The 55,713-nt window shown below is 66.5% G+C and carries 53 protein-coding genes (1 of these 53 only partly in view); 21 read left to right on the forward strand and 32 right to left on the reverse strand.

What is annotated here, in order from left to right; genetic code table 11:
• The first annotated feature begins 210 nt into the window (after window positions 1-210).
• The 4 genes from zwf (at window position 211) to ACODS4_RS14265 (ending at window position 4,925) form a co-directional block, all read left to right on the forward strand.
• Window positions 211-1,743: a glucose-6-phosphate dehydrogenase gene (gene zwf / locus ACODS4_RS14250; RefSeq protein WP_488864698.1), complete on the forward strand. Its 1,533-nt coding sequence runs from the start codon at window positions 211-213 to the stop codon at window positions 1,741-1,743.
• Window positions 1,740-2,432 (forward strand): 6-phosphogluconolactonase, encoded by a 693-nt coding sequence (pgl, locus tag ACODS4_RS14255; RefSeq protein ID WP_488864699.1) that lies wholly within the window; start codon window positions 1,740-1,742, stop codon window positions 2,430-2,432. Before zwf ends, pgl begins: the two co-directional genes overlap by 4 nt.
• A gap of 408 nt (window positions 2,433-2,840) precedes the next feature.
• Window positions 2,841-3,842 (forward strand): glucokinase, encoded by a 1,002-nt coding sequence (gene glk / locus ACODS4_RS14260; protein WP_488864700.1) that lies wholly within the window; start codon window positions 2,841-2,843, stop codon window positions 3,840-3,842.
• 42 nt (window positions 3,843-3,884) lie between these two features.
• Window positions 3,885-4,925, forward strand: a complete 1,041-nt coding sequence (locus ACODS4_RS14265) for an oxidoreductase (protein ID WP_488864701.1) — start codon at window positions 3,885-3,887, stop codon at window positions 4,923-4,925.
• Window positions 4,926-5,156: 231 nt separating this feature from the next.
• Here the strand turns inward: ACODS4_RS14265 and ACODS4_RS14270 are convergent, their stop codons facing one another.
• On the reverse strand, window positions 5,157-6,365 hold the full coding sequence (locus tag ACODS4_RS14270; protein WP_488864702.1) for an ABC transporter substrate-binding protein: 1,209 nt from the start codon (window positions 6,363-6,365) through the stop codon (window positions 5,157-5,159).
• A 189-nt stretch (window positions 6,366-6,554) separates the two neighbouring features.
• Window positions 6,555-7,166: a MarR family winged helix-turn-helix transcriptional regulator gene (locus ACODS4_RS14275; protein WP_488864704.1), complete on the reverse strand. Its 612-nt coding sequence runs from the start codon at window positions 7,164-7,166 to the stop codon at window positions 6,555-6,557.
• A gap of 209 nt (window positions 7,167-7,375) precedes the next feature.
• Here ACODS4_RS14275 and ACODS4_RS14280 point away from each other — a divergent pair, with 209 nt between their 5' ends.
• Window positions 7,376-8,080, forward strand: coding sequence for a glutamine amidotransferase (locus tag ACODS4_RS14280; RefSeq protein WP_488864706.1), 705 nt, complete (start codon window positions 7,376-7,378; stop codon window positions 8,078-8,080).
• 12 nt (window positions 8,081-8,092) lie between these two features.
• Here ACODS4_RS14280 and hypE read toward each other — a convergent pair whose 3' ends face one another.
• The 7 genes from hypE to ACODS4_RS14315 are packed head-to-tail and all read right to left on the reverse strand — an operon-like array spanning window position 8,093 to window position 13,003.
• The gene (gene hypE, locus ACODS4_RS14285) at window positions 8,093-9,148 is read right to left on the reverse strand and encodes a hydrogenase expression/formation protein HypE (RefSeq protein WP_488864708.1); all 1,056 of its coding nucleotides are present in this window, start codon (window positions 9,146-9,148) and stop codon (window positions 8,093-8,095) included.
• 10 nt (window positions 9,149-9,158) lie between these two features.
• Window positions 9,159-9,422, reverse strand: coding sequence for a HypC/HybG/HupF family hydrogenase formation chaperone (locus ACODS4_RS14290; protein ID WP_488864710.1), 264 nt, complete (start codon window positions 9,420-9,422; stop codon window positions 9,159-9,161).
• 19 nt (window positions 9,423-9,441) lie between these two features.
• Window positions 9,442-10,407 carry a hydrogenase nickel incorporation protein HypB gene (gene hypB / locus ACODS4_RS14295; RefSeq protein ID WP_488864712.1) on the reverse strand — a complete coding sequence of 322 codons (966 nt, stop codon included), beginning with the start codon at window positions 10,405-10,407 and terminating at the stop codon, window positions 9,442-9,444.
• Window positions 10,407-10,748: a hydrogenase maturation nickel metallochaperone HypA gene (hypA, locus tag ACODS4_RS14300; RefSeq protein ID WP_488864714.1), complete on the reverse strand. Its 342-nt coding sequence runs from the start codon at window positions 10,746-10,748 to the stop codon at window positions 10,407-10,409. Before hypA ends, hypB begins: the two co-directional genes overlap by 1 nt.
• A 4-nt stretch (window positions 10,749-10,752) precedes the next feature.
• A complete protein-coding gene (locus ACODS4_RS14305; RefSeq protein ID WP_488864716.1) occupies window positions 10,753-11,928 on the reverse strand; it encodes a nickel-dependent hydrogenase large subunit in 1,176 nt (391 codons plus the stop codon).
• Window positions 11,925-12,632: a [NiFe]-hydrogenase assembly chaperone HybE gene (hybE, locus tag ACODS4_RS14310; RefSeq protein WP_488864718.1), complete on the reverse strand. Its 708-nt coding sequence runs from the start codon at window positions 12,630-12,632 to the stop codon at window positions 11,925-11,927. The genes ACODS4_RS14305 and hybE overlap by 4 nt, the downstream gene beginning before the upstream one ends.
• Window positions 12,629-13,003, reverse strand: coding sequence for a HypC/HybG/HupF family hydrogenase formation chaperone (locus ACODS4_RS14315; RefSeq protein WP_488864720.1), 375 nt, complete (start codon window positions 13,001-13,003; stop codon window positions 12,629-12,631). The genes hybE and ACODS4_RS14315 overlap by 4 nt, the downstream gene beginning before the upstream one ends.
• 153 nt (window positions 13,004-13,156) lie before the next feature.
• Here ACODS4_RS14315 and ACODS4_RS14320 point away from each other — a divergent pair, with 153 nt between their 5' ends.
• Window positions 13,157-13,756: a HupE/UreJ family protein gene (locus ACODS4_RS14320; protein WP_488864722.1), complete on the forward strand. Its 600-nt coding sequence runs from the start codon at window positions 13,157-13,159 to the stop codon at window positions 13,754-13,756.
• Window positions 13,757-13,837: 81 nt separating this feature from the next.
• On the opposite strand, the gene ACODS4_RS14325 is transcribed toward ACODS4_RS14320, so the two are convergent.
• The 6 genes from ACODS4_RS14325 to ACODS4_RS14350 all read right to left on the reverse strand — a co-directional run bounded on the left by ACODS4_RS14325 (window position 13,838) and on the right by ACODS4_RS14350 (window position 21,426).
• Window positions 13,838-15,514: a methyl-accepting chemotaxis protein gene (locus tag ACODS4_RS14325; RefSeq protein WP_488864724.1), complete on the reverse strand. Its 1,677-nt coding sequence runs from the start codon at window positions 15,512-15,514 to the stop codon at window positions 13,838-13,840.
• Between the two features lie 140 nt (window positions 15,515-15,654).
• The gene (locus ACODS4_RS14330; RefSeq protein WP_488864726.1) at window positions 15,655-16,137 is read right to left on the reverse strand and encodes a HyaD/HybD family hydrogenase maturation endopeptidase; all 483 of its coding nucleotides are present in this window, start codon (window positions 16,135-16,137) and stop codon (window positions 15,655-15,657) included.
• A 133-nt stretch (window positions 16,138-16,270) separates the two neighbouring features.
• Window positions 16,271-17,977 carry a nickel-dependent hydrogenase large subunit gene (locus ACODS4_RS14335; protein ID WP_488864728.1) on the reverse strand — a complete coding sequence of 569 codons (1,707 nt, stop codon included), beginning with the start codon at window positions 17,975-17,977 and terminating at the stop codon, window positions 16,271-16,273.
• A gap of 18 nt (window positions 17,978-17,995) precedes the next feature.
• Window positions 17,996-19,183 (reverse strand): Ni/Fe-hydrogenase cytochrome b subunit, encoded by a 1,188-nt coding sequence (hybB, locus tag ACODS4_RS14340; protein WP_488864729.1) that lies wholly within the window; start codon window positions 19,181-19,183, stop codon window positions 17,996-17,998.
• Between the two features lie 6 nt (window positions 19,184-19,189).
• The gene (gene hybA / locus ACODS4_RS14345; protein WP_488864731.1) at window positions 19,190-20,245 is read right to left on the reverse strand and encodes a hydrogenase 2 operon protein HybA; all 1,056 of its coding nucleotides are present in this window, start codon (window positions 20,243-20,245) and stop codon (window positions 19,190-19,192) included.
• Window positions 20,246-20,253: 8 nt separating this feature from the next.
• The gene (locus ACODS4_RS14350) at window positions 20,254-21,426 is read right to left on the reverse strand and encodes a hydrogenase small subunit (protein ID WP_488864733.1); all 1,173 of its coding nucleotides are present in this window, start codon (window positions 21,424-21,426) and stop codon (window positions 20,254-20,256) included.
• 379 nt (window positions 21,427-21,805) lie between these two features.
• Between ACODS4_RS14350 and ACODS4_RS14355 the strand changes: the two genes are divergently transcribed.
• Entirely contained in the window at window positions 21,806-22,447 is a 642-nt protein-coding gene (locus ACODS4_RS14355; RefSeq protein ID WP_488864735.1) for a TerC family protein, read from the forward strand.
• Window positions 22,448-22,467: 20 nt separating this feature from the next.
• Here the strand turns inward: ACODS4_RS14355 and ACODS4_RS14360 are convergent, their stop codons facing one another.
• The 4 genes from ACODS4_RS14360 to argH form a co-directional block, all read right to left on the reverse strand.
• Window positions 22,468-23,436: a heparan-alpha-glucosaminide N-acetyltransferase gene (locus tag ACODS4_RS14360; protein ID WP_488864737.1), complete on the reverse strand. Its 969-nt coding sequence runs from the start codon at window positions 23,434-23,436 to the stop codon at window positions 22,468-22,470.
• Window positions 23,437-23,545: 109 nt separating this feature from the next.
• Complete coding sequence (gene lysA, locus ACODS4_RS14365) at window positions 23,546-24,805, reverse strand: diaminopimelate decarboxylase (protein ID WP_488864990.1); 1,260 nt, start codon at window positions 24,803-24,805, stop codon at window positions 23,546-23,548.
• A 29-nt stretch (window positions 24,806-24,834) separates the two neighbouring features.
• Window positions 24,835-25,026, reverse strand: coding sequence for a hypothetical protein (locus tag ACODS4_RS14370; RefSeq protein ID WP_488864739.1), 192 nt, complete (start codon window positions 25,024-25,026; stop codon window positions 24,835-24,837).
• Window positions 25,023-26,450 carry an argininosuccinate lyase gene (argH, locus tag ACODS4_RS14375; protein ID WP_488864740.1) on the reverse strand — a complete coding sequence of 476 codons (1,428 nt, stop codon included), beginning with the start codon at window positions 26,448-26,450 and terminating at the stop codon, window positions 25,023-25,025. Before argH ends, ACODS4_RS14370 begins: the two co-directional genes overlap by 4 nt.
• A gap of 39 nt (window positions 26,451-26,489) precedes the next feature.
• Between argH and ACODS4_RS14380 the strand changes: the two genes are divergently transcribed.
• From ACODS4_RS14380 to ACODS4_RS14395, 4 genes are all read left to right on the forward strand, one after another.
• On the forward strand, window positions 26,490-27,161 hold the full coding sequence (locus ACODS4_RS14380) for a TlpA family protein disulfide reductase (protein WP_488864742.1): 672 nt from the start codon (window positions 26,490-26,492) through the stop codon (window positions 27,159-27,161).
• A 153-nt stretch (window positions 27,162-27,314) separates the two neighbouring features.
• Window positions 27,315-29,084, forward strand: a complete 1,770-nt coding sequence (ggt, locus tag ACODS4_RS14385) for a gamma-glutamyltransferase (RefSeq protein WP_488864743.1) — start codon at window positions 27,315-27,317, stop codon at window positions 29,082-29,084.
• Between the two features lie 268 nt (window positions 29,085-29,352).
• Window positions 29,353-29,748, forward strand: coding sequence for a hypothetical protein (locus tag ACODS4_RS14390; protein WP_488864745.1), 396 nt, complete (start codon window positions 29,353-29,355; stop codon window positions 29,746-29,748).
• A 107-nt stretch (window positions 29,749-29,855) separates the two neighbouring features.
• Window positions 29,856-30,257, forward strand: a complete 402-nt coding sequence (locus ACODS4_RS14395; RefSeq protein WP_488864747.1) for an RT0821/Lpp0805 family surface protein — start codon at window positions 29,856-29,858, stop codon at window positions 30,255-30,257.
• 9 nt (window positions 30,258-30,266) lie between these two features.
• Here the strand turns inward: ACODS4_RS14395 and ACODS4_RS14400 are convergent, their stop codons facing one another.
• Window positions 30,267-31,331 (reverse strand): HD domain-containing phosphohydrolase, encoded by a 1,065-nt coding sequence (locus ACODS4_RS14400; RefSeq protein WP_488864749.1) that lies wholly within the window; start codon window positions 31,329-31,331, stop codon window positions 30,267-30,269.
• Window positions 31,328-31,756, reverse strand: coding sequence for a response regulator (locus ACODS4_RS14405; RefSeq protein WP_488864751.1), 429 nt, complete (start codon window positions 31,754-31,756; stop codon window positions 31,328-31,330). Before ACODS4_RS14405 ends, ACODS4_RS14400 begins: the two co-directional genes overlap by 4 nt.
• On the opposite strand from ACODS4_RS14405, the gene ACODS4_RS14410 reads away from it, so the two are divergent.
• The 5 genes from ACODS4_RS14410 to ACODS4_RS14430 all read left to right on the forward strand — a co-directional run bounded on the left by ACODS4_RS14410 (window position 31,755) and on the right by ACODS4_RS14430 (window position 40,230).
• Window positions 31,755-31,934: a hypothetical protein gene (locus ACODS4_RS14410; protein ID WP_488864752.1), complete on the forward strand. Its 180-nt coding sequence runs from the start codon at window positions 31,755-31,757 to the stop codon at window positions 31,932-31,934. The two genes, ACODS4_RS14405 and ACODS4_RS14410, sit on opposite strands and share 2 nt — an antisense overlap.
• Window positions 31,935-32,096: 162 nt before the next feature.
• A complete protein-coding gene (locus ACODS4_RS14415; RefSeq protein ID WP_488864754.1) occupies window positions 32,097-32,792 on the forward strand; it encodes a response regulator transcription factor in 696 nt (231 codons plus the stop codon).
• Window positions 32,793-33,033: 241 nt separating this feature from the next.
• Window positions 33,034-34,770 (forward strand): response regulator, encoded by a 1,737-nt coding sequence (locus ACODS4_RS14420; protein WP_488864756.1) that lies wholly within the window; start codon window positions 33,034-33,036, stop codon window positions 34,768-34,770.
• Complete coding sequence (locus ACODS4_RS14425; protein ID WP_488864758.1) at window positions 34,767-38,045, forward strand: PAS domain S-box protein; 3,279 nt, start codon at window positions 34,767-34,769, stop codon at window positions 38,043-38,045. The genes ACODS4_RS14420 and ACODS4_RS14425 overlap by 4 nt, the downstream gene beginning before the upstream one ends.
• 127 nt (window positions 38,046-38,172) lie before the next feature.
• Window positions 38,173-40,230, forward strand: coding sequence for a methyl-accepting chemotaxis protein (locus ACODS4_RS14430; RefSeq protein ID WP_488864760.1), 2,058 nt, complete (start codon window positions 38,173-38,175; stop codon window positions 40,228-40,230).
• 84 nt (window positions 40,231-40,314) lie between these two features.
• Here the strand turns inward: ACODS4_RS14430 and ACODS4_RS14435 are convergent, their stop codons facing one another.
• Entirely contained in the window at window positions 40,315-40,521 is a 207-nt protein-coding gene (locus ACODS4_RS14435; protein WP_488864762.1) for a hypothetical protein, read from the reverse strand.
• Window positions 40,522-41,026: 505 nt separating this feature from the next.
• Between ACODS4_RS14435 and ACODS4_RS14440 the strand changes: the two genes are divergently transcribed.
• Window positions 41,027-42,451 (forward strand): S41 family peptidase, encoded by a 1,425-nt coding sequence (locus tag ACODS4_RS14440; protein ID WP_488864764.1) that lies wholly within the window; start codon window positions 41,027-41,029, stop codon window positions 42,449-42,451.
• An 81-nt stretch (window positions 42,452-42,532) separates the two neighbouring features.
• On the opposite strand, the gene ACODS4_RS14445 is transcribed toward ACODS4_RS14440, so the two are convergent.
• From ACODS4_RS14445 to ftsE, 7 genes are all read right to left on the reverse strand, one after another.
• Window positions 42,533-43,324 (reverse strand): PhzF family phenazine biosynthesis protein, encoded by a 792-nt coding sequence (locus tag ACODS4_RS14445; protein WP_488864766.1) that lies wholly within the window; start codon window positions 43,322-43,324, stop codon window positions 42,533-42,535.
• A 63-nt stretch (window positions 43,325-43,387) separates the two neighbouring features.
• Complete coding sequence (locus ACODS4_RS14450; RefSeq protein WP_488864768.1) at window positions 43,388-44,356, reverse strand: threo-3-hydroxy-L-aspartate ammonia-lyase; 969 nt, start codon at window positions 44,354-44,356, stop codon at window positions 43,388-43,390.
• A gap of 33 nt (window positions 44,357-44,389) precedes the next feature.
• Window positions 44,390-44,824, reverse strand: coding sequence for a GNAT family N-acetyltransferase (locus ACODS4_RS14455; protein ID WP_488864770.1), 435 nt, complete (start codon window positions 44,822-44,824; stop codon window positions 44,390-44,392).
• 4 nt (window positions 44,825-44,828) lie between these two features.
• Window positions 44,829-45,068 carry a DUF1127 domain-containing protein gene (locus ACODS4_RS14460; protein WP_488864772.1) on the reverse strand — a complete coding sequence of 80 codons (240 nt, stop codon included), beginning with the start codon at window positions 45,066-45,068 and terminating at the stop codon, window positions 44,829-44,831.
• Between the two features lie 317 nt (window positions 45,069-45,385).
• The gene (locus ACODS4_RS14465; RefSeq protein WP_488864774.1) at window positions 45,386-46,021 is read right to left on the reverse strand and encodes a YdcF family protein; all 636 of its coding nucleotides are present in this window, start codon (window positions 46,019-46,021) and stop codon (window positions 45,386-45,388) included.
• Window positions 46,018-46,911 carry a cell division protein FtsX gene (locus ACODS4_RS14470; protein ID WP_488864775.1) on the reverse strand — a complete coding sequence of 298 codons (894 nt, stop codon included), beginning with the start codon at window positions 46,909-46,911 and terminating at the stop codon, window positions 46,018-46,020. The genes ACODS4_RS14465 and ACODS4_RS14470 overlap by 4 nt, the downstream gene beginning before the upstream one ends.
• Window positions 46,912-46,914: 3 nt before the next feature.
• Window positions 46,915-47,595, reverse strand: coding sequence for a cell division ATP-binding protein FtsE (gene ftsE, locus ACODS4_RS14475; RefSeq protein ID WP_488864777.1), 681 nt, complete (start codon window positions 47,593-47,595; stop codon window positions 46,915-46,917).
• Between the two features lie 200 nt (window positions 47,596-47,795).
• On the opposite strand from ftsE, the gene ACODS4_RS14480 reads away from it, so the two are divergent.
• Window positions 47,796-48,584: a lysophospholipid acyltransferase family protein gene (locus tag ACODS4_RS14480; protein WP_488864779.1), complete on the forward strand. Its 789-nt coding sequence runs from the start codon at window positions 47,796-47,798 to the stop codon at window positions 48,582-48,584.
• Between the two features lie 10 nt (window positions 48,585-48,594).
• On the opposite strand, the gene ACODS4_RS14485 is transcribed toward ACODS4_RS14480, so the two are convergent.
• A complete protein-coding gene (locus ACODS4_RS14485) occupies window positions 48,595-49,452 on the reverse strand; it encodes a 2-keto-4-pentenoate hydratase (protein ID WP_488864781.1) in 858 nt (285 codons plus the stop codon).
• A 424-nt stretch (window positions 49,453-49,876) separates the two neighbouring features.
• Here ACODS4_RS14485 and ACODS4_RS14490 point away from each other — a divergent pair, with 424 nt between their 5' ends.
• A complete protein-coding gene (locus ACODS4_RS14490) occupies window positions 49,877-51,184 on the forward strand; it encodes an acetylornithine deacetylase/succinyl-diaminopimelate desuccinylase family protein (protein ID WP_488864783.1) in 1,308 nt (435 codons plus the stop codon).
• Here the strand turns inward: ACODS4_RS14490 and ACODS4_RS14495 are convergent.
• Window positions 51,135-53,945, reverse strand: a complete 2,811-nt coding sequence (locus ACODS4_RS14495; protein ID WP_488864785.1) for a bifunctional diguanylate cyclase/phosphodiesterase — start codon at window positions 53,943-53,945, stop codon at window positions 51,135-51,137. The genes ACODS4_RS14490 and ACODS4_RS14495 overlap by 50 nt on opposite strands.
• Entirely contained in the window at window positions 53,945-54,451 is a 507-nt protein-coding gene (locus ACODS4_RS14500) for a hypothetical protein (protein WP_488864787.1), read from the reverse strand. Before ACODS4_RS14500 ends, ACODS4_RS14495 begins: the two co-directional genes overlap by 1 nt.
• 371 nt (window positions 54,452-54,822) lie before the next feature.
• On the opposite strand from ACODS4_RS14500, the gene ACODS4_RS14505 reads away from it, so the two are divergent.
• Together ACODS4_RS14505 and ACODS4_RS14510 are read left to right on the forward strand one after the other, a co-directional pair.
• On the forward strand, window positions 54,823-55,449 hold the full coding sequence (locus ACODS4_RS14505; protein ID WP_488864789.1) for a LysE/ArgO family amino acid transporter: 627 nt from the start codon (window positions 54,823-54,825) through the stop codon (window positions 55,447-55,449).
• Window positions 55,449-55,713 carry the 5' portion of a DUF1488 family protein gene (locus tag ACODS4_RS14510; RefSeq protein ID WP_488864790.1) on the forward strand. It continues 29 nt past the right edge of the window, so only the first 265 of its 294 coding nucleotides appear in the window; it begins with the start codon at window positions 55,449-55,451; its stop codon lies off the right edge, out of view. Before ACODS4_RS14505 ends, ACODS4_RS14510 begins: the two co-directional genes overlap by 1 nt.

Raw genomic sequence — 55,713 nt, forward strand, 5'->3', positions numbered from 1 at the left:
GATCCCCGCCTGCGCGGGGATGACGGAAAATCCGTTTTATTTCAATTGGTTGCAGCAAGAAAAAGATGTGTGCATCCAGTAGCCCCCCCGGGGAGAGGGCCGGGGTGAGGGGGAGGCGGCGCGGGACGTTTTCGGCTGCGCCGAACCCCCTCATCCTAACCTTCTCCCCAGGGGGGAGAAGGGATTCCATCAACGGGGAAGACAAGCAGCATGAGTCCCATCATTGAGCGTGTGGCGTCCTTCGACTATGTGGTGTTCGGCGCGACCGGCGATCTGTCGCTGCGCAAGCTGCTGCCCGCGCTGTACGAACGCGACCGCGACGGCCAATTGCCCGACGACGGGCGGATCATCGGCGTCTCGCGCTCCGCCCTCAGCGGGGCGGAGTTCCGGGCGCAGGCGGCGGACGCGCTGGCCCGGCACGCCGCCCCGCTGGATCCCAATGCGACCGACCGCTTCCTCGCCCGGCTCGACCATGTCACCGCCGACGCGCAGGGGGCGGAGGGCTGGGACGCGCTGGCCGCGCTGTTGGAGGGGCCGATGGATGGTGGGGGGGCCGACAAGGTGCGGGTGTTCTACCTCGCCACCCACCCCGATCTGTTCGGGCCGATCTGCCAACGGCTGGAGCGAGCCGGGTTGACGACGGCGCGCTCGCGCGTGGTTTTGGAGAAGCCGATTGGGCGCGATCTGGCCTCGGCCCGGCGGATCAACGACGAGGTTGGCGCGGTCTTCGCCGAAGGGCAGATTTTCCGCATCGACCATTATCTGGGCAAGGAAACCGTCCAGAATCTGTTGGCCCTGCGCTTCGCCAACGCCCTGTTCGAGCCGTTGTGGAACAGCGGCGGCATCGACCATGTGCAGATCACCGTCGCGGAATCGCTGGGGATTGAGCGGCGCGGCGGCTATTACGACCATTCCGGCGCGTTGCGCGACATGGTGCAGAATCACCTGCTGCAATTGCTGTGTCTGGTGGCGATGGAGGCCCCGGCCTCGCTGGAGCGCGAGGCGGTGCGCGACGAAAAGCTGAAGGTTCTGCGGGCGCTGGCCCCGCTGACCGGGGCCGACGCCCTGACCCACAGCGTGCGCGGCCAATACCGCGCCGGGGCCATCGACGGCGAGCCGGTGGCGGGCTATCTCGACGAGGAGGGGGTGGCCGCCGACAGCGCCACCGAAACCTTCGTCAGCCTGAAGGCCGACGTGCGCAACTGGCGCTGGGCGGGCGTGCCCTTTTACCTGCGCACCGGCAAACGGCTGCCGCAACGGGTGTCGGAAATCGTCATCCAGTTCCGCCCGGTGCCGCACAGCATCTTCGGGGCCGCCGCCGGGGCGACCCTGCCCAACCGGCTGGTGGTGCGCCTGCAACCCGACGAGCACATCCGTTTGCGCCTGATGACCAAGGAGCCGGGACCGGGGGGCTTGCGCCTACGCGCCGCCGCGCTCAATCTCAGCTTCGCCGAAACCTTCAAGCGGCGGGTTCCCGACGCCTATGAAAGACTGCTGATGGACGTGGTGCGCGGCAACCCAACCCTGTTCATGCGCCGCGACGAGGTGGAAGGCGCCTGGGAATGGGCCGAAGGGCTGTTGGGCGCGTGGCGCGACAGCGGCGAGCGGCCCAAGCCCTACACCGCCGGAACCTGGGGGCCGTCCGCCGCCATCGCCATGATCGAACGCGACGGGCGGACGTGGCACGAGGACGAGTCCGCCGCAAAAGACGCCGATCCTGTTGTTTTGGGAGCCGCCGCATGACCGCCCCTTTGTGTGTGTTCCCCGACGCCGCCACGCTGGCCGAAACCCTGGCCGACGAGGCGGAAGCCCTGCTGACCGACGCCATCGCCACGCGCGGGGCCGCCAGTCTGGCGCTGCCCGGCGGGCGGACGCCCTCGCCCTTTCTGATCGCGCTGGGCAAACGGGCGGTGGAGTGGAGCAAGGTGACGGCGACGTTGGTTGATGACCGTTGGTTGCCGCCCGACAGCCCGGACAGCAACGCCGCCATCCTGCGCGCCACGCTGTTGGCGGCGGCCCCGGCCATCCGCTTCGTCCCGCTGTTCAACGGCGCGCCGACGCCGGAAGCGGGGGAGGCCGCCTGCGCGACCGCCCTGCGGGCGTTGGCCTCGCCCTTCGATCTGGTGGTGACGGGCATGGGGGAGGATGGCCACGTGGCCTCGCTGTTTCCCGACGCGCCGGACTTGGCGAGCGCGTTGGACGGCCCGTCGCCCTGCCGGGCGTTGCGCTCCCCCAGCGCTCCGCACCCGCGCCTGTCGTTGACCCTGCCGCGCCTGCTCGATTCCCGGCGGATCGTTGTCCTCATCACCGGCGCGGCCAAACGCGCGGTGCTGGAGCGCGCGCAAGAGGATGGGCCGGTCGCGGAACTGCCGGTGCGCGGCATCCTGCGTCAGACGCGAACGCCCGCCGCCGTCTTCTGGTCGCCCGCCTGATTGTCCCTCTCCCGTTTCGGGAGAGGGAAGGGGCCTGCCGCGCAGCGGCGGGAAGGGTGAGGGGTTCGCGGATGGGCGACGCCGCCTGATTCTCGCTTCACCCCTCACCCGGCCCTGCGGGCCACCCTCTCCCGAAACGGGCTACGGCATTCACACATCTTTTTCTTGCTGCAATCAATTGAAATGAAATGGATTTTCCGTCATCCCCGCGCAGGCGGGGATCCAGAGTTCGCCAGACGAACCCTATGGGTAAGTCTGGATTCCCGCCTTCGCGGGAATGACGGAGAAAAGTTCTTTTTCTTCCAATGAGTTGCCTAAACCGAAGATGTGTGAATGCCGTAGCCCGAAACGGGAGAGGGACAGAACGCCGCCCACCACCAACACCAACATCACACCACCGAGATCCGCATGACCGACACCGCATGGCCGGCGCTTGTCGCCGACATCGGCGGGACCAACGCGCGCTTCGCCCTGGTCGCCGAACCGGGGGCCGCGCCGACCGCCGTCCACAGCCTGCCCGCCGCCGATTACCCGAATCTGCCCGACGCCGTCGCCGCTTATCTGGAGCGCGTCGGGGTCCGTCCGCGCGCCGCCTGCGTCGCCGTGGCCGGGCCGACGGTGGGCGACCGCATCGTTCTGTCCAATCGCAACTGGGATTTTTCCGTCCGCGCCGTGGCCGTGCGCTTCGGCTTCGCCCCGTTGTTGCTCATCAACGATTGCGAGGCGCTGGCGCTGGCCCTGCCGCGTCTGGGTCCGGCGGAGGTGACGCGGCTGGGCGCTGGCGATTCCGTCGGCGAGCCGGGCCGCCCGCTCGCCTTGATCGCCCCCGGCACCGGACTTGGCATGTCGGGGGCGCTGCCGACGGCGCATGGTTGGATCGCCCTGTCCGCCGAGGGCGGGCACGCCGATCTGGCCCCGGTCGATGATCTTGAGATCGAGGCGCTGCGCCGCGTGCGCGGCGAACGGGGGCGGGTGTCGTTGGAAAGCGTGCTCTGCGGCTCCGGGCTGGAGCGGCTGCACCGGGCCATCGCCGCCGTGCAGGGCCTGCCGACCGACGCCTTGCCCGCCGCCGACATCACCCGGCGGGCGGTGAGCGGCGGGGAGGGGAGTTTGGATCGGCTGTGCGCCCGCACGCTGACCACCTATTGCGCCCTGTTGGGCGGGGCGGCGGGCAATCTGGCGCTGAGTTTGGGCGCGCGCGGCGGGGTCTATGTCGGCGGTGGAATCGCCCCGCGCTTCGCCGCCTTTCTCGCCGCCAGCCCGTTCCGCGCCCGGTTCGAGGCGAAGGGACGGATGGCCGACTACTTGCGGCCCGTGCCAAGCTGGCTCATTCTGGCCGAGACTCCGGCCTTGAGCGGCGCCGCCGCCCATCTGGAGACCGTTCACCGGACCCATCACGCGGGCGCCTGACCCGCGACGGCGACAAACATGGCTTATCGAGGAAACGCGCCTATGACCTCCACCACGCTGTCCGTCGGGCTTCTCGGCTTCGGCCTCGCCGGGTCGGTCTTTCACGCGCCGTTGATCCAGTGCGAGCCGCGCTTGCGGTTGGCCGCCGTCGCCAGTTCGCGGGTGGACGACATCCGCCGCGCCGCGCCGGAGGCGGTGGCGGTGTCCAGCCCCGCCGCCATTCTCGACGACCCGTCCATCGACGTCGTGGTGATCGCCACCCCCAACACCAGCCACGCGGTCCTCGCCCGCGCCGCGCTGCTGGCGGGCAAGCATGTCGTGGTGGACAAACCGATGGCGACCTCGGCGCGGGAGGCCGATCAACTGATCGAGCTGGCCCACCGGCAAGACCGCCTGTTGACGGTGTTTCACAACCGGCGTTGGGACGGCGATTTCCTGACCCTGCGCGATTGCGTGGACAGCGGCGCGTTGGGCGAGATTTATCATTACGAGGCGCATTTCGACCGATTCCGCCCGGCGATCAAAGCGGGCTGGCGGGAAAAGCCCCTGCCGGGATCGGGCGTGCTGTTCGATCTGGGGGCGCATCTGATCGACCAGGCGCTGACCCTGTTCGGCATGCCGCACACCGTCACCGCCGACGTCGGCCCCCAGCGCCGCGCGGCGGAGGTGGACGACTGGTTCCACCTGATTTTGAATTACGGGCGGATGCGGGCGATTTTGCACGCCGGGACGGTGGTCTGCCATCCCGGGCCGCGCTTCCAGATCCACGGCGACGCGGGCAGCTTCCTGAAATCCGGCATGGACGGGCAGGAGGCCGCCTTGCGCGCCGGTCGCCGCCCCAGCGGCGGCGATTGGGGGCTGGACGAGCCGGACCTGTACGGGCGGCTGTACGAGGCCGATGGCGGCGAACGGGTGGTGGAAACCCGTCCTGGCGACTATCCGGCCTTTTACCGGGGCGTCGCCGCCGCCATCCTGGACGGCGAGGCCCCGCCGGTGACGGCGGAATCGGCGCGCCACGTCATGGCGGTGCTGGAAGCCTGCGCCCGCAGTTCGGCGGAACGGCGAACCGTGGCGTTGCCGTAAACGCAGGGGGTTTTGGCAGGGCAACGAACTCAGGTTAACAATGATTAAGAAAATGAGATTTGACACGGATAAACACGGATGCCGACTGCGTCGGCCCACGGATAAACACGGATAGTGTGAAATATTTTATCCGTGTTCATCCGTGGATATCCGTGTTCATCCGTGTTTCAAGGCTATCTTCTCGGTTAGTAACGTTACGTTAACCTGAGTTCGTTGCCCTGGGGCTTTGGGTCAGCCTTTGACCAGGGAGCAGCCGCCGTCGGCCAGCGGACGCCACGCCTGTTCGGGCGGGATGGTTCCGGTGACGGCGAAGTAATCCCAGCCGCCGCGCGAGTCCTTTTCCGCCTTGGTCGTCAGCAGATAGAGCGGGTGCAACTTGCGGCCATCGGCGCGCACGCCGCCTTGTCCGAACAGCGGGTCGTCGGTCGGAATCGCCTTCATCGCCGCCACCACGGCCCGCCCGTCGGCGGCGCTTTTCAGCGACTCCACCGCCTTCAAATAATGCAGAACCGCCGAATAGACGCCCGCCTGCATGTCGTTCGGCACGTTGCCGCGCGGGTGGCGGGCGGCGAAACGCTTGGCGAAGGCGCGGCTGCCGTCGTCGCGGTCCCAGTAATAGGCGCTGACCACCGAAACGCCCTGGCTGGCCGCCAACCCGACGGCGGGCATGCCCACAATGTTGAGGATTAAGGCGGCGACGCGCTGCTTGCCGCCAATGCCGAACTCCGCCGCCTGCTTCAGCGCGTTGACGGTGTCGCCGCCTGCGTTTGCCAAGGCGATCACGTCCGCCCCCGACGCCTGCGCCTGCAACAGGAAAGACGAGAAGTCGGAGGTTCCCAACGGGTGGCGGGCGGATCCCAGCACCGTTCCCCCGGCGGCGACCACCGCGTCGGCGGCGTTTTTCTCCAGATCCTTGCCGAAGGCGTAATCGGCGGTGATGAAGTACCAGCGCTTGCCGCCCTGCGCGGTCAAAATCTGGCCCATGCTGTGGCCTTGCGCCCAGGTGTCATAGGTCCAATGGACGCTGTTGGGCGTGCAGGATTTCCCCGTCAGGTCGGAGGTTCCCGCCCCCGACGCGATGAAGACGCGGTTCTGATCCCGCGCCAGCCCGGCGACGGCCAGCGCGATGGCGGAGTTCGGGACATCGACGATGGCGTCCACCCCGTCCTGCTCGAACCAGCGCCGGGCGATGGCGGCGCCGACGTCGGTCTTGTTCTGGTGATCCGCCGCGACGACCTCCACCGGAACGCCCAGCCGGTCGCCGAAATCCTCCACCGCCATGCGGGCGGCGATCACCGACCCCGGCCCCTGATCGTCGGCGTAAATGCCCGACATGTCGTTCAGAACGCCGATGCGCACGGGCTTGCCCTGCGCCTGGACCAGCCCGGGGAACAATCCCGCCGCGAGCAGAACGGCAAGACAGGCGGCTTTCGTCTTCATGGCTCCATCCCTCCCTGAATGTCGGTCGGGCGGCGCTCCGCCCCCGTCCTTTTTGGGCCAGACGCGCAAGGTCGGGCGCGCTCTGACCGCCTGACAGATTGGTATGCAATATAACAGTAATGTCAATTCGTCATTTAGACAGAATATCGGTTGTCCAAATGACAAAGGGGGCGGCGCGTCGGGCGCGCGTCACGCCGCCGGAACCTGTTCCGGGCAATCGACGCGCAGGTGACGCTCGCCAAAGGGCGCGTCAACCAGGGCGCAGTGATGGGGCGTGTCGGGATCCGGGTGGACGTTGGCGCGGAAATGGCGACAGGTGACGCACAGGCGTTGCGCCGGAATGTCCTGATGGCGTTGCAGGGCGCGGATGGTCCCAATCAGTCCGGTCAACAGGGCGGTTTGCTCGTGGTCCGGCAGGCTGGCGACGGCGCGGGTGAGGAAATCGGGCCAGCCCGCGATCACGGCGGCGGCGTTGGCGCCGCGTTCGGTCAGGCGCAGCGCCACCGCGCGGCGGTCGCCCTCGGCGGTCTCCTTGCTCGCCAAATCTTTGCGGACCAGGGCGGCGACGGCGTCGCTGGCGGTTGGGCGACTGACCTGCAAACGCTCCGCCACCGCGCTCACCCCCATGGGCGCGTCGCCGGAACGGGCCAGCAGGGTGAGAATGTCGGCCTGCGTCGGCGTCAGCCCCAGCGCTTCCCCCTCCTGCCAGGACCGGCTTTTCAAGGCCGCGCTGACGCGGGCCAAGGCGTCGGCGACCCGTTGGGCCACGGGGGTGCTAAGAGTGTCGAAGGGGGTGTGCATGGCGCGCCCAAAGAAATAAGGACAACTAATTGATGGCTCCCGCGTTGTCCAGCGTTCCGACGGCGGGGCGGCGTTGCGCGGGGGATGAGCGTGGGCGGCTCGACAGGCGGCGCGATTTTGATTAGGAGTACTATTAAATTACCGTGATGATCCTTATCGCTTTGTGCCGCCCCCCATTGTTCGTGTTTCCATCCTTGGGAGTGTTCGCCATGACCCGTCGCGCCATCGTCATCCGTCACGTCGCGTTCGAGGATCCCGGCCTGTTCGCCGGGCCGCTGACGAACGCGGGTTACGGCCTGGATCAACGGGACGCAGGCGTCGATCCGCTGCCGTTGGACGCGCTGCTCGCCGCCGACCTGCTGCTGGTGATGGGCGGCCCCATCGGCGCCTACGACGAGGCGCTGTATCCCTTTTTGAGCGACGAGATTGCCGCCATCGCCGCGCGGGCGGCGGCGGGGCGCCCGGTGCTGGGCGTCTGTTTGGGCGCGCAATTGATCGCCCGCGCCTTGGGCGCGCGGGTGTATCCCGGCCCGGCGAAGGAAATCGGCTGGTCGGCCTTGAGCCTGACCGAGGCCGGGCGCGCTGGCCCCTTGGCGGCGCTGGAATCCGCGCCGGTGCTGCATTGGCACGGCGACACCTTCGATCTGCCGCCGGGGACCGAACGGTTGGCCTCGACCCCGCTTTGCCTCAATCAGGCCTTCGCCGTCGGCTCGTCCGTGCTTGGCCTGCAATTCCACCCGGAGGTCGATCCGCAGGGGTTTGAGCGCTGGCTGATTGGCCATGCGGCGGAAATCGCCTCGGTTCCCGGCCTGTCGGTCGCGGCGCTGCGCGCGGACGCCGCGCGTTTGGGGCAAGCGGCGGCGGCGGCGGGACAGCGTTTGATGACGGATTGGCTGGCCGGACTGCCCACTTGATCGGACGGGACGTCAGCAAATCCGGGGAAGCTGCTCGCCGGTCAGCCAATCGACGATGCGCCGCCCGCCAAAGCGGGTTTCCATCTGCACGAAGCGGTGGGAATCCTCGACCACCGCGCCGATGCGGGCCGCGTCGCGGCCCAGCGGGTGCGCCCGCATGACGGCCAGCAGGCGGTCGGCGTCGGCGTCGGCGCAGATGGCGATCAGCTTGCCCTCGTTCGCGGCGTACAGCGGGTCGAGGCCCAGCAGCTCGCAGGCGGCGGCCACCTCCGCCCGGAGAGGGATGGCGGCTTCGGACAGGCGCATGCCGACGCCGGATTGGTGGGCGATCTCGTTCAGGGTGGTGGCCAGCCCGCCGCGCGTGGGGTCGCGCAACACATGCAGGTCGGGAACCTCCGCCACCATCGCGGCGACCAGCCCGTGAAGGGCGGCGCTGTCGGACAGGATGGCGGTTTCAAAACCCAGATTGTCGCGGGTGGACATGATGGCGACGCCGTGGTCGCCCATCGTGCCGCTGACCAGAATGGCGTCGCCGGGCCGCGCCCGGTCGCCCGACGGGGCTACTCCGGGCGGAACCATGCCGATGCCGGTGGTGGTGATGAACACGCCGTCGCCCTTGCCGCGCTCCACCACCTTGGTGTCGCCGCTGACGATGGCGACGCCCGCGTCGCGCGCGGCGGCGGCCATGCTGTCGACCAGCCGCTTCAGGTCGGCCAGGGGAAAGCCTTCCTCCAGAATGAAGGCGGCGGTCAGATGCAGCGGGACGGCGCCCGCCATGGCGATGTCGTTCACCGTGCCATGGACCGCCAGCGACCCGATGTCGCCGCCGGGAAAAAACAGCGGCGAGACGACGAAGCCGTCCGTCGTCATCACCATCCGCCCGCCGGGGACGTCGAAGGCCGCCTGATCGTTGCCCTGGTCGAGCAGCGGGTTGGCGAAGGCGGCGGCGAACAGCTCGCGCACCAACTGCGCCATCGCCTTTCCGCCGGAGCCGTGGGTTATGTCCACCGCGCCGGTCAGGTCCAGCTTGCGGGCGAACAGGCGGTCGACTTTGGCGGGGACGGTCATGGGAGAAGGCTCATGGCGCGGCGTGGTCCGGGGCTTCGGCGGTGGTGGGCGGGACGGCGGGCGCGCCGATCTTGGCCAGCAGGGCCAGGGTGCGTTCGGCCTCCGCAGGGTCGAGCTTCGACAGGGCGTAGCCGACATGGACGATCACGTAATCGCCGACCGCCACCCCGGCGACCAGCTCCAGCGAGCAGGTGGACGACACCCCGCCCAACGACACGGCGGCGCGCTCGTCGGGCAGCAGGGCGGTGACGCAAGCGGGAACGGCGAGGCACATGAGCGTGTTCTCCTTGCGGTCAGTCGCCCGACCGGGCGGCCTGCGCCTCGGCCAAGCCGTTTTCGATCCAGTCATACCAGTCGGCCATGCCCTGTCCGCTGGTCGCCGACAGCTCGATCACCGCCAGCGACGGCTTCAGCCGTTGCGCGTAGGCGATCATCCGCTCGACGTCGAAGGTCAGATGCGGCAGCAAATCCACCTTGTTGACCAGCAGCAGATCGGCCCCGGCGAACATGGCGGGGTATTTCAGCGGCTTGTCTTCCCCCTCCGTCACCGACAGGACGACGACGCGGTGGGTTTCGCCCAGATCGAACCCGGCGGGGCAGACCAGATTGCCGACATTCTCGATGAACAGCACGCTGTTCTCCGCCACCGCCAGCCGATCCGTCGCCTGCGCCACCATGGCGGCGTCGAGGTGGCAGCCCTTGCCGGTGTTGACCTGGATGGCCGGGGCGCCGGTGGCGCGGATGCGGTCGGCGTCAAAGCTGGTCTGCTGGTCGCCTTCGATCACCGCGACCGGGAAACGGCCCTTCAGATCGGCCAGGGTGCGGGTCAACAGCGTAGTCTTGCCCGATCCGGGGCTGGACATCAGGTTCAGCACGAACACGCCGCGCCCGGTGAAGCGTTTGCGGTTGATCGCCGCCAGCCCGTCGTTTTTGGCGAGGATGTCCTGTTCGATGGCGATCAAGCGTGGCTGGTCAAAGGCCGCTCCGGCGTCGAGCGCGCTTGGATCCTGTCGGTGGCGATCATCGTCCGGGTGATGGTGATGAGCGCCGTGATGGCTGTGGCGGAACACCCGGCCATCGGGGCCGACATGTTCGTGCGCGCCGTCGTCGGCGTGGCGATGGTGGGCGTCGTGGTGGTGATGGCCGTGTCCCTCCGCGCCATGGGCGTGGCGGTAGATCTTGCCGTCCGGGCCGACATGCTCGTGATCGTCGCCTTCGATGCGGGTTTCCCCCTGGGCGCAACCGCAGACCGTGCACATCACTCCACCTCCAAATCCTTGATCCGCATGTCATCGCCGCCGGTTATCATCAGCCGCCATCCCGCGCAGCGTGGGCAGGGCGCGGCGCGCTCGTCAACCGTCACCGTCGTTTCGCAATCCAGACAATAGGCTTGGCCGGGCGGGCGGTCGATGACCAACGCCGCCCCCTCCGCCACCGTGCCGCGACTGACCGCGTCGAAGCCGAAGGCCAGCGCTTCCGGTTCGACGTGCGACAGCGCGCCGATGACCAGACGGACGCGGACGACGCGGCGGAAGCGCTGGGCCGCCGCCTGCTCCTCAATAACCTCGACGACGCCGCGCGCCAACGCCAGTTCGTGCATGGGGTCAGGCCTCCGCGACGGTGACGGCGCAGGCGACGCAGGGGTCGAGCAGGGCGACCAGCAACCCGGCGCGCTCCACCACGTCCGGCCCGGCGGGCAAGCCGATCAGGCCGCGCGCCAACGGCCCATCCGGGGCGAAGTTCCATTCGGTCGGGGCCACCGTGCGGTAATCGGCGATCCGCCCATCCGCGCCCAACCGCAGCCAATGGGCCAACGTCCCGCGCGCCGTCTCCACCACGCCGCAGCCGACGCCGGGGGGCTGCGGGACGGCTTCGGTGGCGGGAGGGGCCAGCGGCTTGCCAATCTGGCGGATCGCGGCGGCCATGCGGCGGGGCAGTTCGGCCATGTCGGCCAGCCGCGCCGCCATCAGCGCGACGACGCCAACCCCATGCGTGGCCTGGACGGAGGCGACCAGCGGGTGATCGGCGCGGCGGGCCAGCGGCCCGGTGTGGGCGGGGAAGCCGTCCTTGTGCGGACGGTTGGAAAAGCCGGGATCGGCGGCCAGCCTTTCGGCGAACCAGGAGGGCGCGCGTTCCGTCAGGGCGGCGACGCCGACCGCGCCGTGGGGGGCGAGATCGGGGGCGAGCAGCCGGGCGGTCAGCCGCGCCGCCACGGTGGCCCCGCGCGCCGCCCAATCGGCCAGCTCCCCGACGTTGGCGGGCGGGGAACCGGCGAAAACCTGGGTCGCGAACCAGTCGGCGACGCGGTCCAGCGTGTGGCTCAGGGCCGGTCCATTGGGCTGGAGATCGCCGCCGCCGGGCCGCAGCGCGTCGCCCGCCGGGTAGAGCGATTCGGCCACCGTCGGCAGGGCGTCACGCAGGGCGAGCAGGCCATGCGGGTCGGGGCGTTCGCCCAAAAGCCGGGGCCATTCCATCGCGGCCTGCCAGCCATGGGCGTCGGCGCATTCGGCGTCCAACGTCAATCCGCGCGCCACCGCGTGGCCGGACGCGTCCAGTCCCAAGGCCGCCTCGCAGGCTTGCGCCGCCGCCAAGCCCTGGGCCGTGCCGCACAGGCTGTAGAGCAGGGGAATCACCCGCGCGGCCTCTTCCGGGCGGCGACCGATCAGGGCGCGGGCAATGGCGACCGGACGGCGGACGGCGACCTCGGCCCGGTCCACCGCGTTGTCGGCGACCGACAGGCGGACGCTGACCGCGCCCTCGACGTTGGTCGGCGGGTTCATGCCGCGCCTCGTCCGAACAGGGCGCGGCGCGACAGCGCGGGTTTTGGCTTTGCGGGAGCCGTTTCAACCAGGGGCGCGGCGTTTGTTTGCAGCAAGGCGGTCAGCGCCAGCCCGGCGGCCTCGCGCGCCTCGGCCTGGGTGGCGAACACCGCCATGTCGGACACCAGCGGCATCGCCGCCAAGCTTCCCAGCGCGCCCATGCGGGCGACGTTGAAACGGTAGGCCCCCGACGGCAGGGTCAGCGCCAGCGCGTCGCCATCCCGCGCGGCGGCCCACCGGGCGGCATCGTCGGGCATCATCACGGCGTTGAGGAACCAGGGGGCGACGACGCAACCGATCCGCCCGGCGACGCCGCCACAAACCACGGCGCGGAACCCCACCGCCTCCACACGCAGCGCCGGGTTGCCGATGGCGACGCCGGACATGGCGTCGGCGGCGACGCGGCGGTAGGCGGCGATCAGCGTGTCGGTCGGGTCCAGTTCCGGCGCGCTGGCCGACGCGGGGCCGAAGCGGTGCGGGGCCGCGCCGCAGCCCGGACAGACCCAGCGTTCCGGCAGCCGCGCGAAGCTGGTTCCCATCGGCGCGCCGCGCGCCGGGTCGCCCAACGCCGGGTCATAGACCGCGCCGCAATCCCGGCAGGCCAAGCGGGCGCCCGCGCCGAAACCGGCGTCAAATGGGCCGTCATGGTCATGCGCCCCGGTCACGGCGCGTCGCAGGGCGCGGGGGCGTCCGTCCGGGGCAGTAGATCGGCGAACAGATGGTCGGTGTCGCCGCCGCGCGCGGCGAGCAATATGGCGTCGAGCGCGTCGTTCAGCGTCCCGACCTCCGCCTCGTCCAGCGGGCGGACGGCGCGCTCCATATGGACCAGAACCCAACCGCCGACCGGAACCTCGTCAATCAGCATGACGTTGACGCGCCGTTCCTCCCCGCGCCCGGCGCAGCGCGCGATCAGGCCGTCGCTTTCCAGAACCTGCATCGGGAGACCAAGACACATGCGGGCAAGGCTTTCGGTGACGGCGGAGCGTTGGGGGAGCGTTGCGCCGCATTCATGCGCCGGTTCGGGCGCGCGGGGCATTGACGTGCATCAAAAGCGTCATGTTCGCGCGCCCTGCGACGGAGTCGGCCATGGCGGGAAATTTTTCTTCTGCTAAACTTTTCGCAAGTGCGTGCGACACGCGCCAAACCGTGCGTGGACGTGCCCGAAACAAACCGCAGGGGATGCTTCCGTATGAAATCTTTTTCGCTCGCCTCCGTCATCGTCGCGGCGGCGCTGGCCGTGCCCGCCGCCGCCCACGCCCACACCTTCGGCGCGCATGACGCAGGGTTCGTTCATGGCTTCTCGCACCCGTTGGGCGGCTTGGACCATCTGCTGGCCATGGTCGCGGTTGGCCTGTGGGCGGCCCAGCGCGGCGGCAAGGCCCTGTGGGCGCTGCCCGCCGCCTTCGTCGGCGCGATGGTCGGCGGCGGTTTGCTCGGCATGGCCGGGATCGAACTCCCGGCGGTCGAGTTGGGAATCGCCCTGTCGGTCGTCGCGCTGGGCGGGCTGATCGCCCTGCAATCGCGCCTGCCGCTGCTGGCTTCGGTTGGGATGGTGGCGCTGTTCGCGCTGTTCCATGGCCACGCCCACGGCGTTGAAATGCCGGAAGCCGCCGCGCCGTTGCTTTATGGCGCGGGCTTCGCGCTGGCCACCGGGCTGCTGCATGGCGTGGGTGTCGGCGCGGCGCTGTCGCTGCGCGGTCTGGCGCAAGGCCGGGTCAGCGCGGCTCTGCTGCGCGGCGTCGGCGCGTTGATCGGCTTGAGCGGCGTCGCTTTGGTCGCGCTTGGCTGATGGAAAAGGGCGGACGGTTTCTATGAAAAAGGACCGGACGGGGCGCGCCCGTCCGGTCCTTTTCGTGGATTGACGCGCTGGTCAGGCTTTGCGGACCACCGACAGGAAGCTGCTGACTTCGCTGGACAGGGTTTGCGATTCGCCCAACAGCGCTCCGGCGGCGGCCAGCAGCTCTTCGGCGCTGGCGCCGGTGTCGCGGGCCTGACGGGACACCGTTTCGATGCTGGTGGTCACTTGGTGGGTGCCGGTCGAGGCCTCCTGCACGTTGCGGGCGATTTCGCGGGTGGCGTCGCCCTGCTGGCCGACGGCTTCGGACACGGTGGCGGTGATGTCGCTGATGCGGCGGATGGTGTCGACGATGGCGGAAATCGCCTGCACCGCCGCGTGGGTTTCGCCCTGGATGCCCGCCACCTGGGTTTGAATGTCCTCCGTCGCCTTGGCGGTTTGGTTGGCGAGATTCTTCACCTCGCTGGCGACGACGGCGAAGCCCTTGCCGGCCTCCCCGGCGCGCGCGGCTTCGATGGTGGCGTTCAGCGCCAAAAGGTTGGTTTGCGCGGCGATGGAGTTGATGAGTTCCACCACCTCGCCGATCCGGTTGGCGGCGTCGGCCAGACCCTTGACCGTGTCGTTGGTCGCCTGCGCCTCCGTCACCGCGCGGGTGGCGACCTGCGTCGCCTCGCCCACATAGCGCCCGATTTCGCCGATGGAGGCCGACAGCTCTTCCGCCGCCGCCGCCACGGTTTCCACGTTGCTGGACGCCTGAACGGCGGCGCTCGACACGTTGCTGGCCGTCGCCTGGGTGTTCTCGGCGCTGTTGGTCAGACGTTCGGCGTTGCCGCGCATGCGCTGGGCCGATTCGGTGACGGCGCGAACCACCACGTCGATCTTTCCGGCGAAGCTGCGGGTCGCCGTGTCGATTTCCGCCCGACGGCGGGCCTGCGCCTCTTCCGCCTCGCGCTGTTGGCGGGTTAGGATTTCGGCGTTGGCCAAGCCGTCGCGGAACCCGGCGACGGCGCGCGCCATGTCGCCGATTTCGTCGGCGCGGTCGGTTTCCTCGACCGTGGTCGCGTAATTTTTGTGGCCCAGCGCGTCCACGGCGGACGCCAGATGCTGGAGCGCCACCATCTGCCGTTTCACATAGACAAAGATGGCCACGCACAGCAGCAACCCGACCAGCAGCGACACGGCGCCGATCCGCCAACCCAATTGCCCGATCAAGGCGTAAAACTCACCCGACGGCATGCCGACGGCGAAGGCGCCGATGCTCTTGCCCGAGGCGTCTTTCAGCGGAACATAAGTGACCAGATAATTGACGCCCAGCACCGGGTATTCGCCCAGGAAGGTTTCGCCGCGCACGACGACGCGCTGGTGAATGTCGTCCGCCAATTTGGAACCGATGGGGCGGCTGCCGTCCGGGTTGACCAGGGTGGTGGCGATCCGGCTGTTGTCGCGGAACATGGTGACGGTGATGTTCAGCGCCGCCTTGATGCGGTCCACATGCTCGAACGTGCCTTCCAGCGCGGTGTCGCCGACCATCAGCTTGCCGTCGGCGATGCGGTAGGGCTGGCCCTTCGGGTTCAGAATTTCCTTGGCGACCCGGATGTTCATCTCCTGCCGCTCGATCTCCTGCCGCTTTAAATCGGTGGCGATGAAATACAGCGCCACGAACAAGGTGGCGGCGCAACTTGCAAGGGTGCCCACGAGATTGAGAGAGACAAGCTTCTGCGCGAAAGACAGACGGTTCAGCAGATTGTTCATGCAGAAGCTCCCGCTCTGAACATACGTCAAAGCTTATGTTGCAATGCGAAAAAGAACGCGAGGGTTGTTTCTAGGCTAACAGTCGTTGTCTGGTGCGGCAACAACGGTGTTGCGAAAGAATGCTTCCGCTGGCGGATTTTTTATAACGCGCGAGGTTGCGGTTCGACGCCCAGATCGCGCAAAGCGGCGATGATCGCCTGAACCATGGCGGGCAAGCGCGCCTCGATCTCCGGCGACAGCATCAGGCCGGTGCCCAGCGCCAAGGGAACGCAACCAATCAGGGCGACGCTGTCCGGCGCCTCCCCTTGCAAGCGCAGAGAAGCCAAAAGATCGCACAGCCCAAGCTGATGGGGGGAGAGTTTGCCTTTGAAATAGGCGGGAACCTCGTCGCCGCGCAGCGTCACCAGCGTTCCGGCGGGCGCGCCGGTCTTGACCGCGTCCACGGCGATCAAATGGCGGTGGCTGGCGATCAGGTCCAGCATGTCCATGCCGCAGGTCCCGCCATCGACGACGCTGACCGACTGAGGAACGCTCCATCCGGCGTCGAACTGCTCCATGGCGCGCACGCCAAGCCCCTCATCCATCAACAGGATGTTGCCGAGACCGAGGACGAGGATGGACATGAGGGGGCCTGTGCCAACGAGGGAACCGGGGGTGATCCTGACGAACTGGTCAGACCATTCCCTTGAACTGGATCAATTCTGTTGCAGAAAAATACCCCCGCCGGTGAGGGCGGGGGCGGAGGCGCCAGCGGAGTCACACAACCTTGACCTGATAGGTGGAGCTGTTTTCCGTGTCGGTCAGATGCACCGCGCAGGCCAGGCACGGGTCGAAGGAGTGCAGGGTGCGGATGATTTCCAGCGGTTGGTCGGCCACCGCCACCGGGGTGTCGATCAACGCCGCCTCATAGGCGGAAATCCGGTCGTCCTCGTCGCGCGGCCCGGCGTTCCAGGTGGTGGGAACCACGGCCTGATAGTTCTTGATCTTGCCCTTGTCGATGACGACCCAGTGCGACAGCATCCCGCGCGGCGCCTCGTGGAAGCCGAAGCCGCGCACCTCCTCCTTCGGGAAGACCGGCTTGTTGAAGGTCATGGTGTCGCCCCGGCCGATGTTTTCCATCAGCAGCTTCCACTGGTTCGACAGCTCTTCGTGCAGCACGACGCAGCGCACCGCGCGGGCGGCGTGGCGGCCGATGGTGGAATGCAGGGCGTCCACCCCGATCTTGCCGCCCACAAGGCCCGACACGCTGTCCAGCACCGCGTTGACCCAGAATTGCGTGCGCTGGTGGCCCGACGCGTACAGGCCCAGCACGTTGGCCAGCGGGCCGACCTGGGCGCGTTTGTCGTAGAAGGTCGGCGACTTGATGAAGGAATATTTCCCGTCATCCTGCCAGTCGGTGTAATTCGGGATCGTCTCGCCGTCATAGGGGTGCAGCGCGCCCTTGCCGCCCTGATACCAGGAATGCTTGACGCTCTCCTTCACGCCCTTTTCAAAATAGGGGTCGTGGAAGTCCTTGATCGGGGTGAAACCCTTGACGATGTCGCCGTTTTCGATGAAACCGGCGGGCAGGGCGAATTTTGTGCCCTTGGTGTCCAGCGGCATGTCGGGGATCGACAGGTAATTGACGACGCCGCGCCCGATCTTGGTCCAATCGGCGTAAAAGGCGCCGATGGCCGCCACGTCGGGGATGTAGACCTTGGTGATGAAGTCGCCGACCTCGTCGATCAGCGTCTTGATGTAGGTCAGCTTTTCCAGGGTCAGGGTGGATTGGCTGTCCAGATTGATCGGGTTGGTGACGCCGCCGACCGCCATGTTCTGGATGTGCGGGGTCTTGGAGCCGAGGATCGCCACCACCTTGTTCATCTTGCGCTGGACGTCCAGCGCCTGAAGATAGTGGGTGGCGGCCATCAGATTGGCCTCGTGCGACAGCTTCATCGCCGGGTGGCCCCAATAGCCCGACCCGAAAATGCCCAACTGACCGCTGTTGATGAAGGCCTGGAGCTTCTTTTGCGCGGTGGCGAATTCGCCGGTGGTGTTCAGGCTCCAGTCGGACAGCGACTGCGCCAGCTTGGCCGTCGCCGCCGGATCGGCCTTCAGGGCCGAGGTGATGTCGACGAAGTCCAGCGCCGACAGATGATAGAAATGAACGATGTGGTCGTGGACGTTGTGGGCGCCCTGGATCAGGTTGCGGATGTATTGGGCGTTGAGCGGGATTTCCATCTTCAACGCGTTTTCCACCGCGCGCACCGAGGTGATGGCGTGAACCGTGGTGCAAACGCCGCAAATGCGTTGCGCGAACACCCAGGCGTCGCGTGGATCCTTGCCCTGAAGGATCAGTTCGATGCCGCGCCACATGGTGCCGGACGCCCACGCCTTCGTAACCTTGCCGTCGCCAACGTCGCATTCAACCCGCAGATGGCCTTCGATGCGGGTGACGGGATCGACAACAATGCGCTGAGTCATGACCATGATCTCCTAAACTCAGCCGTGCTTGGCCGAAGAGGCGGAAAGGGCGGCGGGCGCCGGGGAATGGACGGCGTGCAGAACCGGCAGCGTCTTGACGACGATCAGATACAACCCGACCTCCAACGCGAAGATGCCGACGGTGACGAGGATTTCCTTGACCGAGGGGAAGTAGCTCCACGGCCCGATGGCCGGGGTGTAGCCGATCAAATAGACGTTCAGCCGGTACAGGATGCCCGCCACCAGCAGCAGCGACGCGGCGATGAACAGGGAGCGCGTGCGCGCCCGGTTGCGCGGCGGCAGCAGGATCAGGCCGCCGCCCAGCATGGCCAGCGTCTCCAGCCAGAACCAACTGGCCTTCGGTCCGCCGAACGCGATCCCAAGCTGACCGCGCACGGCCAGATCGACGAAGCGCAGCGCGACGAAGGCCAGCGCCGTCACCGCCATCAGATAGGCCAGCTTTTTCAGGACCGGGGTTTCCTGCGGGCGCTTGAAGCTCAGGGCCGCGAGAACCGCCTCCCACATCACGATGGCGAAGCCCATCAGGATCGCGCTCATCAGGAAGAAGACTGGCAAAAGCTGGGTCTGCCACAGCGGCGACAGCTTGTGCCCGACGATCACCATCATGGTGCCGAGCGAGCTTTGGTGCATGGTCGGCAGCAGCACGCCCAGCGCGATGAACAGCCACAAGAGCTTGTTCACCTTGGCCCGCAACCCCTCCAGCCCGAAACGCTCCAGAACGGCGGGGGCGAACTCCACCGTCAGCACGATGGTGTAGGTGGCGACGCACAGGCCGACCTCCAGCATCACCGAGTTGGGTTGCGCGTACCAGGGCATCATCAGATGGTAGAAATGCCAGTAGCGGCCCAGATCGGTCAGCACGGCGATGCCCGCCAGACCATAGCCGAACAGGCTGGCCAACACCGCCGGACGGACCAGCGGGTGGTATTCGCCCTTGTTCAGGATGTAGCAGAGCGCCGCCATCACATAACCGGCGCAGCCGAAGGCCGAACCGATGACGACGTCCACCGCGACCCAGATGCCCCAGGGATAGCCGTCGTTGATGTTGGCGACATAGCCGATGCCGAAGGCGTAGCGCTGGGCCAGCACATAGACCGCCGCCAGCACCAGCAGGACGCAGACGACCAGCGGCAGGGTGAAGATCCGCCCGCCGATCGGCTTGTGTTCGTGAAGAGTCATGGCCATGGCGGCTTAATCCTCCGGGTGGTCTTTGGCGTTGCGGCGGGCCAGATAGGCCAGACCGGCGAAGGCCACGGCGGGGCCGACCATCCCGGCGTACAGCGTGTGCTGGATGCCCTCGGACAGCGTCGGATAGCCGGTGTCCGGCACGTTGGTCGGCAGGTTCAACTTGTCGAACGGCACGCCCGACACCGCCAGACATTGGGTGCCGCCCAGTTCCGTTTCGCCGTAGATGTGGGGCTGATAAGCGGCGGCGACCGTCTTCTCATGCCCGGCCCGCGCCCCGCCGACCGTGCCGCCGATGTCGCCGCGCGGGTAATGCGTGACCTCGCCGACTTTCAGGGCGGTGCGGCGCTTGGCCTCCGCCTTCAGATCCTCGGTTCGGCCAAACAGGGTGGCCCCGGTCGGGCAGACGTCGGCGCAGCCCGGCAACTGATTCTCGGCCAGACGGTGCTGGCAGAGCTGGCATTTTTTGATTTCGCCGAAGGCGTCGTTGTAATCGTATTTCGGCACGCCGAACGGGCAGGACAGCACGCAATAGCGGCAGCCGATGCAGGCGTCCGGGTTGTGGCTGACGATGCCGGTCTTCTCATCCTTGGTCATCGCCGACACCGGGCAGACCGACACGCAAGACGGGTCGGCGCAGTGCAGGCATTGCCGCTTGATGAAGGCGAAGCCGTTTTCCGGCGAATCCTTGGTCTCGCCGGTGCCGTGGCTGTAGGCCTTGATGATGTTCAGCGTCTTGGCCGACAGTTCCACCGGCGTGTCCCAGGTCGGGTTGCCGGGCGCGCCGTTCCAGGCCTGCGCTTCCGGCCCAACCTCCGGCGGCATGTGGTTGACGTCCTTGCAGGCCGTCACGCAGGCCTTGCAGCCGATGCACAGCGTGCTGTCGTAGAGCAGGCCCAGCGCGTCGGGCGACATCGTCTTGGGCGCGCGTTGCAGCGCGTTGGCGTCGGGCGTCGCGACGATTGTGGCGCAGGCGGCGGCCGCCGCCCCCGCCGATCCTTGCAGGGCGCCGCGCAGGAAACCACGCCGCGACACCGTGCCTTTTGAGGGTGATTTTGCCATGGCGGGCCTCACTGCGCGTCGGAATCAGTCGGGGCGTCCCGTTCGGCGTTCGCGTCCTGCTTGCCCAACCGCCCGGCGATGACCGCGCCCGCGCCGATGGCGGCGCCCGCGATGCCCGCGACCACGGCGGCGGCGCCCGGCGTCATGCCTTGGCCCTTCTCCGTGGCGACCGCCGGATACGTGTTGGGCGGAGCCACCGACTTCAGCGTCGCCAATTCATGAATGCTCTTGGTGAAGCCGACGCCCTTTTCCGAACAGCCGAAGCAGGGGTGCCCGGTGCCGACCGGCCAGGTTCCTTGGCCGACGTCGTTGAAACCGATGGACGGGCAATTGTGGTAGGTTTCCGGCCCCTTGCAGCCCAGCTTGTACAGGCAATAGCCCTGGCGGTGGCCGTAATCGCCGAACTCCATGGCGAAGCGCCCGGCGTCGAAATGCGGGCGGCGTTCGCAATTTTCGTGGATCAGGCGGCCATAGGCGAATTTCGGGCGCATCTTGTCGTCCAGCGCCGGAAGCTTGCCGAAGGTGACGAAATGCAGGACGAGGGAGAGGAAATTGTACGGGTTGGGCGGGCAGCCGGGGATGGTGACGACCGGCTTGTCGGTGATGATCTCGTTCAGGCCCTTGGCCCCGGTCGGGTTCACGCCGGTGGACACCCAGCCGCCCCAGGAGGAGCAGGAGCCGATGGAGATGACGGCGGCGGCCCCGGCGGCGCACTCCTTCACCGCCTCGATGTAGGTCTTTCCGGCGACGCGGCAGTAATTCCCCCCGGCCCCGGTCGGCACGGCGCCGTCCGTGACCATCAGATACTTGCCCCAATTGGCTTTCATCGCCTGCTGTTTCCAGTTTTCGGCCTGATGGCCGGACCCTGTCATCAGCGTTTCGTTGTAATCGAGCGAGATGGTGTCGAGAATCAGGGTTTCGAGCGTCGGGTGGTTGGTGCGCAGCAGCGTTTCGGTGCAGCCGGTGCAGGCCTGCCCCGACAGCCAGATCACGGTCGGGCGGGGGGCGGCGACGGCGGCGTTGGCGATGCTGACGCCGAATCCCGGCTCCAGCCCCAGCGTGGCGGCGACGCCGGTGCAATAGGCCAGAAAATCCCGGCGGTTCAAACCGGCGAGCGCGTTCTCATAGGATTCGAGGTCGCCGATGTTTTCGGCGTCGTTCAGCACCTGACCGTCGGGCATTCCCTGCTCCCTCCCTGGGCGTTCCATATCGTGGCGACAAACCGGCGAATCTTGCCCGGCGCGCGCGCAACAAAGCCGCGCCGCAGCCGGGAACGGATGCGGAAGGGTCTGCACACCCATGTTTTTGATGGGCATGACGGCGCGCAGCCGCCTTGACGGGCATTGAGCCAGTTGCAGGGCAGACCAACATTGATCTGCATCAACGACCATACTTTCCATATGGTCTTCTGAGCGCTTGCGGACTGCGACGGATCGTCCCGCATTGGTTGGCGGACGATTTTGCCAACCGGCTTGGCTCAGGGGGTTGCGCATGTATGGCGGCGCGCGATATAGGGCTAAGGCCCAACCTGTCTGACAACTGACATCAGGAACCCCGCCCGTGGACTCGCTGCTTCCCGAATTGATCGCGCTTGGTCAGGTCATGTTCATTGATCTGGTTCTGGCGGGCGACAACGCCATCGTCGTCGGCATGGCGGCGGCGGGGGTGGCGCGGGCGCAGCGGGCCAAGGTGATTTTCTGGGGCATCGCGGCGGCGGTCATGCTGCGCATCGTCTTCGCCCTGCTGACCACCCAATTGCTGGACGTCATCGGCCTGACCTTCGCGGGCGGCATCCTGCTGATGTGGGTGTGCTGGAAGCTGTTCCGCGAGTTGCGCGAGCAGAAGGAGGAATCCGAAGGCGCTGATCTGGTGTCGGAGGACGACGCGTCCGTCGGCGGAACGGCGGGCGGCGGCAAGACGATGCGGGCGGCCATCTGGCAGGTGATCGTCGCCGACGTGTCGATGTCGTTGGACAATGTGCTGGCGGTGGCGGGCGCCGCGCGCGAGCATTTGTGGGTGATGGCGATTGGCCTGCTGCTGTCGGTGGCCCTGATGGGCGCGGCGGCCAGCGTGATCGCCCGCTTGCTGAACCGCTACCACTGGATCGCCTATCTTGGGCTGGGCGTGATCGTCTATGTGGCGTTGATGATGATCTACCACGGCAGCGTCGAGGTTCTGGCGTTCGCCGGAGTGATGAGCTGATCGTCTGACAAGCGGACGGTTTAGCGGGCGGCGCAGCTTTGAATCGCCGCGCCGATCTGGGCGCGGCCTTGGGCGTCCAGCCGGTCGGCGAGGAAGGCGTCCCATTGGCCGGTGGCGGTGATCGCGCTTTGCACGCAGCGGCAACGCGGCTCGCAGAGCGCGATGGGCGTTCCGGTCTGGCCGCAACTGGCGACGCAGGAGCTTTGAAAACTGCGGGTCGCCGGGGATTCGACGGCAATCAGGCCGCTGTGGGCGATCAACCAAACCGCGCCGAACAGAATCGGTTGGTGAATCAGATAGATGGCCAGGCTGCGCCGCCCAGCCAACGCCAATCCCTGCCCAATCACGCCGCCGGGCAAAAGGCCGCGCCCAACGCCGGACCACAACCGGGCCAGCGCGATTCCGGTCAGCACGCCGGAAATCCAGGGCAGCAGCGGCACGAAATCGTTGGAATTCGGGGCGAAACTGGTCAAGCCGATCCAGCGCAGCCATGGGCTGTCAAAGAGCGGAAAACCAAAACTCAGCCCAGCGGCCAAAGCCAGAATGGCCGCGAGCAGCGTGACCGGCGCGGGCAAGCGGACGAAGAGCAGACCAACGACGCTGGCCGCCGCCATATGGTGCAGCACGCCGAAGAAAATCGGGCTGTCGGGAAAGACCGTGTAGGACGCCGCCGACACAGCGGCGGCGGCGGCGATCAGACGGCCCAGACGGCGGAAATAGCGCGGGCGATCCAACCCGCTTTCCGTCGCCAGAACCAGACCGATCCCGGCGAGCAGCAGAAAGCTTGACAGGATGGCGGTGCGGGCGGCCAGCCACAGCGGGTTTTCAAACAGATCAAAGTCGGCCAGCCCGACGAAGGTCAAATCCCAGCAGGCGTGATAGGCCGCCATGGCGACCAGCGCCGCCCCACGCGCCGCGTCGAGACGCGGGCGACGTTCCCTCTCCCCCCCGGGGAGAGGGGTAGGGTGAGGGGGATGCGTGGCGGTCATGATTGGGATTGCGCGAGCGAATCCGCCACCGCCGTCCCGAACAGGGCGGGCGGCGCGTCCCCCTCACCCCGGCCCTCTCCCCGGGGGGGAGAGGGGGAGGTCAGGGCGCTCACAACCAGTCGGGCACCCGTTCCGCCGCCAGCATCTCCTCCACCGTCGGGCGGGGGCGGATGACGGCGAAGCGGTCGCCGTTGACCAGAACCTCCGGGATCAACGGGCGGGTGTTGTAGGTCGAGGACATCGCCGCGCCATAGGCCCCGGCCGACAGAAAGGCGACCAGTTCATCGTCGGCCAGCGGCGGCAACTGGCGTTGCACGGCGAAGGTGTCGCCGCTCTCGCACACCGGGCCGACCACGTCGTATGGCTCCAGAGTCACTCCGGCTTCCGGTTCGGCCACTGGAATGATGCCGTGATAGGCCTCGTACAGCGACGGGCGGATCAGGTCGTTCATCGCGGCGTCGACGATGGCGAAGCGGCGATGCAACCCCTGCTTCACATAAATGACGCGGCTGACCAGAATCCCGGCGTTGCCGACCAGCGAACGCCCCGGCTCCAGCGTGACGCGGCAGCCGAGATTGCCGGTGATCGAGCGGACCATCGCCGCGTAATCGGCCAGATCGGGCGGCGCTTCGTTCTTGTAGGTGATGCCCAGACCGCCGCCAAGGTCGAGCCGCTGGATGTCGTGCCCATCGGCGCGCAACTGGTGCAGCAGGGCGGCGACCCGCTCATACGCGGCGCGGAAGGGGGCCAGATCGGTCAATTGCGAGCCGATGTGGACGGCGATGGAGACCGGCTTGATCCCCGGCAGCGACGCGGCGAATTTGTAGATGTCGCGCGCTTGGTCGTAATCGATGCCGAACTTGTTCTCTTTCTTGCCGGTCGCGATCTTGGCGTGGGTCTTGGCGTCCACGTCGGGGTTGACGCGGATGGCGATGGGGGCGACCACGCCCAGGCTGGACGCGACCGCGCTCAGCGCCTCCAACTCCGGGACGGATTCGACGTTGATCTGGTGGATTCCGGCTTCCAACGCCGCGCGCAGCTCCTCGCGCGTCTTGCCGACGCCGGAAAAGACGATGCGTTCGGGCGGGATGCCGCCCGCCAGCGCCCGCTTCATCTCGCCCACCGACACGACGTCGCCGCCCGCGCCCAGCTTGGCGAAGGTGCGGATGACCGCCAGATTGGAGTTGGCCTTCAGCGCGTAGCACACGCCCGCGTCCTGCCCGGCGAAGGCGCCGGCGTAGGCGCTGTAATGCGCTTCCAGCGCCGCCGTGGAATAGAGGTAAAAGGGCGTGCCGACGGCGCGCGCCACCTCGTTCACCGAGACGGATTCGGCGTGCAGCACGCCGTAACGGTAGGCGAAGGCCCCCATCGGCGCGCTGGGCTTGGGCGACGACGCGCTCATGGAAACTTCACTCCGGGGGCGGGTTCGCCGGGCTTGGGATCCAGCGACAGATTGGGATAGCTGCGCGGGAAGGGATCGGTCTGTCCCTCCGGCAGGGCTTCATCGACGTATTTCGGGCGCTTGCCGCAGGCCGACAGGGCCAGCGCGGCGGCAAGGACCAGGATGGTCGCACGGATGGGGTGCTTCACAGGAAACGCTCCCGAGCGGCCTTGACCGCCTCTTTGACGCGGACGGGGGAGGCGCCGCCGAAGCTGCGGCGGCTGTCCAACGACGCCTCGATGCTCAGCGCCGGATAGACGGCCTCGGTGATGCGCGGTTCGATGGCCTGGAGTTCGGCCAGGGTCAGATCGGTGAGGCCGACGCGCCGGTCCTCCGCCGCCTTCACGGCGCGGCCCGTCACATGATGGGCCTCGCGGAAGGGCATGTTCAGCGCCCGCACCAGCCAATCGGCCAGATCGGTGGCGTTGAGGAAGCCGCGATCCGCCGCCTCCCGCATCGCCGCCTTGTTGGGTTGCATGTCGCGGACCATGCCCTCCGTCGCGGCGATGCAGAGCGCCAGCGTGTCGTCGGTCTCGAAGATGGGTTCCTTGTCTTCCTGCATGTCCTTGGAATAGGCCAGCGGCAGCCCCTTCATCACCATCAACAGGCCGGTCAGCGCGCCGACGACGCGGCCCGACTTGGCCCGCACCAGCTCCGCCGCGTCGGGGTTTTTCTTCTGCGGCATGATCGAGGAGCCGGTGGTGAAGGCGTCCGACAACTTGATGAAGCGGAATTGCGCCGAACACCAGACGACGATTTCCTCGGCGAAGCGCGACAGATGCGTCGCGCAGATCGAGGCCGCCGCCAGATACTCCAGCGCGAAATCACGGTCGGACACGGCGTCCAGCGAATTGGCGGTCGGGCGGTTGAAGCCCAGCGCCTCCGACGTCATGAAACGGTCGATGGGGTAGGGGGTTCCGGCCAGCGCCGCCGATCCCAGCGGGCATTCGTTCAACCGGGCGCGGGCGTCGCGCACGCGGCCCCGGTCGCGCCCGAACATTTCGACATAGGCCAGCAGGTGATGACCGAAGGAAACGGGCTGCGCCGCCTGCAAATGGGTGAAGCCGGGCATCACCGTGTCGGTGTTCTGTTCGGCCAGATCAATCAGCGCGCTTTGCAGCGACATCAGACCGCCGTCGAGCCGGTCCAGCGCGTCGCGCACCCACAGCTTGAAATCGGTGGCGACCTGATCGTTGCGCGAGCGCCCGGTGTGCAGGCGTTTGGCCGGTTCGCCGATCAATTCGGCCAGCCGGGCTTCCACATTCATGTGAATGTCTTCCAGCTCCACCTTGAAGGTGAAGATCCCGGCGTCAATCTCTTCCTTCACCCGGTCCAGCCCGGCGCGGATGGCGTCGGCGTCGGCCTGGGTTATGATGCCCTGCTTGGCCAGCATCGCGGCGTGCGCCTTTGATCCGGCGATGTCCTGATCGGCCAAGCGCTTGTCAAAGCCGATGGAGGCGTTGATCTTCTCCATGATGGCGGCGGGGCCGCGCGCGAAGCGACCGCCCCACATTTGGCTGGCGGCCGGGGCGAAGGCGGCGGCGGTGTCTTGCGGGGCTTGTTCGGCGCTCATGTCGACGGCATTCAGCTAGGGGGGCGAGGAAGCGTGAGTATGCGGACTTTGACGGCCACCGCAACGGTTTGTGTGTGCGTGGCGGGCGCCGGGTTGTGGTGGAGCGCCGACGCGCTGCCCTTGGCCGCGCCGCCCGCGCCCCAGGTGGTGCGCCTGGACGCGCCGATTCCGGTCGCCGGGCTGGAAAAATACGCGGGACTGGAAAAATACAAGGGCGCCGAAACGCCCAAACCGATTCCGCCGCTGGCCTTCGTCGATGGCGAGGGGCGGCGGGTCGATCTGTCCCAATTTGGCGGGCGGGTCGCGCTGCTGAATCTATGGGCGACCTGGTGCGGGCCGTGCGTGAAGGAAATGCCCTCGCTCGACCGTTTGCAGGGGCAATTGGGCGGCGACGCCTTCCAGGTGGTGGCGCTGTCGCTCGACCGGGGCGGCAAGGCGGCGGTGGAGCCGTTTTATCAGAAGACTGGCGTCAAGAATCTGGCGCTCTACCTCGACCCCGGCAGCGCGTCGATGCAGGCGCTGGGGCTGCGCGGGTTGCCGACGACTCTGCTGATCGACGCCCAAGGGCGCGAGTTGGGCCGGGTCGAGGGCGCGGTCGAATGGGATTCGCCCGAGGTGCTGGCCTTCCTGCGCGGCTATGCCGGGCGCGGGGCTGGTCCGGCGCCGGGCGGCGCTCCGGCGGGGGGCGGGGTGGTGAAGACGGGCGGCTGATTGGGCGCGGCGGATTCGGCAAGGCCGCGCGATCTGTTCACAATTTCACACAATCCATTGACGGTTTTCGCCATTGCTGTTGACGAACGTGATGAAGAATTGAACATCTGTTCAACAATCCGCCACCCGTCGTTCCGCTAGGAGACCTTCCACATGATGACCCTTCCCGCCCGGTCCCGCTTGGCCGGTCTGGCGCTTGTTCCGGCTGTGGTCGCGCTGTGCGTCGGTCTGGCCGCCGCCCCGTCTCTGGCGCAAACGGCGGCGGCCCCGCCGATGGTGCGTTACGACATCGGCTATGACATTTTCTATCCGGTGCGCGCGCAGAACGGCATGGTCGCCGCCGAACATCGGTTGGCGACCGAGGTCGGGGTGGAGGTCCTGAAGCGGGGCGGCAACGCGGTGGACGCGGCGGTGGCGGTCGGTTTCGCCCTGGCGGTGGTGCTGCCCAACGCGGGCAACGTCGGCGGCGGCGGCTTCATGATGGTGCATGACGCCAAGACCGGGGAGGACGTCGCCATCGACTTCCGCGAGATGGCCCCGGCCAAGGCCAGCCGCGACATGTATCTGGACGAGCAGGGCAAGGTCGTCGCCAACCGCTCGCTGTACACCCATCTGGCGGTCGGCGTTCCCGGCACGGTCGCCGGTCTGGCCCACGCCCTGGCGACGCACGGAACGATGACGCTGGCCGATGTTTTGGCTCCGGCGATCAAGCTGGCGCGCGAGGGCTATGACGTCACCCCGCAACTGGCTGGATTGCTGGAGGTCGAACGCGACCATCTGGCCGCCTGGGGCGCGACCCGCGCCATCTTCTTCAAGGACGAGCGCCCGCTGCGGGCCGGGGAAAGGCTGGTCCAGACCGATCTGGCGAATTCGCTGGAGTTGATCGCCAAGGACGGGCCGAAGGCTTTCTACGAGGGGAGCATCGCCGAGAAGATCGCGGCGGAAATGGCCAAGCGCGGCGGCCTCATCACCGTTGAGGATCTGAAAAACTACAAGGTGGTGGACCGTGCGCCGGTCAGCGGAACCTATCGCGGCTACACGGTGAAATCGATGCCGCCGCCCAGCTCCGGCGGGACGCACATCGTGCAGATCCTCAACATTCTGGAGCGCTATCCGCTGAAGGAGCAGGGCCTCGGCAGCGCCCAAAACATCCATCTGATGGCGGAGGCGATGAAGTTCGCCTACGCCGACCGCGCCGAATATCTGGGCGATCCGGATTTCACCAAGGTGCCGGTCAAGGGCCTGACCTCCCGCCGCTACGCCGACGAATTGGCGGCGAAGATCGACCCGGACAAGGCGACCCCCGCCAACACCATCAAGCCGGGCAAGCCGCAGCCCTACGAAAGCGACCAGACCACCCATTTCTCGGTCGCCGACGCCAAAGGGAACGTGGTCAGCGCCACCTACACGCTGAATTTGAATTTCGGCAGCGGCATCGTCGCCGAAGGGACCGGCATCCTGCTGAACAACGAGATGGATGACTTTTCCGCCAAGCCGGGGGTTCCCAACGCTTTTGGCCTGATCGGCGGCGAGGCGAATTCCGTGCAGCCTTTCAAGCGCCCGCTCAGCTCGATGTCGCCGACCATCGTGTTGAAGGACGGCAAGCCCTGGCTGGTCACGGGCAGCCCCGGCGGCAGCCGCATCATCACCACCACGCTGGAAACCATCATCGACCACATTGATTTCGGCCTGAATCCGGCGGAAGCGACGGCGGTTCCCCGTGTCCATCACCAATGGACCCCGGACGAGTTGCGGGTGGAAAAGGGCCTCAGCCCCGACACCGTCCGCCTGTTGGAGCAGAAGGGCCACAAGGTGGCGGTGAAGCCGACCATGGGCCGCACCCAGACCATTCAGTTGCGCGCCGACGGCCTTTACGGCGCGTCCGATCCGCGCAACCCGGACGGCCTGACTTTGGGCTATTGACCCGAAAGGACGGTTGACCGCCGGGCGTTTTTGCCCCTGACGGCGAACGGGCGGGAGTCTTTCGGGCTCCCGCCCGTTTTCGTTGCGGCGGCGCCGTCTTGAAATTCCCGCATACAAAGAAAATTATTCCTGTATTTGTAACCAAAAGTCTGTTTCGGAGGCAAAAAAAGGCCGACTCTCCAAGGACTTTTTCAGATCGGGCAACGGAACAGTTGGCGTGGCGCGGTCGGTCGGCTAGCTTTCTAAGGAGCAAACTGGAGCATCTATCGTGGAACACGCCTTGGTCGACAAAAATCGCGAATGGACCTATCTGCGCATGGGCAAGGCGCCCGCCTCTGTCCGAGTCGCTGATTTTGAACGCGAGGGAAAGCGCATCGTCGCTTTTCTGGAGCAGACCGACATCGCCAAAACGGCGGGCGCTCCGCTGAACGCGGTCAATGAATGGCCGAACATCGCCCAAACCTACGCCCAAGAACAGGGCGTGCCGTTGAGCGACATTTATTGGTACGAGGTGAACCCCCGTCGTTTCGCCAACGGTCGGCCCAACGTGTCGGAATATTTGCCGGGCCGCAACGAGTGGCGGTTTGAGACCAGCATTCCGTTGGCCCGCGCCATCGTCGAACAGCTTGGCTACGATCCGGACACCTTGCCGCTCGACATCTGAGGGCTGTGTTGCGTGGGGCGTGGTCCCGCGCCCCCTGTCGCGCGTCCGTTTCCCAGTGTAGAATGATCGCTCTGGGTGATCGCCCTTTTGCGGTCGGGAGACGAACGATGAACGCGGTGTTTCGGGCTTTGGCGGTGGGGGTGGCGAGCGTCGCGGCGTTGCTGGCGCCGCCGTCGGGGGACGCTCAGGCGCGTGGATCGGTCAGGGTCGATATTGGTGTTGGCGGCTATTATCCGGCCTATGGCCATCACCACCATCGGCATTATTACGGGCCGCCGCCGGTGGTCCTGTACCCGGCGCCGCCGGTTGTGATGTACGAACCGCCGCCCCGCGTGGTCTACGCGCCGCCGCCCTACGTCGCCGCCGATCCGGCGGGGCCGCTTTACCGTTCGGGCGACGGGCGCCAGTGCCGTGAGTATCAAAGCACGGTGATGATCGGCGGTCGTCCGCAATCCAGCTATGGCACGGCCTGTCTGCAAGCCGACGGGACGTGGCGCATCGTCGATTGACGGGGCCGCTCAGAAATCCATCGGGTGCAGGTCCGTAAGGTGCAGGTCCTGGTGGGCGTGGTGGATCTCGCACACCTTGTCCCAGCGTGACAGAAAGGCGTCGACGAACACCGGGTCGAAATGGACGCCTCGATTCTTCACGATATAGTCGCGTGCGGCGTCCAACGACCATGCCCGCTTGTAGGGCCGGGTCGAGGTGAGAGCGTCGAAGACGTCGGCGACGGCGACGATCCGGCCGCTTACGGGAATGGCGCCGCCGGACAACATGTTCGGGTAGCCGGTTCCGTCGAACTTTTCATGGTGGGACAGGGCGATTTCCGCCGCCATGCGCAGCAAGGGGACGTCGCTGTCGGCCAGGATGCGATGGCCGATGGTGGCGTGTTGGCGCATGATCGGCAACTCGGCCTCGGTCAAACGGCCCGGTTTCAGCAAAATCAGATCGGGAATGCCGATTTTGCCGATGTCGTGCATCGGCGCGGCCTTCAGCAACTCGTCGCAAAAATCGCGGTCGTAACCGGCGGCTTCGGCGATCAGGCGGGAATAGCGGGACATGCGTTCCAGATGCGCGCCGGTTTCCGGGTCGCGGTATTCGGCGGCGCAGGACAGGCGGAGGACCAACTCCTCGCCCTGCCGCTGCAACGCCGCCGTGACCCGTTGCACCTCGGTCGCCAGCAAGGCGGCGCGGTCGCGCAACAGGGCGCGGCTTTGCCGCAGGGCCAGAAGGTTGCGCAGGCGGGCCTGCACTTCGGGAATGATGATCGGCTTGGTCAGGAAATCGCTGCACCCTTCATCCAGCGCCCGGATGCGGGTCTCCACGCTGGTGTCCGCCGTCACGATGACGACCGGAACGGTGTCCAGCGTCTTGTTCTGCCGGATGCGCTGCAACAGGGTGATGCCGTCCATCTCCGGCATCATCTGGTCCAGCAAAATCAGGTCCGGCTCGTTGGCGTCAAGCCACTGGGCCGCCTCAAGCGGGTTGGAATAGGTGATCGGCTCCGCGTCATCCAAACGGCGGACGACCGCCGCCATGATGATGAGGTTGGTCCGGTCATCGTCAACAATCAGAACATTCATGCGGAGCGCCTCTTCCGCCGGGTCTCAAGCAGCCGTTTGATCGTGTCGAGCAGGAGGTTGAGGTCGACCGGTTTCTCAAACGCGGCGTCGGCTCCCAAAAGTCGGGCCATGTTGGGCAACTCCATCCGCAGCCGCGCGCTGCCGCCAGAGACGGCGATCAACGGCGGAGAGGATGGCGAACGTTTCAATTTCTGAATGATTTCATAGCCATCGGTTTCCGGCATGATGATGTCGGTCAGAACAAGATCAATCATGCGGTCCCGCAGGATCTCCAGAGCGGCGCGACCGTTCTCCGCGTCGTGGACGACGTAGCCGACGCGGGTCAGCGCCGTGTGGACCATGTCGCGAAAATCGGGATCATCATCGACCAAAAGGATATGGGCGGGCTTCGTCGTCGGTTGCAGCACATACATGGTCATTTCCATGACGACGATCCTCAAAACACAACGTGTCCGGCGGCGGTTTGGCGCCGCGCGCCGGATTGGAGTTCCCTTAAAGATTGCGCGCGTCGCCGATCCGGGCGGGGGGCGGGGCGCAAAGATCAATGAAACCAGCGTCCACAATACAGCCGCGCCGGTGTTTGGCGTCAGGATTGAAGGATAATGGTTTCGGGAAATAGGATATCCGAGGATAGTATCCCCTGGGATGGATGGGGTTGTCACGGGGCGGATGACCGAAACCTAACATTTCCACTCTCATATTCGACTTTGGTGGTACACTGCCCCATCGGTTAAGGGGTCGGTGCCGGGGCGGCGGAGGCGGTCGATGAAGATACTGGTGGCGGATGACCACCCCTTGTTCCGGGACGCCCTTGAGTTGTCCATCCGGCAGGCCTGGGCCGACGCCGAGATTGTTTCCATCGGATCGTTGGAGTGTTTGGGGGCGGGGCGATTCGACCTGATCGTGCTTGATTGGCGCATGCCCGGCAGCGACGTTGGCGATCCCTTGACCCGTTTGCGCAAGGCTGGCGTCGAAGGGCCGGTGGCGGTCGTCACGGGCGCCGAGGATTTGGACACGGCGGTCGAGGTGCTGCGTTGCGGGGCCGACGCCTTTCTGCCCAAGACCACCCCACGGCGTGTTTTGGCGCAGGCCCTGCGCCTTGTGGCCGAGGGCGGCAGCTTTGTGCCGAAGGAGATCGCGCTGGAGCTTTTGTCGCATCACGGCGCGTTCGCCGAATGCGACGGAACCGGGGATGATTTGCCGGAGCAGGCGGATGGAGAGGGCGATCCGGAACCTGGGGTGTCGTCGCCCCTGACGGACCGCGAACAGCAGGTGCTCGGCATGTTGGCGACCGGCGCGACCAACAAGGAAATTGGCCGTCAACTCAGCCTGCAAGAGGTGACGGTGAAGCTGCACACCCGGCGGATCCTGCGCAAGCTGGGCGCGCGCAACCGCACCGACGCCGTGCGGCGGGCTCAAGAGGCCGGGTTGCTGAACCACGGGCTGAGCGCCGCGTCCTGAAACGTTCCTTCGTCCAGCCCGCATCCTCCCGGATGACCGCGCCGCAAGCCTTCAAAAGCCGGGACGGTGCTTCCCCTAACTGTTGATCGTTTGTTCAAGTCGGTAATGTTGACGCCTGAGCCGTGCCGAACAGACCGGCGGCGCCAAACGCTCCGTCCTCAACGATGAGTGATCGATGCACCGGACATCGCCGACCATACCCATCCATCATGCTGTTTTTCCGGCCTGGAGGGCTTGCATCGTGGTTCCGGCATTATTGGCGGCGGTGGTCGGGTTGACGGCCTTGTGGCTGTCGCCATCGCCCGTTGACCGGGCGTCGATGGCGTGGCTGTTCGCGGCGTCGGCGGCTTTGTGCGGTTCGGGTCTGTTCGCCGCCTTCGTCGCGCGCGGTGAAATACGGCGGTTGGAGCGGGAGCTGCGGCGGGAAAAAGCGGCGTCGGCGTGGCGGGACGACGCGGCGCATGATGATCTTCTGGACGATGACGACGACACGTCTCTGGACGTCGAGACGGCGCTGTCGATCAACCATCTGCGCGCCGCTTTCGACGCCGCCGCCGAGGCGATGGTGATCCTCGACGCCGATCTGTGGGTGGTCGCCAGCAACCCGGCGGCCATCGGCCTGCTTGGCGTGGCGGCGGCGGCGGAGACCCGTTGGGATGAAAAGATCGTCTGGCCGTCCCCGATCACGCCGGAGCGTGTGCCGCTGCCAGAGGGCTGCCTGCTGATTGTCGGACGGGATTCGGCGCAGGAGCGCCTGCGCGCCGCCCAACTCGACCATATGGACGGGGTGGCGGATGTCGCGGGCATGATCGTGCATGATGTCAACAACGCGCTGGGCGCGGTTGCCGGTTACGCCGATTTTCTGGCGGCCGACCTGCCCGCCCATTCGCCGCAGGCCGATTTCGCCACGCGCATCCTCAGCGCGACCGACCGCAGCAAGACGGCGTTGCGCCGGATTGTGTCGGCGGCCCGCGATCTTGCGGTGGACATCCGTCCGGTTTCCACCGACGACGTTCTGAAGGAAACCGCCCGCCTTTTGCGCGTCGCCGGGCGTTCCAATCTGTCGGTGCGGAACGAGGCGGGGCGTTTGGATTGTCTGGGCGACGGCGTGCTGCTCGCCCGAACCCTGGCCGGGCTGGTCCATGGCTGTGGCGGCGATCCTGTCGGGGCAGGCGGCTCAAGCGCGCTGGACGCTGGGAACGAGGGGGGCGCCAAGCTTCCCCTGACCCCGACCCTGCGCGTGGCGCGTTGGGCGGGCGAGGAGGACGCGCTCAAGGCTCCCATCGGTTGGTCGTCCCATGCGGCCCTGCCGCCGCATCGCCGCCCGCAGGCGTTGTTTGAGTTGCGCGCGCCGGGGCCGCCGCGTCCGATGACGGCCTTGCGCGGGCTGATCGACCCCCTGCTGGCCGCGCGGGAGCAGGTCCGTTCCGGGGGGGAGGACACGGCTTCGGCGTTGGCGGTGGCGCGTGCGTTGGACGGCGGGTTGGTTGTTTGGACTCATCCCGTCGAGGGCACGGTCATCCGGCTGTTCGTGCCAATGGCCCCTTTGTCCTTGGCGCCGGTTCAACCACCTGTCGCCGTGGAGGCCCGGCATGTTCTGGTGGTGGATGAGGAACGGGAAACCGGGGATCGTCTGTCGATTGGTCTGGAACGGCAAGGTTATGAGGTGGCGGTCTGCGAAAGCGCGGCCGACGCGCTGGAGATCCTGGTCGATGAGCCGGGGTTTTTCGATGTGGCGGTGGTGGCCGGGCCATCGGCCGGGGGGATGTCCGGGTTGTCCTTGATCGCACGGTTGAAAGCCTTGCGGCCCGATCTGCCCTGCATCCTCTACACGGATCAACCCGTGGACGGCGATCCGGCCCGCTTGGCGTCGTCGGGGGTTGATCGTGTCTTGAGCAAGCCGATCGACGTCGAACGGTTGGCGCGCAGCATCACGACCTTGCTGCCCCGCGCGAACGAACCAAGGGCGTCAAAATGAAATCCCGACCGCAACATCGCCGCTTCACCGCCGCTGTCTGGGCGGGAACCCTGGTCATCGCCGTGGGGTTGTGGTTGGCCGCGCTTCTGCTGGCTCGCTACGACGAGTCCGAAGCGATGGCCCGGGCGGAGCGGGACACCGGCAATCTGGCCCGGGTCGTCGCGGAACAGACCACGCGGGCGATCGCCGAAGCCGATCAGGTGATGCTGTTCGTGATCGACGACACGCAACATCACGGCGACTTTGCCGATGAGGAAATCCACCGATTGATCCGCCATGCCGTTCAGCGGTCAAGCATTTTGGTGCAGATCGCCCTGATCGACGAGCGTGGCGATCTGGTGCAGACCAGCGTGGGCGACGCTCCCGCGCGGGTTCATCTGGCGGATCGCGAGCATTTTCGCGTGCATGTCGCCGACCCCAACGTCGGCCTGTTCATCGGCAAGCCGGTGTTTGGGCGGGCGTCGGGGAAATGGTCGATCCAACTGACGCGGCGGATCAACCGGGCCGATGGCTCCTTTGCCGGGGTGATCGTCGCCTCGATGGATCCGTTCTACTTCAGCCGGTCTTTGGAAAACCTGGACGTCGGACCGGACGGCGTCGTTTCCATCGTTGGCAAGGACGGAATCCTGCGCGCCCGTTCGGTTCTGAACGAACAGATCATTGGGCAGGACATCAGCCAATCGGCCACCTTGCGACAGGCGGCGACGCAGACGACGGGCTTCTTGCGGTTGAAAAGCGCGGTCGACAACATCGCCCGTCTTCAGTCTTTCCGGGTTTTGACCGACTACCCTCTGATCGTCACGACCGCCTTTGGCGAAGAGGCTTTCCTGGCCGACACCCGGAATCGCCAGCGCGTGTATCTGTCCGGCGCCGTCGTCAGCAATTTTGGGCTGTTCGCGCTGGCGCTGCTGGCGACGCGGCAATCGTCGCGGTTGGCGTCGTCGGCTTTGCGGTTGGCGGAGAGCGAGCGGCGGTTTCGCGATCAGGCGGAAACCGCGTCGGATTGGTTCTGGGAAATGGACGCGGATTTGCGTTTTTCTCAACTGATTGGGCCGTTGGTCCCGCACACGCCGAATGGCCTTCCCATCGGGTTGCGGCGCGAGGAGGTGGCGTTGCGCGAACCTGGCGACGCCGCCAAATGGGCGGAGCATCAGCAAATGTTGGAGCGCCGGGAAGCGTTCCGCAATTTTCGCTACCGGGTCAAAACCGCTGACGGGGTGCGCTATTTCAGCGTCAGCGGCCGCCCGATCTGGAGCGAGGACGGCGTGTTTCTCGGCTATCGCGGATCAGCCACCGACACGACCGAGCGGGAGTTGTCGGCCTTGCGGCTGCAAGCAAGCGAGGCCCGCTATCGCGCCATGTTTTCGTCGGTGGGGCAGCCCATCATCACCATTGACGAGGCTGGGGTGGTCGACGCCTTCAACCCGGCGGCGGAACGGATGTTTGGTTACGCGGCTGGCGACATTGTGGGCGGGCCGATGGCCAGATTGTTGCCGACGGCGTTCGCCGTGGCGTTGGATGGCCGACTTGAGTTTTATCGCGGCGTTGGCGGAATAATGCCGTTGTCCGATGTCCGCGAATTTTCCGGCCGCCGCAAGGATGGCGGCGAGTTTCCGGTCGAAGTGACGCTGGCCAGTTGGCGGGAAGGGGATCGCCGTTTTTACACCGGCGCGTTGCGCGACGTCACCGCCCAGCGCGAGATTGAAACGAGCCTGCGCCGGGCCAAAGAGGCCGCCGACCATGCCAACCGCATGAAAAGCGAATTTCTCGCCACGATGAGTCACGAAATCCGCACGCCGATGAACGGCGTGCTGGGCGCCTTGGCGTTGGTGGACGGGCCAAATCTGGACGCCGACCAGCGCCAGATGCTCGACATCGCCAATCGCTCCGGCAACGCCCTGTTGCAGATCATCGACGACATTCTTGATCTGTCCAAGCTGGAGGCGGGCAAGGTCGAGGTTGAATTGGTCGATTTCGACGCCCGCAAGACGCTCGACGACGTGATCCAGTCGTTGCGCCCCATCGCCTCCGGGCGAGCCTTGACCTTGTCGTTGGAGGTTGACCCGGCGGTTCCGGAGGTGGCGCGGGCGGACGTTCGGCGGATCCGGCAGGTGCTGGTCAATCTGATCGGCAACGCGCTGAAATTCACCGATCAGGGCGGCGTGGCCGTGCGCGCGTCACTGGAGGACGGGGTTCGGGCGGACGGCGGCCATTGCCTGCGCTTTGAGGTGATCGACACCGGCATCGGGATTCCCGCCGACGTGCTGCCCAACCTGTTCCGCCGCTTCACTCAGGCTGACAGTTCGACCACCCGCCGCTTCGGCGGCGCCGGTCTTGGTCTGGCGATCAGCCGTGAATTGGTGACGGTGATGGGCGGGCGGATCGGCGCGCGCAGCGGCGACGGCAAGGGCAGCGTCTTTTGGTTCACGGCGCCGTGCCAGGCGGGCGGGGCGATCTCTGGACCGTGGGCCGAGGCGACGTCGCCGTCTCCGAGCAACCCGGCGGTTGTCGGCCCCACCCTGCGCGGGCTGCGGGTTCTTGTCGCCGAAGACAATGAAATCAACCGTGACATCGTGGTCGCGATGCTGGAGCGAATTGGTCATCAGGTGGTCGCCGTCGCCGATGGGGCGCAGGCGGTTCTTGCGGTGGAGCGGCAACCGTTCGATCTGGTGCTGATGGATGTTCAAATGCCGGTGATGGACGGCATCGCGGCGACCCGGCGCATCCGGGCGATGCCGGGCGAGGCGGCGCGCGTTCCCATCGTCGCCCTGACCGGCAACGCCATGCCGGGGCATCAGGCCGACTATCGGGACGCCGGGATGAGCGCTTGTCTGAGCAAACCCATCGTCACCGCTGATCTGTTCACCCTGCTGTCCACTCTTGTCTTCCCGTCCTCGGCGGATCCGATCGAATCATCGAACTCGTCCGCGTCGCCGGAGGGGGGCTTGTTGGATGCTCGCCACGCCGCGTCTTTGCGTCGGGCGGTGGGCGAGGAAGCCTGGGCGCGGGCCACTGTGACCTTCGCCAACGCGGCGCGACAAAGCGTTGAGGACATCCGAATGGCGATGGGCCATGACGCGGCCGCGTTGCTTCGCGTGGCGCACACCCTGAAAGGAACGGCGGCCAACATCGGGGCGACGCGCCTGAGCCGTCTGGCCGCTTCGTTGGAGAACAGCGAGCATCCTGAGGAGCAGGCTGGAGTGTTGGTGGATTTGGAGGTCGCGTTGGAGGAAACGCTGTCGATTCTGCGCGATCATCCGCCGCCGCAGACGTGACGAAAGATCAAATGTCGCCTTTTTTGTAGGCATATCCAGTGATGCAGGGTAATTTACGGGCCGCTTTGTCGCGATCTTTGAAGACTTGCGACGATGCGGCGCAGATTCACGGGGTGTGGCGATTATCATGAGTTTTTTGCACGTCATCTCAATCCGGGCGAAGGTCGTCGCGGTGGCTGTTTTTGTGTTCGCCGCCGTTGGCGTTTCTGCTTTCCTCACCATGAGGGATATGGGGCGGCAAACCGCGCATTTGACCGAGATTCAGCGGGCGACCGACGATGTGGTCGGACGGGTGATCCCCCTGGTTTCAGCGGTGGCGGAGATTCGCTACGACGTGGCCCAAACCCAGCAATGGCTGACCGACATTTCGGCCACGCGCGGGTTGGACGGGATGGACGACGGCGAAAAAAAGGCCGCCGATTACGCCCGATTGTTTGACGAGCACACAACGACCGCCGCCCGGTTGGCGCGGGAACTCGGCCTGTCCGACGTGGTTCAGCAGGTCGAAGAGACCCGGCGCGCCTACGCGCCCTTTTACGACATGGGCAAGCGCATGGCGCGCGCCTACGTCGATGGCGGCCCGGCGTCGGGCAACGCGATCATGGGCAAATTCGACAGTGTGGCCGACGCCATGGGCGGCAGCCTGGAAAAGCTGGGCGGCAGCGTGGTCGCGGTCAGCGGCGCCAAGCTCACCGGCCTGACGGGCGCGATTGCGGAGGTTCAGGACGCGTCCAGCAGTCTGCGCCTGACCTTGATCGGCGCCGGTCTGGCCATCGGGTTGATGGCGGCGGCTTGCGTGGTGTTTCTGGAAGGGGCGATGATCCGCCCGATGGATCGGTTGCGCCGGGTGATGGTCGATCTGGCCGACGGCAAGCTCGACGTGACGGTTGGGCTGGAGGAGCGGCGAGACGAAATCGGCCATATGGCCGACACCGTTCGGGTGTTCCAGAGCGGCGCCCAGGAGAACGCCCGGCTGCGCGCGGCGCAGGAGGAAACCCGGCGGCAGGGCGAAGAGGAACGGCGTCTGGCGTTGGAGGCGATGGCCGACAAGGTGGAGCATGAAACCCGTCTCGCCGTCGATCACGTCGCCGAGCGCACGACGATGATGAGCGGCAACGCCGAGGCCATGTCGGATTCGGCGATGCAGGTCAGCGACAACGCGCAGAACGTCGCGGCGGCGGCACAACAGGCGTTGAGCAACGCCGAAACCGTCGCCGCCGCCACCGAAGAACTGTCGGCGTCCATCGGCGACATCGGCCATCAGGTGGCCAGCGCCGCTGCGGTGACGGGGCGCGCGGTGGACCGTTCCGGCGTGGCGCGCGCCACCATCGAAAAGCTGTCGGCGTCGGTGGAGCGGATTGGCGCGGTGGCCCGCCTCATCAACGACATCGCCAGCCAGACCAACCTGTTGGCGCTGAACGCCACCATCGAGGCGGCGCGGGCGGGCGAGGCCGGGCGCGGCTTCGCCGTGGTGGCGAACGAGGTGAAGAATCTCGCCAGCCAGACCGCGAAATCCACCGAAGAGATCGGATCGCTGATCGGCGAGGTCGAAAGCGTCACGGTCAGCGCCGTCAGCGCGGTGTCGGAGGTGGCCGACACCATCCAAGAGGTGGCGACGATTTCCTCGTCCATCGCGGCGGCGGTTGACGAGCAGGCGGCGGCCACCCATGAAATCGCCCGCTCGGTCGCGCAGACCAGCGACGCGGCCAAAGAGGTGTCGGCGCGCATTCGTCGGGTGTCGGCGGAGGCGGACGCGACGCAAAGCCGTGCGGGCGAGGTTCGCTCCATCGCCAACGAGGTGGCGGGCGGCATCGACACCCTGCGCAATGTGCTGATCCGCGTGGTCCGCACCTCGACCACCGACGTGGACCGCCGTCGGCGTCCGCGCTTTGCCGTGTCGATGGAGTGCGCGGTTGAATTGGCGGGTCAACCCGCCGCGCGCGCCAAGCTGGCGAATCTCTCGTCGGGCGGCGCCATGCTGACGCATGGTCCCGAGGGACGGGCAGGCGGCAAGCTGGTTCTGCGGATCGACGGCCTGTCCCGGGTTTTGCCCTGCCACGTCAAATCCTGCGAGCATGGCCGGATGCACGTGAAGTTCGAGTTGTCGCCCGCCGATCAAGAGGCGGTGGATCGCGAGATCAACACCCTGACTCGTGGCCTGACGCCGCTGGAAAGCGTGGCCTGATCGCTGGGCGTCCGCGCCCCTGACTATGGTTGGACGCGTCGAAGATCCCGCTGAGCGCGACGTCGCTCGGCGGGTTTTTTGCGTTCAATCCTTGGCGGTCAGCAACCTTTGCAAGCGGGCGAAGTCCACATATTGGCGCGGTCGGTCTTTCAACAGATCAGGGGCCGCTTGGGCGTTTTCCGTCGCGCATTCGGCCACGTAACGGGCCAACAGATCGCGCATGACTTCAGCCAACGGCGTTTGCCGTTGCCGCGCGTAATTCTTGGCCGCCATCTTGATTTGGTGGTCCACGCGCAACGAAATCGTCGCCTTTCTTGGATGAAATGAATCTCCAATCATGATGAACACCTGTCAATTTTGCCGATCCACCATGATTGGATATTTCAGATTCGGCGTGGATACAAGGCGCGCTGGGAAGAGTTTGATTGTTTTCTGGGGATGATGGGGTGTGCATTTCTGTGAATTGGTGTGGATAAGTGAAAGGGCGTTTTTCTTCTCCACAGAATCTGTGGATAGATGTGTGAGCAACCCGCGAACAAGGATCCCGCCGCCCTTGGGAATCGCGCGCGCCGCCTGTGGATGAGTGGCATTGCATAAAAAATAGGCATACCCGGAACGGGTGGCGGCGGTCGGTTTGTTGACGGTCGGGATGGTTGGGACAAGCGTGTGGTTGCGAGGGCTGGACTTTGAGAATGGCGAGGCGACGTGTTAGGGTGCGCTCCACCCGAACCCTCTGGTAACGTGTGCGATGCGAGTGATTCAGTCGGGTTTCCCGGCCTGTCGAGAGGGGCTTAGGATGGCGAAATTGCTGGCGGCCTTGCTGCTGATGATGGTGGCGATTGGGCCAGCTTGCGCAGTGGCCCCGACCAACCGGGCCGACACCGTCGCCGCTTTGGAGCGTTACCGCGCGGAATTCGCCAAGGCGCGCGGTTTTGGCGGGCTGTCCACCGGCGACCGCAATTACGTCCTGTTCGCCGACGCCATGCGTCGGGTGTTGACCGAGCATGTGAAGCCCTATGATCCTCAGGTTTTGGTGGACAAGGCGTTGGTCGGCTTGGCCAAAAAGAAAACCGAAAAACCACGCGCCAGCGACCGCGCCCTGACCGAGGCGGCGTTGGACGGCATGTTGGGCGCGCTGGATCCCTATTCCAGTTTTCTCGACGCCGAGCGCTACCGTTACCTGCGCGAACAGACGCAAGGGGAGTTTGGCGGGTTGGGGATCGAGGTGACGATGGACGAGGCCAGCGGCCTTATTCGCGTCGTCTCGCCCATTGACGGCTCTCCGGCCGCGCGGGCTGGTCTGCGCAGCGGCGATTTGATCGCCAAGATCGACGAACTGGCGGTCAAGGGCCTGAACCTGCAAGACGCGGTGGCGCACATGCGTGGTCCGGTCGGCAGTTCGGTCGCGCTCACCCTGCGCCGTCCGCCGACGCCCGACGCGACGATGCGCGTGTCGCTGACCCGCGCCATCGTGAAAATCCACCCGGTGCGTTACCGGCTGGAGGGCGACGTCGCCTACATCCGCATCGCCACCTTCAATCAGCAAACCACGTCGGCCCTGGAAGCGGCGGTGGAGGACATGAAGCGCCAGTCGGGCGGGCGTTTGAGCGGCGCGGTGCTCGACTTGCGCAACAACCCTGGCGGCTTGCTCGATCAAGCGGTCAGCGTCGCCGACCGTTTTCTGGAGGCGGTGGACATCGTCAGCGTGCGCGGTCGCGACCCGGACGAGGCGCGGACCTACCATGGCGCGCCGGGCGATCTGTTGCCGGGGTTGCCGGTGGTGCTGCTCATCAACAGCGGTTCGGCGTCAGCCTCGGAAATCGTCGCCGGAGCCTTGCAGGATCATGGCCGGGCGCTGCTGTTCGGCAGTCGCTCCTACGGCAAGGGGTCGGTGCAGACCATTTCCTCGCTCAGTTCCGACACCGGCATCCGCCTGACCACGGCGCGTTATTTCCGACCGTCGGGCGCGCTGGTCGATTGCTTCGGCGTGACGCCGAACATCGAGGTCAAGCCGGCCAACGGCAATGGCGAGGAAACCCACCCCGATCCGGCCACCTGCGACCAGCACGCCCCGCCGCCGCCGCCGCCGCGCGTTTGGCGGATGGAGGAGATGTGCCCCGACGTCGCCAACAGCGCGCCGAAACCGGATTCCGATCGCCCGCTGGAATGCGGCTTGGCGGCGATCCGCACCAAATTGACCGGCACGCTGGCCGGACGCTGAAACGCGCTGAAAACAAAAAGGGGGCGGCCACCCAAGCGGATGGCCGCCCCCTTTTGTTGGGTCGGGACTCGTCGTCCCTGCTCAGACGGTGATGACGCCTTCCAGATACAGCACGCCCTTGCCGCCGATCTTCACCCGGTCGCCGACCAGCTCGCAGGCCAAATCGCCGCCCCGCGCGGAGACCTGGCGCGCCGACAGAATGGTTTTGCCAAGCCTCTCCGCCCAATAGGGGATGAGCATGCAGTGGGTGGAGCCGGTGACGGGATCCTCTGGAATGCCCTGTGCCGGGGCGAACAGGCGCGAGACGAAATCAACGCCGTCGCGGCCCGGCGCCGTGACGCACACCGCGAAGCGGTCCAGCTTGGTCAAGGCCAGCATGTCGGGGGTCAGCGCCCGCACCGTCGCCTCATCCTCATAGACCACCAGATAATCGCGCCCGTCGAGGATCGCCTGCGGGGCGGGACCGCCCAACGCGGCGATCAGATCGGGGTGCGGGGCTGTGGCGGGGGCCGCCGGGCGGCTGGGGAAATCCAGGGTGAAGACGTCGCCGTCGCGGGTCACGGTCAGGGTTCCGGCCTGGCGGGTGACGAAATCCATCCGCGCGCGACCCGGCTCCAGCAGGGTGGAGATGACGAAGGCGGTGGCCAGCGTGGCGTGGCCGCACAGATCGACCTCGACCGCCGGGGTGAACCAGCGCAGCTCGAACACGTCGTCGTTGCGCAGGAAATAGGCGGTTTCCGCCAGATTGTTTTCCGCCGCGATGGCCTGAAGCTGGGCGTCCGGCAACCAGGAGTCCAGCGGCACGACCGCCGCTGGATTGCCCGCGAACACGCGGTCGGCGAAGGCGTCAACCTGATAGATGGGCAAGCGCATGGGTGGCTCCCTTGAGAGGCGGGGCGTGAAAAGACTTTTTGGAAAGAGCCGGAAAGGGCGGCGTCAGGCCGCCTGCACCAGGGCGGCGAAGCGCGACAGGTCGATGTTGCCGCCGGTCAGGACGATTCCGACCCGCATGCCCGCGACCTCCAGCTTGCCGGACAGCGCCGCCGCCGCGCCCAGGCAGCCGGTCGGCTCGACCATGATCTTCATGCTGCGGGCGAAAAAGCTCATGGCCTCGACCAGTTCGGCGTCGCTGACGGTCAGGATGTCTTCGACCAGCCTTTGCATCACCGGGAAGGTGTGGTGGCCGACGCTGCGGCTTTGCGCGCCGTCGGCGATGGTGCGCGGCGGTTCGATGCGGACAATCTGGCCGCTGCGCAGGCTTTGCTGGGCGTCGTCGCCCGCCTCCGGCTCGACGCCGATGACCCGGCAACCGGGGCTGAGCGCTTGGGCCGTCACCGCCGAACCGGCCAGAAGACCGCCGCCGCTGGTCGGAACGAGCAGCAAATCCAACGGCCCGACCTCTTCGATCAACTCCTTCACCGCCGTGCCTTGCCCGGCCATGATGTGGGGGTGGTCGAAGGGCGGCAGCAGGGTCGCGCCGCGCTCCTCCACCAGCCGGTTGGCGACCGCTTCGGGCGGACCAGCGTAACGGTCATAGAGCACGACTTCCCCGCCATAGGCGCGGGTGGCGGCGACCTTGGATTCCGGCGCGTCCATCGGCATGACGATGACCGATTTCACGGCCTGCAACTGGGCCGCCAGCGCAATGGCCTGGGCGTGGTTGCCCGAGGAAAAGGCGACGACGCCCGCCGCGCGCCGGTCGGCGGGCAGTTGCGCGATGGCGTTGCCGGCGCCCCGGATCTTGAAGGCGCCGGTGCGCTGGAAATTCTCGCACTTGAAGAACAGCCGGGCGCCGGTGCGGGCGTCGGCGGTGCTGGAGGTCAGAACCGGAGTCCGGTGGGCGATGCCGACGATCCGCTCGGCAGCGCCCACGACGTCGGCGTAGGAAATCGCAAGATCGGCCATGGCGCCGGGAACTCCGCGTTTGAGGCTGCGCGCTTAAGAGGCGGGCGGTAGATCGGTGAACAGAAAGGCCTGTTCATGCCGCTTCAGCCCGGCGTCCTCGTAAAAGCTGATGGCCTTGGGGGCCGAGAGAAGAAGGCACATGGTGCCTTCCCCCATCGCGTCGCGGGTGCGGCGCATCAGCTCCTTGCCGATTCCCCGCCCTTGATAAGCGCGGTCAACCGCCAGATCGGACAGGTAGCAGCAATAAACGAAGTCGGTGATCGAGCGGGCGACGCCGATGAGGGCGCCGTCCACGCGGGCGGTGATGATGAGACCGGCGTTGCGCAGCATCGCCTCGACCCGAGGCCGATCCGCCACCGGGCGGCGTTCGGCCAACCCGGAGCGGCGCAACACGTCGATGAAGGCGTCGGCGGTCAGATCGGGTTCGACGGCGTAGTGGATGACCGGCAGGACGGTGGCGGCGGTCATCGGATCATCCCCGCCAGAAGGGCTTGGTGACTTCCTGCTCGACATCGCTGCGGCTGATGCCGATGTCCTTGAGCAGATGCTCGTCCAGCCCGGACAGCGCCTGACGCTGCCGGCGCCGTTCCAGCGCGCCGAACAGCCAATCCACCAGGGCGAGGGCGGAACGCTTGCCAACGCCGGTGACGCGGGTGTCGGCGTTGGCGACGGTCGCGAACGGGCCGGGGCTGGTCACATCGGTGTTGCGCATGGGATCCTCCATCATCTGGCGCTCTTGCCTCGAACAATCGAGACAATCAGGATTATGACTGAGAGTTCGGCAGGGTCAATTCCAATATTGTCACCATGACATTTCCGATATCGGATGTATCTTTTCGGCAACAGGGGGCTTTCCGTCTCGAATCAGACGAGGGTTTCTCATTTCATTTCAAAAGGATGATGCCGGGTTCCCGGCTTTGCGCCTGGGCAAAATGAGACATGAGCACAAGAAAAGCAGAACAATCACACGATCATGGTGACAATCGATACGATGCATGGCCGCCATGCGGGGAGCGGTCCGGCTTTGAATCAGGGTTCCACCGTCCGGTAGATCAGGACGCGAACGTAGGTCAACAGCAGTTTGTTGTATTCGTTGATGAGAAGGTTGGCGCTGCCCGGCCACATCCACCAGTCGGCCAGATGCACCGTCGGCGCGACCACGGGGTTGGGCACAAGGTCGATGTCGGGCATCGCCATCCACAACTCCAACAGGCTGCGGCGCATGTGGTAATTGGCCGTCACCACCCGCAGCGACCGGAACCCCTGGTCGCGCATCCAATCGGCCGTTTCATAGGCGTTGCCGATGGTGCTGTCGGCGGAATAGCCCAGCGTGATGCAGCATTCCATTTCCTTGGGCGAGCGGCGGGACAGCCGCAACAGCTCCTGCACATCCACCCCATCATAGACGCCGGACACGAACAGCTTGCGCGCGCGGCCTGCGGCCAGAAGTTCCAACCCGGCGCTCAAACGGTTGCTGCCGCCGGTCAGCACGACGATGGCGTCGGTGGCGCGCTGGCTTTGCGGATCGGCGAGTTCCAGGGGCAGGCGCGGCACGTTCGCGACGAACCAGACCAGACCGCCCAGCCACGCGCCAACCACCAGAATGGCCAGAATGACCAACCGTCCGGCGGTGCGCGTCAGCGAGCCGGGCCGCCGCCGCGTCACGGCAGCGACTCCAGCGTGCGCACAACGGTCCAGCGCGCCGTCGCCAGCGCCAGAAGCGCCGCCGCCAGCGGCGTCAGCATCAGCGCCGCCCATTGCCAGGGGGCCAACGTCAGATCGGGCAGCAGGCTGGCCCGCAACCCGCGCGAGGCGTGATGGACCCCGGCCAGCGTGGCGAGCGCCAGAACCAACCCGACCACGCCGCCGCGCAGGCTCAACCCCACGACATGGCGTTCAAACTGGCGGGCGATGTAGCGGTCGGTGGCGCCCATCAGGTGCAGCAGCTCGACGACATGGCGGTGAATCGCCAACCCGGCGCGCACCGAAAAGATCACCGACATCACCCCGGCTCCGCCGATCAGCGCCACCAATCCCAACGCCGCCAGATGCACCGCCCCGGTGAAGGAGCGCAGATCGGCCAGCCACACCGCGTGATCGTCCAACGTGGCGCCGGGGGCCGCCGATTTCAGGTGTCGCGCCAGTCCGGGGACGTCCACCGGCCCGTCGGTGGTCACGTCGATCAGGCGCGGCATCGGCAACAGCGGGTCCGCCGCTTCCGGTCCCAGCCAAGGCTCCAAAAGGCGGGCGGTGTCGGCGCTGGTCAGCGCGCGGGCCGTCTTGACGCCGGGGGAGGAGCGCAGGACGGTCAAGGCGGCTTCCACCCGTTCATCCAGCGGCGGGGCGTCGCCGCCGGGCAGGGGGGCGATCTGGACGGTCAAGCCGCCCGCAAGGCCGCTGTCCCAACGCTGGGCCATCTCCGACACCATCATCGCCCCGGCCAGGGCCAGCGTCGCCAGAAACACCATCAGCGCGGTGATCCAGACCAGAAAACGCGCGGATGGGTCGCGGGCCAGCGGCAGGTCCGACGGGCGGCTGAGGAGGAACAGGGCCATGCTTCAGCCCCCCCGCGCGGTCTGGGCGGGGACCACCTGCAAACGTCCATTGTCCAGATGCAAATGGGGATGGTTGAAGCGGCGGATCAGCGCCTCGTTGTGGGTGGCGATCACCACGGTGGTGCCGAGCTTGTGCAACTCCTCGAACAGATAGAGCAGGCGCATGCCGATGCCGTCGTCGACGTTGCCGGTCGGCTCGTCGGCCAGCAGCAGGCGCGGGCGGTTGATGACCGAACGGGCGATGGCGACGCGCTGCTGCTGGCCGCCCGACAGGGTGGAGGGCTTGGCGTGCAAATGGTTGCCCAGACCGACCCAGCGCAGGATTTCGGTGCAATGCTCCACCATGTCGGCGTCCGAGGCGCCGGCCATGCGCAGCGGCAGCGCCACATTGTCCAGCGCCGACAGGTGGTCGAGCAGGGCGAAATCCTGGAACACCACGCCGATCTGACGGCGCATCTCCGGCAGTTCGGCGCGCGTGACGCGGGCCATGTCGCGTCCGAACAGGGTAATCAAACCGCGCGAGGGCCGGTGCGCCAGATACATCAGCTTCAACAGCGACGATTTCCCCGCTCCGCTGGCCCCGGTCATGAAATGGAACGATCCGGGATTCAGGGTGAAGCTGATGTCGCGCAGCACCTCCGACTCGATGCCGTAGCGCAGTCCGACATTCTCGAAACGAATCACGGTCTCACCACAGACTGGCCTCTGACCGCGCATGATTCCAAGGGATGACCCGTAAGAAAATCACGCACGGCACCGGACAATGCACCCGCCTATGGCTGGAAGTCCACCGTTTCGCCGGTCTGGCGCGCGCAATTGTGGGGGGAAGCCGTTTTGCGCGGCCGCGCTTGAGAAAGCGGGCGAATCCTGACAAGTTCGCCGCCATGATCTGGCTTCGCTCCCTTCTCTTCATCGTCGCGTTCTATGGTTGGACCGCGTTGATGTGCTTCGCCCTGTTGTGGATGCTGCTGCTGCCGCGCCCGCAGATGATCGCCGTCGTCGTCTGGTATCTGCGGACGCTGGCCTGGATGGAGCGCGTGATCGTCGGCATCCGGTACGAGGTGCGCGGGGCCGAACACATCCCCGACGGCGCCTTCCTGCTGGCGGCCAAGCATCAATCCGCTTGGGAAACGATGAAGCTGCATCTTCTCGTGCGCGATCCGGCGGTCATCCTGAAACGCGAATTGATGTGGATTCCGATTTGGGGCTGGTACGCGTCCAAGGCCAAAATGATTCCAGTGGATCGGGGGGCCGGGGGCGCGGCGATCAAATCGCTGATCCGCAACTCCCGCCCGGTGCGCGACGAAGGCCGCCCCATCGTGATTTTCCCGCAAGGCACGCGGGTTCCGGTTGGAACCTACACGCCCTATCGGGTCGGCGTCGGCGTGCTGTACGAAAGCCTGAAGATTCCCATTGTGCCGTTGGCCCTGAACGCCGGGCTTTATTGGCCGCGCCACAAATTCCTCAAACGGCCTGGCGCCATCGTGGTGGAGTTCCTGCCCCCGATTCCCCCCGGTCGACCGCGCGCCGAGGCGATGCGCGACCTTGAGGAGCGGTTGGAGGCGGCCAGCGACCGGTTGGTGATGGCGGCGGGCGGCCCGCCGACGATTCGCCCGCCGGCGGTCGCCCCGGCGGATCGGCGGGAGCGTTCGGCCCCCGCCTCCGTCTCCTGAACGGTTTGTCTTAAGCGTCGGTCGTCGGGTCGGTGGTCGGCTGGGCGGCGACCGCCGTTCCGGTCATCGGTTCGATGCCGGTGAAGGCGATGCGGGCGGTTTGGCCGATGGTGATGGCGTGAACGCCGGTCAACGCGCCGGTGGACACCCATTGACCGGCGGTCAGCGGGCGACCCAACCGCGCCGTCACGCTCAGCGCGAAGGCCAGGGCGGCGGCGATCCCGCCGGGCAGCTTGTCCGCCGCGCCCGTGCCGACGCTTTGGCCGTCGATGTCCGTTTCCGCGCGAATCGCCTTCAGCTCGCCCAAGCCTTCGGCGATCTGCGGGCCGATCACCAGCCCGATGTTGTTGCCAAAGGACGGCACCGACGCCATCGGTCCCAGCGCCATGACCGACGACAGGGCGTTGCCCGCAACCTCGATTCCGGCGTGGACGGCGCCGACGAAGGCGGCGGCTTCCGTCGGGCTGTAGTCCAGACGGTCGGGTGGGGCGTCGGCGGCGACGCGCACCACGAACTCCGCCTCAACCGCGCCAAAACCGCCCGCGATCACCGGAAAGCGCAAGGGATCGCCGGTCCAGGATGTCACCGTGTTCGCGAACACCGGACCAACGAAGCGGATGGCGCCCAAGCGTTCGGTCAACGCGGGCGGGACAAGGGCGACCTTCCAGCCCGCCACCGCGTCCGGCCACGCCGCCGTCACCGCGTTTTGGATGGCGTAGGCGGTGGCCAGATCTTCGGGCAGGGCGCCCGGAAAGGCGTCGATTCCCGTCGCCGCGCGGCGGGCGGCGACCAGCGCGGCGGCGGCGCTGGCGATGGCCGGATCATTGAAGGCCGGTTGGTCAAGCCCGGTGGGGGGTGAGACGGTCATCCTGCCTGCTCCTGAAACGCTGTTGGGTCGGGGCTTGCGCCCGAATTGTCACCAAAGGACCGCATGCCGAACATGGCGTGGCGCGACTGTAGCGGCGTGGGCGCGTGGGGGAAAGCGCGGGATGGTCAGGGCAATCGCTTGAACGGTTGCGCATTGAAGAAAGCCCTTCTCCCCTTGCGGGGCGGGAACGCCGAACGCCAAAGGCGTTCATAGTTCCCGCAGGTTGGGATGAGGGGTGCGGCCCGGCCCAACGGGGCTGGGAAGGTTCCTTTTCCCCCTCACCCCAACCCCTCTCCCGCGAGGGGAGAGGGGCTTATTCTGTCTTCGATGCTTCAAGCGATTGCCCCGGCGGGATGGTGGCGGGGACTGGACGAGGCGACGGTCTGGGGCGCAGACTTGCGCGGTTCGCACAATGGGAGGCTCCATGTCCGCCGCCGCTGTCATTGACCCGTCCATTCGGGACGCGCTGTTCGCCCGCATCGCGGATCGCCGCGACGAGCTGGTCGCGCTGACTCAGGCGCTGATTCGCATCCCCACCATCAACCCGCCGGGCGACGTCTACGCCGACTGCGCCGAATTGATCGGGCGGCGGTTGGCGGCGCGCGGTTTCCAGGTGGAGTATGTCCGCGCCGTCGGCAGCGCGGGCGACAGCGACCGTTACCCGCGCGTCAACGTGATCGCCCGGATCGAAGCCCCCCGGCCCGGCCCTTGCGTGCATTTCAACGGCCACATCGACGTGGTGCCGCCCGGACAGGGTTGGACCGTCGATCCCTTCGCCGGGGTGGTGAAGGATGGTCGGGTGTATGGACGGGGCGCCTGCGACATGAAGGGCGGCGTCGCCGCGTCGATCATCGCGGTGGAATCCTTGCTCGACGCCGGGTTGCTGACGGCGGGCGCGCTGGAGATCTCCGGCACGGTGGACGAGGAGTCCGGCGGCTTTGGCGGGGTCGGGCATCTGGCCAAGCTTGGGTATTTCTCAAAGCCGCGCGTCGATCACGTCATCATCCCCGAACCTTTGAACGTGGACCGGGTGTGCGTCGGCCATCGCGGCGTCTGGTGGGCGGAGATTGAGACCAAGGGCCGCGTCGCCCATGGCTCCATGCCCTTTCTCGGCAATTGCGCGGTGCGCCATATGGGGGCGGTGCTCCACCGGATTGAGGAGGAGTTGATCCCCCGTCTGTCCCAAAAACGCACCGACATGCCGGTGGCGCCGGAGGGCGCGCGGCAATCCACCATCAACATCAACGCCATCCATGGCGGCCAGCGCGAAGATCATGACGGGTTGCCCAGCCCGATGGTTCCCGACCGATGCCGGATGGTCATCGACCGCCGCTATCTGATTGAAGAGGATCCCGACGTGGTGCGCGGCGAGATCGTCGCCATTCTCGATGATTTGCGCCAGAGTCGTCCCGGCTTCGATTACGATCTGCGCGAGATTCTGACCTTCCTGCCGACGATGACCGACGCCGACGCGCCCGTCGTTCTGGCGGTGGCGGCGGCCATCGAAACCGTGCTGGGCCGACCGGCGCAACGGGTGGTGTCGCCCGGCACCTATGACCAAAAGCATGTGGTTCGCGTCGGCCATCTGAAGGACTGCATCGCTTACGGTCCCGGCATCCTCGATCTGGCCCACCAGCCCGACGAGTATGTCGGCGTCGACGACATGGTTCAGGCGGCGAAGGTCATGGCTCTGGCGACGCTGGCGCTGTTGGCTGGGGGGGCGGGACGCTGACCGGCACGGCGCGCAGGCCGGTCAGTTTGGCCAACAGGGGATCCAATTGGTCCACCGAAACCGGGTGGCTGAACAGGAAACCCTGGTAGCTTTCACAGGTGAGGTCGCGGAGCAACCGCAACTGCTCCTCCGTCTCCACCCCTTCGGCGATGACCGACAGGCCAAGGCTGCGGCCCAACCCGACGATGGCGCGCGGCACCGAGGCGTTGCTGATTCCCTTGGGCAGATCCTGAACAAAGGAGCGGTCGATCTTCAGCTTGTCGATGGGCAGCCGGTGCAGGTAGCTGAGCGACGAATAGCCGGTGCCGAAATCATCCAGGGCGATCAACACGCCGCGTTCTTTCAGCGCGTTCAGGGTGGCGGTGGCCCCGTCGATGTCCTCGATCAGCGTGCTTTCCGTCACCTCGATTTCCAGCTCCGGCCCGGCCAGCCCGTTCGCGTCGAGCGCGCGGGCGACCTTGATCGGCAATTGTCCGTCGCGGAATTGCGCGCCCGACACGTTGACGGCCACCGGGATGTCCAGGCCGAACTTGTCCTTCCAGCGGCGGATTTGGGCGCAGGCTTCGGTCAGCACCCAATCGCCCATGGCGACGATCAGCCCGGTTTCCTCGGCGACGGGCAGGAAGCGGCCGGGCAGGATCAGCCCCTCATGCGGATGGCGCCAGCGGATCAGCGCCTCCATCCCGACAATGTGGCCGTTGGCGGTGTCCACTTGCGGCTGATAGACCAAAAACAGCTCGCCCTGAGCGATGGCGTGCCGCAAATTGCCTTCCAAATCCATGCGGTCGCGCGATTTTGTCCCCATTTCGCGGGTGACGAAGCGGTAGCCGTTCCGACCGCTTTCCTTGGCGTTGTACATGGCGATGTCGGCGCAGCGGATCAGCCCTTCGGCGTCGTCGGCGTCGTCGGGGTACAGGCTGATGCCGACGCTGGGCGTCACGACGAAGCTTTGCCCGCCGACGACGAACGGGCTGGCGAGATGCGCCACCACCTTTCCCGCCACCTGCGCGGCGTCGTCGGGACCCGTCACCTGACGGGCGACGATCAGAAACTCGTCGCCGCCCAACCGCCCGACCGTGTCCGATTCCCGCAAGCCCGCTTGCAGGCGGCGCGCGACCGAGCGCAGCACCTCGTCGCCGAAGGAATGGCCCAGACTGTCGTTGATGACCTTGAAACGGTCGAGGTCGATGAACAGGACGGCGACTTTGTCGCCGTCGCGCCGCGCCTCTTTCAACGCCTGGGCGATGCGGTCGAACAGCAACACCCGGTTGGGCAGTCCGGTCAGCGCGTCGAAATGGGCCAGATACTGGATGTGCTGCTCCGCCCGCCGCTTCTCGCCGACATCCTCGACAAAAACGAGCGCGAACAGAAACTCTTGATCCGACGTCACGGGTTGGAAATGCAGACTGAAATGACCGCGCCGCCCGCCGAGCAACAGAGGCTGGTCGATCTCCAGCTTGCCGCTGTCGCCTTGCAGGGCGGCGTCGAGCGCGACCACCGCCGACTGGTCCGCCGCGCGCAGCCGCATGTCCACGCCGACCAATTCGGTGCGCGACATCCCGGCGGCCTGGGCGAAGGCCGGGTTGCAATCCATGATGAGTCCATCATGGCCGATCAGGGCGATGCCCAGCGGAGCCTGGGTAAAGAGCTGGTGGCGTTCGACCTCTTGCCGCCGCAGCGACGCCGTGATGCGGTCGGCCAGAACCAACGCGCGCGCGCGGGTGGCGGTCATCGACCGCATCATCTGGAACAGCGCCAGACTGAGCGTGAGACCGGCGAACAGCACGGCGGGCGGCGTCCAGGGCTGCCCGCCAAGATCCGCGTCTGGGTGATTGGTGTAGCGCACCGTCCACGGCTGCCCGCCGACCATGATGCTTTGCAGGGAGGAAAATTGCGGTTCGTCTTGTCGTTGCGGGTCGTTGCGGTACAACGGAAAATCCACCGCCGCCGGGGTGTCGAAAATTTCGACGCCGACGTCGGGGCGGTTGTCGGGGAACAGACCGTCGATCAACGGAGCGATTCGCACCGGAGTCAGGACGACGCCGGAGAAAGTGGCGCGCCGGGCGAATTCGGTGACGGGATCGCGGTCGGCGCGGTAGGTCGCCTGATACAGGATGAAGGCGGGTTGCGGTCCGCTGGTTTCGTCGATCTTCAGCGTGATCGCGCGGGTCGCCGTCGGCTCGCCGCTGTCGCGCGCCCGTTCAATGGCGTTGCGGCGAACGCCTTCGGACATCATGTCGAAGCCAAGCGCCCGGTTGTTCCCCTCGTTGGCCGGGGCGGCGAAGATGTTGATGACTCGTTCGGCTCCGGCGTTTTCCGGCCAGATGTGAAAATTATTGGCTCCATCGGCGCGCATGGCGGCGATCAAATCCTGTCCCTGATTGGCCGGGATCGCGCGGGCGTAAGCGACGGCGATGATGCCGGGGTAGCGTTCGGAGATTCGCAGGCCTTCGACGAATTTCCGCCATTCGGCGCTGCGGATGGCGGGAAAGGCGGTGACGACCGAGGCCGCCCCACGCGCCACCTGCCTGTACACCGCCAGCCGGTCAGCCAGATGGCTGTGCAATTCGCCGACCCGCAGGGAAAAGCGGTGCTGTCGCTCGTCTTTCAGGGCCTGGATCGATTGATCCCACGCCAGCAGCGTCAGACCAAGGCCAACCACCAGGGCGAGCCAGGGCGCGCGGCGGGCCAGCGTCGGCACGGATGGCGGTGACGCGGGCGCCAAGGGGTCCGCCGTTGGCGGTTGCGGCGCCGCGCTCATCAGAACTCCTTCAAAATCTTTGGGCTGTGGATCAGCAAGGTCTCGATCATGCCCAGGATTTCTTCAATCTTGGTGCGGGTCGCGTCCAACTCGTCCGCCGTCTTGTCGTCGATGCCCGCTTCCATCAACATGGTGTCGAAGGTGTGCAGGGTTTCGTTGAACGCCTTTTGCTCCGCTTCCAGCACGTCAAAGGCGCCGAGCGAACTGGTCAAGGCCAGGGGCGGGTCGCTGACAAAGCTGTGGCTGATGTCGGTGAAAATGGCGATGGCGGTCAATTTCTGCCGCAACACCCATTGCGGGAAATTGTCGGGAAGCTCCTTTCCCGCTTCTCCCAACCGTTCCTGGATGGAAAAAATCAACCCCTGGATGTCGAGGTAGGCGTTGCGGATCTCGCGAAAGCGGGGGAAGGTTTTCGGTTTTCCCCCCGCGCGCAAACGACCAAGAGTCGCAATGTCTTCCGTAAGCTTTCGGGCCATCCGAAGAACGACGATCGTCACCTTCGCCATAGACAGCCTCCACTTACGCTCACGCTCGCCTCTTCCGCTGCCGATGGAACCCGGAGCCAGCCTACACCAAGCTCAGGGCGCTCCGGTAGTGTTACAACATCGTAAGAGTCAATTGCGTCGTTCCGCCACTGGCCGCCAACGGCGCCGGGGGTTCGCCCAAGGTCGCGCCATGGCGTTGACGCCCTGTCCGGCGGCGGGTACAAGCGAAGGGTCGCTTCAGGAAAGTCCGCGTTCTCATGGATCTCATCGTCGCCGCCCATTTGGAAAAGCGCGGTCGCCGTCGATCCTGACGGTTTCGTTTAGGCTGTCCGCTTGTTCCCGAGATCGGTCGCCGCGCAACGCGCGGTTGACTTGCGATGAGGTTTGCGTCCATGAATTCCTTGTTTTGGGCCGCGTTCCAGGGCTTTTCCCTGGGCGGTGGGTTGATCGTCGCCATTGGCGCGCAAAACGCCTTTGTGCTGCGGCAAGGGCTGGTGAAGCGCCATGTCCTGCCGTTGGTTTTGTTTTGCGCCTTGAGCGACGCGCTGCTGATCGCCGCCGGATCGGCGGGGTTCGGCACGCTGGTGTCGTCCAGCCCGGTTCTGTTGCAGGCCGCCGCCTATGGCGGCGCGGCGTTTTTGGGGTTTTACGGGTTCCGCGCCTTTCGCAGCGCCTTCACCGCGCAAAGCCTGAGCGCGGACGGGGCGGCCAATCTGCCCTTGGGCCGGGCGCTGGCGACCGTGGCCGCCTTCACCTACCTCAACCCGCATGTGTATCTGGACACCGTGGTTTTGCTGGGCGGCATCGCCGGGCGCTATGCGGTCGATGAGCGGGTGTGGTTCGCCGGGGGGGCCATGACGGCGTCGTTGGCCTGGTTCGCCGCGCTTGGCTATGGCGCGCGGCTGCTGGCCCCGCTGTTCGCCAAGCCGCTGGCCTGGCGGGTGCTGGACAGTCTGATCGGGGTGGTGATGTCGGCGTTGGCGCTCAGCCTGCTGGTGTCCGGGGTGACGGGCGGTTGATGGCGGGCGGCGCGGATTCCCTGTGGCGTCCGGGCATCGACGCTCTGGCTTTTCAGCCGCCGGGTCATCAGGGCTTTTGCGCCGTGCACCGTCTGGCGTTTCGGGCGCTGTTGGGCCGGGCGTTGCTGGGGCCGACCGGAACGCCGGAAGAGTGTCTGGCCTTCTTCGCCGCCCACCGACCGGCCTTTGAGCGGGCGGCGGCGGCGAAGATCCAGCGGCGTGGGTTGGACGTCGCGGCCAATCTGCATTTGACCAGCCGCGACG

Source organism: Azospirillum sp. FG154 (assembly GCF_057809575.1).

Excerpts from the sequence above, each read along its gene's own strand:
- glk (WP_488864700.1), top strand. The coding sequence starts at position 2,841 with ATGACCGACACCGCATGGCCGGCGCTTGTCGCCGACATCGGCGGGACC.
- ACODS4_RS14445 (WP_488864766.1), bottom strand. The coding sequence starts at position 43,324 with ATGCGCTTGCCCATCTATCAGGTTGACGCCTTCGCCGACCGCGTGTTC.
- ACODS4_RS14495 (WP_488864785.1), bottom strand. The coding sequence starts at position 53,945 with ATGAGCGCGGCGCCGCAACCGCCAACGGCGGACCCCTTGGCGCCCGCG.
- ACODS4_RS14505 (WP_488864789.1), top strand. The coding sequence starts at position 54,823 with ATGAATTCCTTGTTTTGGGCCGCGTTCCAGGGCTTTTCCCTGGGCGGT.
- ACODS4_RS14305 (WP_488864716.1), bottom strand. The coding sequence starts at position 11,928 with ATGAACCCGCCGACCAACGTCGAGGGCGCGGTCAGCGTCCGCCTGTCG.
- hybA (WP_488864731.1), bottom strand. The coding sequence starts at position 20,245 with ATGGCAAAATCACCCTCAAAAGGCACGGTGTCGCGGCGTGGTTTCCTG.
- ACODS4_RS14480 (WP_488864779.1), top strand. The coding sequence starts at position 47,796 with ATGATCTGGCTTCGCTCCCTTCTCTTCATCGTCGCGTTCTATGGTTGG.
- ACODS4_RS14455 (WP_488864770.1), bottom strand. The coding sequence starts at position 44,824 with ATGACCGCCGCCACCGTCCTGCCGGTCATCCACTACGCCGTCGAACCC.
- ACODS4_RS14405 (WP_488864751.1), bottom strand. The coding sequence starts at position 31,756 with ATGGAAATGACCATGTATGTGCTGCAACCGACGACGAAGCCCGCCCAT.
- ACODS4_RS14415 (WP_488864754.1), top strand. The coding sequence starts at position 32,097 with ATGAAGATACTGGTGGCGGATGACCACCCCTTGTTCCGGGACGCCCTT.
- hybB (WP_488864729.1), bottom strand. The coding sequence starts at position 19,183 with ATGGCCATGACTCTTCACGAACACAAGCCGATCGGCGGGCGGATCTTC.
- argH (WP_488864740.1), bottom strand. The coding sequence starts at position 26,450 with ATGAGCGCCGAACAAGCCCCGCAAGACACCGCCGCCGCCTTCGCCCCG.
- ACODS4_RS14325 (WP_488864724.1), bottom strand. The coding sequence starts at position 15,514 with ATGAACAATCTGCTGAACCGTCTGTCTTTCGCGCAGAAGCTTGTCTCT.
- ACODS4_RS14380 (WP_488864742.1), top strand. The coding sequence starts at position 26,490 with ATGCGGACTTTGACGGCCACCGCAACGGTTTGTGTGTGCGTGGCGGGC.
- ACODS4_RS14460 (WP_488864772.1), bottom strand. The coding sequence starts at position 45,068 with ATGCGCAACACCGATGTGACCAGCCCCGGCCCGTTCGCGACCGTCGCC.
- ACODS4_RS14470 (WP_488864775.1), bottom strand. The coding sequence starts at position 46,911 with ATGGCCCTGTTCCTCCTCAGCCGCCCGTCGGACCTGCCGCTGGCCCGC.
- ACODS4_RS14410 (WP_488864752.1), top strand. The coding sequence starts at position 31,755 with ATGACGACGATCCTCAAAACACAACGTGTCCGGCGGCGGTTTGGCGCC.
- ACODS4_RS14275 (WP_488864704.1), bottom strand. The coding sequence starts at position 7,166 with ATGCACACCCCCTTCGACACTCTTAGCACCCCCGTGGCCCAACGGGTC.
- ACODS4_RS14430 (WP_488864760.1), top strand. The coding sequence starts at position 38,173 with ATGAGTTTTTTGCACGTCATCTCAATCCGGGCGAAGGTCGTCGCGGTG.
- ACODS4_RS14265 (WP_488864701.1), top strand. The coding sequence starts at position 3,885 with ATGACCTCCACCACGCTGTCCGTCGGGCTTCTCGGCTTCGGCCTCGCC.
- hypB (WP_488864712.1), bottom strand. The coding sequence starts at position 10,407 with ATGTGCACGGTCTGCGGTTGCGCCCAGGGGGAAACCCGCATCGAAGGC.
- ACODS4_RS14425 (WP_488864758.1), top strand. The coding sequence starts at position 34,767 with ATGAAATCCCGACCGCAACATCGCCGCTTCACCGCCGCTGTCTGGGCG.
- ACODS4_RS14290 (WP_488864710.1), bottom strand. The coding sequence starts at position 9,422 with ATGTGCCTCGCCGTTCCCGCTTGCGTCACCGCCCTGCTGCCCGACGAG.
- ggt (WP_488864743.1), top strand. The coding sequence starts at position 27,315 with ATGATGACCCTTCCCGCCCGGTCCCGCTTGGCCGGTCTGGCGCTTGTT.
- ACODS4_RS14320 (WP_488864722.1), top strand. The coding sequence starts at position 13,157 with ATGAAATCTTTTTCGCTCGCCTCCGTCATCGTCGCGGCGGCGCTGGCC.
- lysA (WP_488864990.1), bottom strand. The coding sequence starts at position 24,805 with ATGGGGGCCTTCGCCTACCGTTACGGCGTGCTGCACGCCGAATCCGTC.
- ACODS4_RS14360 (WP_488864737.1), bottom strand. The coding sequence starts at position 23,436 with ATGACCGCCACGCATCCCCCTCACCCTACCCCTCTCCCCGGGGGGGAG.
- ACODS4_RS14395 (WP_488864747.1), top strand. The coding sequence starts at position 29,856 with ATGAACGCGGTGTTTCGGGCTTTGGCGGTGGGGGTGGCGAGCGTCGCG.
- ACODS4_RS14335 (WP_488864728.1), bottom strand. The coding sequence starts at position 17,977 with ATGACTCAGCGCATTGTTGTCGATCCCGTCACCCGCATCGAAGGCCAT.
- pgl (WP_488864699.1), top strand. The coding sequence starts at position 1,740 with ATGACCGCCCCTTTGTGTGTGTTCCCCGACGCCGCCACGCTGGCCGAA.
- ACODS4_RS14315 (WP_488864720.1), bottom strand. The coding sequence starts at position 13,003 with ATGCCCCGCGCGCCCGAACCGGCGCATGAATGCGGCGCAACGCTCCCC.
- zwf (WP_488864698.1), top strand. The coding sequence starts at position 211 with ATGAGTCCCATCATTGAGCGTGTGGCGTCCTTCGACTATGTGGTGTTC.
- hypA (WP_488864714.1), bottom strand. The coding sequence starts at position 10,748 with ATGCACGAACTGGCGTTGGCGCGCGGCGTCGTCGAGGTTATTGAGGAG.
- ACODS4_RS14485 (WP_488864781.1), bottom strand. The coding sequence starts at position 49,452 with ATGACCGTCTCACCCCCCACCGGGCTTGACCAACCGGCCTTCAATGAT.
- ACODS4_RS14330 (WP_488864726.1), bottom strand. The coding sequence starts at position 16,137 with ATGTCCATCCTCGTCCTCGGTCTCGGCAACATCCTGTTGATGGATGAG.
- ACODS4_RS14490 (WP_488864783.1), top strand. The coding sequence starts at position 49,877 with ATGTCCGCCGCCGCTGTCATTGACCCGTCCATTCGGGACGCGCTGTTC.
- ACODS4_RS14280 (WP_488864706.1), top strand. The coding sequence starts at position 7,376 with ATGACCCGTCGCGCCATCGTCATCCGTCACGTCGCGTTCGAGGATCCC.
- ACODS4_RS14500 (WP_488864787.1), bottom strand. The coding sequence starts at position 54,451 with ATGGCGAAGGTGACGATCGTCGTTCTTCGGATGGCCCGAAAGCTTACG.
- ACODS4_RS14270 (WP_488864702.1), bottom strand. The coding sequence starts at position 6,365 with ATGAAGACGAAAGCCGCCTGTCTTGCCGTTCTGCTCGCGGCGGGATTG.
- ACODS4_RS14450 (WP_488864768.1), bottom strand. The coding sequence starts at position 44,356 with ATGGCCGATCTTGCGATTTCCTACGCCGACGTCGTGGGCGCTGCCGAG.
- ACODS4_RS14350 (WP_488864733.1), bottom strand. The coding sequence starts at position 21,426 with ATGCCCGACGGTCAGGTGCTGAACGACGCCGAAAACATCGGCGACCTC.
- ACODS4_RS14400 (WP_488864749.1), bottom strand. The coding sequence starts at position 31,331 with ATGAATGTTCTGATTGTTGACGATGACCGGACCAACCTCATCATCATG.
- ACODS4_RS14440 (WP_488864764.1), top strand. The coding sequence starts at position 41,027 with ATGGCGAAATTGCTGGCGGCCTTGCTGCTGATGATGGTGGCGATTGGG.
- hypE (WP_488864708.1), bottom strand. The coding sequence starts at position 9,148 with ATGACCGTCCCCGCCAAAGTCGACCGCCTGTTCGCCCGCAAGCTGGAC.